Origin of the sequence: Ochrobactrum sp. 19YEA23 (genome assembly GCF_029909865.1) — a bacterium.
Taxonomy (GTDB): Bacteria; Pseudomonadota; Alphaproteobacteria; order Rhizobiales; family Rhizobiaceae; genus Brucella; species Brucella gambitense.
Genome location: NZ_JASAMQ010000009.1, coordinates 113163 through 170238, shown reverse-complemented (window position 1 = coordinate 170238; position 57076 = coordinate 113163). Strand labels below are relative to the sequence as shown.

Genomic DNA, 57076 nt, shown 5'->3' with positions numbered 1-57076 from the left:
ATCCCTATACGGAATGGGCACGCAAGGCGCTCGTGATGGCTGCCTTCACCAATTACCGCAAGGGTAACTACGAAGAAGCGATCAGCATGGCGAAGCGTTACAACACGCTTTACCCGACATCGCCCGAATCGGCTTACGCCTATTACATCATTGGTCTTTCCTATTTCCGTCAGATTCCGGATGTGACGCGCGATCAGGCTGCAAGCCGCCGCGCCATTGCCGCGATGCAGGAAGTGGTCGATCGCTTCCCGGATTCGGAATATACCGACGACGCGAAAGCCAAGATCCGCTTTGCCCGCGACCAGCTCGCCGGCAAGGAAATGCAGGTCGGCCGTTATTATCTGGAACGCAAGGAATATCTGGCCGCCATCAAGCGCTTCCGCGGTGTGGTCGAGGAATATTCCAACACCCGTCAGGTCGAAGAAGCTCTGGCGCGTCTGGTCGAAGCCTATTATGCGCTTGGCCTGACCTCGGAAGCCCAGATGGCCGCTTCGGTTCTCGGCAAGAACTTCCCGGATAGCCAGTGGTACAAGGACAGCTACAAGCTCTTGCAGAGCGGTGGTCTTGAGCCACGCGAAAACGGCGGTTCATGGCTGGCCAAGGCTTCGTCGCTCATCACGGGCGGCGGTTCATAAACAGTTTGAGCCCGACATGCTGTCGCACCTCTCGATCCGCGATATTGTCCTGATTGAAAGGCTCGACATCGAGTTCAAGACCGGCTTGTCCGTGCTGACGGGCGAGACCGGTGCCGGTAAATCCATTCTGCTTGATTCGCTGTCGCTGGCGCTTGGTGCGCGCGGCGACGCGTCGCTGGTTCGCCATGGGGCGGATCAGGGGCAGGTGACGGCGGTATTCGATGTGCCGGGTGGTCATCCGGCCCGACTTTTCCTTCGCGAAAATGGTTTTGACGATGACGGCGACGTCATCCTGCGTCGTCTCCAGATGGGCGATGGGCGCACGCGCGTTTTCATCAACGATCAGGCGGCAAGCGTTGCGCTGTTGCGCGATCTGGGCCGCAGGCTGGTGGAGATTCACGGCCAGCACGATGATCGTGCGCTGATCGATACCGACCTTCACCGCACATTGCTGGATGCTTTCGGTGGTCTCGACGCCGAGACGGTCGTGGTGCGTGAGCGCCATAAGGCGTGGCGCGATGCGGAAACCGCATTGTCGCGTCACCGCGCCCGTGTGGAGGCGGCTGAGCGCGAAGGCGATTATCTGCGCTCTTCCGTTGAAGAACTGACGAAGCTCGATCCGCAGCCCGGTGAAGAAGACGAACTCGCCGAACGCCGCGCGGTGATGATGAAATCTGAAAAGATCGCCGGCGATGTGAATGAAGCGGGCGAACTTCTGTCGGGCAATGGTTCGCCGGTGCCGACGCTTGCAAGCCTCGTGCGCCGTCTGGAACGTAAAATCCCGGAAGCGCCGCATCTGCTTGAGCCGGTCTGCAAAGCCATTGATGAAGCACTGAACAGTCTGGCGCTTGCGCAGGATGGTATCGACCACGCCATGCGGGAGATCGATTTCGATCCGCGTGTGCTGGAGCAGGTGGAAGAGCGCCTGTTCGCGCTGCGTGCGGCCGCGCGCAAATATTCGGTCGCGGTGGAAGGCTTGCCTGCTCTGCGCGACAAGATGGATGCCGACCTTGCAGAGTTGGATGCAGGTGCGGAAAAGCTGGTGCAGCTTGAAGCGCAGTCAACCGAGACACGCGCCGCTTATGACGCGGCGGCGGCGGGGCTTTCCGCCCAGCGCAAGGATACGGCGGAGCACCTGAAAGCGGCCGTTATGGCTGAGCTTCCGGCGCTCAAGCTGGAACGTGCCGAATTCCTCGTCGAGATGATCACGGACCCGCAGGCGCGTGCTGCTGAAGGCATCGACACGGTGGAATATTGGGTCCGCACCAATCCGGGCACGCGTGCTGGTCCGATGATGAAGGTTGCTTCCGGTGGTGAACTGTCACGTTTTCTTCTGGCGCTGAAAGTGGCGCTGGCGGATCGCGGTTCTGCGCCGACACTGGTTTTCGACGAAATCGATACGGGTGTGGGCGGCGCTGTGGCGGATGCCATCGGCCAGCGTCTGGCGCGGCTGTCGTCGCGGGTGCAGGTGCTGTCTGTAACCCATGCGCCGCAGGTGGCAGCCCGTGCATCGACGCATTTCCTCATCGCCAAGTCCGCGACCAACGAAGATCGCATGTCGACATCGATCCGGTCTATCGGTGTGGATGAGCGGCAGGAAGAAATCGCCCGTATGCTCGCCGGTGCCAGCATCACCGATGAGGCGCGCGCGGCAGCAGAACGTTTGCTGGCGGAAAACAGCGCTCTGGCCTCCTGACAGCTATCTGACAGTATCCTCTGTTCGTAAAGTCAGGCGGCTGTAGGCTAAATGACATTTCTTGGATATGTTTCTGCTCGATTCAGATAGCCAGGATGCTTGTCGCATATGTCCGAAATTCTCGTTGAAAAACTGACCGAACCTGAAGCCGCTGCCGAACTTGAGCGACTGGCGCGTGAGATTGCTCATCACGATGAGCTTTACCATGCCAATGACAGGCCGGAGATTTCGGATGCGGATTATGATGCCCTCAAGCGGCGCAACGAGGCCATAGAGGCGCGTTTCCCGAAACTTGTGCGCGATGACAGTCCTTCGCGCCGCGTGGGTGCTGCACCCCTGTTGGCGACTTTTGCACCTATCGTTCATGCGCGGCCCATGCTGTCGCTGGATAATGCCTTCTCCGACGAGGACGTGCGCGATTTCGTCGGCAGCGTCTATCGCTTTCTGGGGCAATTGCCGGACAATTCCATTGCCTTTACCGCCGAGCCGAAGATCGACGGTCTGTCCATGTCGATCCGCTATGAAAATGGTGTGCTGGTTAGCGGCGCGACGCGCGGCGATGGCACGACGGGCGAGAACGTAACCGCCAATATCCGCACCATCGGCGAGATCCCGCACCGGCTTCCGGCTGGTGCGCCATCGGTGGTGGAAGTGCGCGGTGAGGTCTATATGGCCAAGAGTGACTTTCTGGCGCTCAACGCCCAGATGGAAGCGGATGGCAAACAGACTTATGTAAACCCGCGCAATACGGCGGCGGGCTCGCTACGCCAGCTCGACGCCAAGGTGACAGCAAGCCGCAAGCTGCGCTTCTTCGCTTATGCCTGGGGCGAAATGTCGGACATGCCTGCCGACACCCAGCTTGGCATGGTCGAGGCGTTCCGCAGCTGGGGCTTCCCCGTCAATCCGCTGATGAAGCGCCTCTCGAGCGTCGATGAACTGATTGCCCATTACCGGGCCATCGGTCTGGAGCGCCCCAATCTCGATTATGACATCGACGGCGTGGTCTACAAGGTCGACCGGCTCGATCTTCAGACGCGGCTCGGTTTCCGTTCGCGCAGTCCGCGCTGGGCGATTGCGCACAAGTTCCCGGCGGAACAGGCGACGACCATCCTGCGCGGTATCGATATTCAGGTCGGACGCACCGGCGCAATGACGCCCGTGGCGCGTCTGGAGCCGATCACCGTCGGCGGTGTGGTGGTGACCAATGCCACGCTGCACAATGAGGATTACATCAAGGGCATCGGCCAGAAGGGCGAGCCTATCCGCGAGGGACGCGACATTCGTATTGGCGATACGGTGATTGTGCAGCGCGCTGGCGATGTCATCCCGCAGATTGTCGATGTCGTTCTGGAAAAACGCCCGGCGGATGCGGTGCCGTTTATTTTTCCGCACCAGTGCCCGGTTTGCGGCAGCCATGCAGTACGGGAGGAAGGGGAAGCTGTCTATCGTTGCACGGGCGGGCTGACCTGCGCAGCACAGGCTGTCGAGCGTATTCGCCATTTTGTGTCGCGCAATGCTTTCGACATAGAAGGTCTGGGTGAGAAGCAGGTCGAGTTCTTCTTCCATGCGGAAGACGAAAGCCTGCAAATCAAGTCGCCTGCCGATATTTTCACGCTGCAGAAGCGACAGGCTGCTTCGCCCCTGAAGAAGCTCGAAAACATTGAGGGTTTTGGCGCGACGTCGGTCAAAAAGCTCTATGACGCGATCAATGACCGCCGTGAAATTGCGCTGAGCCGCTTCCTGTTCGGCCTTGGCATCCGTCATGTCGGCGAAGTCAACGCCAAGCGCTTTGCGCGGGCTTATTTGTCCTACGCTGCTTTCGAAAAGGCGGCGCTGGAAGCCGTTCCGCCAAAAGGCGGAGACCGTACCGACAAAGGCAATGAAGCCTGGCAGGATATGCTTGCCGTTGAAGGCATCGGCTCCATCGTCGCGGAGGCGGTGGTGGATTTCTACGGTGAACCGCATAACCGCGACGTGCTGGCAGCGCTTCTGGCGGAAGTGACCCCGCTGGATGAAGCGGCGCGTGTCGCCACCGGCTCGCCGGTTGAAGGCAAAACGGTGGTGTTTACCGGCAGTCTCGAACGCATGTCGCGCGATGAGGCCAAGGCCATGGCGGAGCGTTACGGCGCGAAGACGGCTGGTTCCGTCTCGAAGAAAACCGATCTGGTGGTGGCTGGCCCGGGTGCGGGCTCAAAGCTCGCAAAAGCTGCCGAACTTGGCATCGAAGTCATTGATGAAGACGCTTGGTTCACTCTCGTCGGGGAGGAATAATCCAATGGCGCCATTCAAGGGTTTTGGTGACAAGGCTATTCCTTTTCTGAAGGCGCTCGATTTCCACCAGAACCGGGAATGGTTTGTGGAGAACAAGGACCTTTTCGAAGAGCACCTGAAAGAGCCGCTCGCTGATTTGATTGAAGAACTGAGCGCGCGCTTTGAAAAGGCGGGGCTGGGCTTTAAGGGCGACCGCGTGAAGTCGCAGTTTCGCATCAAGCGCGATACACGCTTTTCGAAAGACAAGGCGCCCTATAACCGGCACCTGTCGGCGCTGCTTTCACGCTCCGGCACCAAATGGGATGAAAGCGGCTGTTTCTATGTCTGTATCGGGCTGCCGGGTGTACGCGATTGCTATGCCGGGGTTGCCTGGTGGGGACCGAAACCGAAGCTCCTGCTGGCCATCCGCAAAGCGATTGCGGAGAGGCCGGACGAGTATCGCGCCGTGGTGGCAAAGCTGAAGAAGAACGGTTTGCAGATCAGCGCCAACGACCGCCTGAAGCGCACGCCACGCGGCTTTGAAAGCGTGACCGAACAGGATCTGGTCGAGGCCATTCGAAACCGTCATTTCGCGGTGCGGATGGAAATCGATCCAGAGAGCATCACGCAGGCATCGCTTGCGGACCGGCTGGTTGACTTTGTCGAGCGCTCGCGTCCTCTGGTTGACTGGATCAGAAAGATTGAAGGTACGCTGCCGCCAGATCAGCCGGATTGATTGCCGTATCAATTATCTGCATGAGTGGTGCCTAAATGTTGCGTGCGGCAGATAAACTGACCGCAGCGTCTCTATTTGTATGATTTTTGCGGGATACCTATTCCAACCAGTCATGGAATTGCCTAAGAGCCTGTTCCAAAAGTCGTCCTGTGTGGCTGCAAATGGCAATTTTCTGCGTTCCGGTGCTCGCGTACCTTAAGTACGCTCCGCTCCGGTACTCGAAAATCACCATTTTCGCACACACATGCCGCTTTTTGATTCAGTCTCTAATGACTGCAGGTCTGGAGGAGGGGATTCCGTGGACCAGGGTTTCAGGCCGGCTAAGGCCTCTGCGAGCAGTGAGTTTCTGCACGGCGCGAAACGTGGCGTGCCCATTGTGCTGGCGGGCACACCTTTCGGGGTGCTGTTCGGCGCTGTTGCTCTCGATCACGGGCTTTCGGTGGGTGAAGCGGTGTTCATGAGCGCAACGCTCTATGCCGGTGCCAGCCAGATGGTCGGCCTTGACATGTTCGGGCAGAATATCGCGCCATGGATGATCGTTCTCTCCATCTTTGCGGTCAATTTCCGTAATGTGCTCTATTCGGCAACGGTTGGGCGGCGTATTCGCCACTTTTCGTTCCTGCAAAAGGCAGTCGCCTTTTTCGTGCTGGTCGATCCGCAATATGCGGAGGTCGAGATTCGCAGCGAGGCAGGCAAGAAGATCACCTTCTCCTGGTATATGGGGCTGGGGCTGACAACCTACGTCTGCTGGATACTGGAAACCTGGGTTGGCGCCATGTTTGGCGACCTGATTTCCAACCCTTATGCGATTGGCGTCGATTTCCTGCTGCCGATCTACTTCCTCGGCATGGTGATGAGTTTTCGTCATCGCAAGCACTGGTGGCCGGTGGTTGTCGTCAGCGCGATCTCGGCCATTGCCGCCTATAAATTCGTTGGTTCGCCCTGGCATGTGACGCTGGGGGCAGCCGGTGGCGTAGTGCTTGCAGCCATTCTTGCCAAGCCGCAGAATGTGAAGGCCTGACGCGCATGGACACTACGACCTGGATCATCATTGTCGCCGCGTTCTTCACCTATCTGACCCGAATTGGCGGGCATCTGGTTCTGTCGCGGTTCGAGCGTCTGCATTTTCGTGTGGAAGCGGCACTGAATGCCGTGCCGGCGGCAGTGCTGACGGCGATTGTCGCCGCACCTGCATCGGATCATGGCTGGCGGGAGCTGCTTGTGCTCGTCGTTTGTGTCATCCTGTCACTGCGGGTCAGCATGCTAACGATGTTTTTTGCAGGCGCAGCGCTGTTGATCGCGCTACGCCATTTCTTCCCAATTTAAACTTATAGCGGCGCAGTCGCCGTTTCGAGCCACTTGCGTTCGGCATCCTTCAGATGGCCGGACAGCTTTGCACGCACACTGGCGTGGTAATTGTTGAGCCAGTCCAGCTCTTCCTGCGTCAGCAGCGACTTGTCGATCAGACGACGGTCGATGGGGCAGAAGGTCAGCGTTTCGAAGCCCATCATCGGAATGTCACCACCTTCCGGCACTTCCGGTTCGGTGACGATGATCAGATTTTCGATGCGGATGCCAAACGAGCCCGGCTTGTAATAGCCCGGTTCGTTGGACAGGATCATGCCCGGCAGCAGCTCTTGCGAGCCCGTTTTGGCAATCCGCTGCGGTCCTTCATGTACAGAGAGATAAGCGCCGACGCCATGACCAGTGCCATGCGCATAATCGAAGCCGTTTTTCCAAAGCGCGATACGCGCGAGAACATCGATATCCTGCCCGCGCGTACCCGCGGGGAAGCGCGCAGTGCTGATCCCGATCACGCCTTTCAGAACGAGCGTGAAAGCCTTGATCGTTTCAGGCGTAATCTTGCCGACCGGAACCGTGCGGGTAATATCGGTGGTGCCGTCGCGATATTGTGCGCCGGAATCGACCAGATAAAGCTCGCCATCCTGTAGCGTGCGGTTGGTGTCGGTGTTGACACGGTAATGGATGACTGCGCCGTTCGGACCCGCACCCGAAATCGTGTCGAAGGACACGTCTTCCAGCGGCATCTGGAAATCGCGTCCAGCATTGGCGCGTGATTCCTCCAGCTTTTGGGCTGCGCCGATTTCATCCAGCGTACCCGGCTTTTGCCCATCGACCCAGGACAGGAAATTGACCATGGCCACGCCGTCGCGTTCATGCGCGGCACGCGAACCGTCAAGCTCGGCCTTGTTCTTCACCGCACGTGGAATGCGGGCAGGGTCCTTGCCGTCAATCACGGAGCCGCCCGCACCGGTGACGATCAGGCGCAGTTTTTCTGCTGCAAGTGCAGGGTCGAGCAGAATGGCTTCACCCTTTGCGGCGCGGGCGCTGAGATGGCCTTCCAGATTGCTGGGAGCCGACAGCTTGGCAAGCTGGGTGAGGTAAGCGCGCGGCTCGATGGCGAGCTTGGCTTCGTCGATAAAGATTTCCGGTTCACCCCTGGCCGGAATGATGGCGAAGCTCAAGGGCAGGGGCGTGTTGGAAACATCCTTGCCGCGAATGTTGAACACCCATGCGACAGATGACGGATCGGTCAATACGGTGGCCGTGGCACCGCTTGCCGCAACCGCCTTCTGCATTTCCTTGATCTTGTCCTTGGCCTCATGACCGGCAAAACGTGCGGGCTGGATGGTCACGGCGGCGGTCGGTGCCGCTGGCTGATCGTCCCAGACTGCATCAACCAGATTGGTCTCGACCGGAACCAGCTTTCCGCCCTGCTTTTCCAGTGCTTCGCGAAGCGCATGGGCCTCGGAAATGGTGTGCAGCCATGGATCGAAGCCGATGGTCAGGCCCTTGCCATTCTCGGCCAGCCAGACGGCAGGAGGCGTACTGACAAGACTTTCGTAAGAGAAGATCTTCGGATCGGTCTGCGCGCGAACCTGCAATTCGTAACGACCGTCGACGAACACATAGGCCGACTTCTTCAGGATGAGGGCGGCACCTGCCGAACCTGTGAAGCCGGTCAGCCAGGCAAGGCGCTGCGCATGGGGCGGCACATATTCGCCCTGATGTTCGTCGGCGCGGGGCACCAGGAAACCATCGAGGCTGAGCGCCGCCATCTTCTCGCGCAGCTTCGCCACGCGGGGCGCGCCATTGGCCGGGTTGGTGGTGACGTCAAAGGTCTGAAAAGCCATGGGTCTAACTCACAACAGATGAAAGATAACCGTTTTGGGGTTCTGGTTCTGGAATCACATCATTTCAGATGGATCGCCACCCAGCCTTCGCGATGAAGCGTCTTTTGATGCGTCATGCCCTGTGCCTGATAGGCGGCGAGCACCGCATCATGCTGGCTTTCCAGAATGCCGGAGAGAACAATCGAGCCGCTCGGAGCCAGATGCTGCTTCAACGAAGGCGCAAGTTCAATCAGCGGATTGGCAAGGATATTCGCGACGATCAGATCAAAGGGCGTATAGGACCGGAAAATCGAATGGTCGAAACCTTCCGCCGTCGCCGTAATGACGTGTTCGGCAACGCCATTCTTGGCGGCGTTTTCTGCCGCGACGGTGACCGCAATGGGGTCGATGTCGGTGGCGAGAACCGGGATCGGCGCGAGCTTTGCGATGGCGATGGCCAGTACGGCGCTGCCGGTTCCAAGATCGAGTGCATTGGTCGGATGTTCGCTCTCAACGACCTCCTCGATCAGTTCGAGGCAGCCTGCCGTCGTACCGTGATGGCCTGTGCCGAAGGCCAGACCTGCATCGATTTCAATCGGAATGTCGTTCGGCTCGATCTTGTCGCGGTCATGCGAGCCATGGACGAAGAAACGTCCGGCGCGAACCGGTTTCAGGCCCTCGAGCGAATGGGTGACCCAATCGATATCCGGCAATTCCTCGGTTTCGAACTTGTCGGCGCCAACCAGTTCGTCCACGCGGGCCGCGACCTCTTCAGCACCGTCTTCGACATAGACCGAGACTTCGAAAATCTGCCGGTCTTCATCGATTTCGGTGATGGCGATTGGAAAGCCGTCATCCTCGAACGCCTGTTCGAGAATATTATAAACGCGCTCGGCTTCCGCCTTGTTCGCCGAAAAGAAAAGTCGTGATTGGGCCATGAGGTAAAAAGCTCTCTAAAAGTTCAAGAGCTTCTGTTTAGCTGTCGGAGCGCCGCGCGTCCATCCGAACACATAAATGGCGCTCCGAATCTTTGGGATTTACATGCCCGCCAAAAGGCGGTTGCCATAGAAAGCCGATATCGGTTCAGGATTAGCCGGCAGAAGCGCCCTTGGCGAGGTTCTTCAGCTTTTCCAGAGCGGTATCCGGGTTTTCCTGATAGGCGATGGTGCTGCGGAACCGCCCACCCTTGTCGAGCAGGAAGACCGACGCCGTATGATCCATGCTGTATTCGCCGTCTTCGCCCGGAACCTTCTTGGCATAGATGTGGTAGGATTTGACCATGTCGGCGATGTTTTCCGGGGTGCCGGTGATGCCGACAATACGCTTCGAGACATTGCCAACATAGGTCTTCATGATGTCCTGCGTGTCGCGTTCCGGATCTACGGTGATGAAATAGGCCTTGAGGTCCTGTCCGTCGTTGCCAAGCTGGTTCAGCCAGCCGTCCAGTTCGTAAAGCGTGGTGGGGCAGACATCCGGGCAATGGGTGAAGCCGAAAAAGACGACAGCCGGTGTGGCGCGCAAGTCTTTTTCGGTGAAAGGCTGTCCATCCATCGTGACGAGATTAAGCGGTCCGCCGAAGGGTTCCTTCGCAGCCTCGCGATCACGAAACATGTTGAAACCAGCAGCGCCGACAATCACGACGATGAAGGCTACGATGAAGATGGGCAGGAATTTTTTCATGTCCAGTCGACCTTGCATATCCGAACGGCATTTGCGCGCCGCTTTAAAACCTATTTTCCTGGTGCGGGCAGAACCGTCATCATAGCCGTATTCCGCGATCACGAAGAGCAACATTTTCGAGATTGATTCAATCCCGAAGCTGCTCGAACTTGCCGAACCGACAGGCTGCTCTTCAGACTAGGCCTAATCTACGGTTCTTTTTCTAATTTTCAATAATTTCTGAAACTTTTGTCGGCTCGTTTGTTTGCCGGACAACCAAAGTTGAATAAGAAAGTCGGCTAATTCGTTTGGAATCGCCCGGAGGATTGTTATATTTCCATTATAAACTGCAATATTTCAAGAGAAGCGTGTTGGAAATCGATTACGTAATCGCGTGGGTGGACGGTCAGGATCCTGCGCATAAGTCTTCCCGTCAGCAATTTGCGCCAGAATCCGAAAAGACTCATTTCGAAGCGGTGACCAGTGAGCGCTACTTCGATAACGGCGAGATTTATTACAATATCGCGTCGGTCATTAAGTTCGCGCCGTTCATACGGCGTATTTTCATCATCACCGACAATCAGAAGCCGCGGCTGCTTGATGCTTTCGCGGCGGAGGGCAAATGCGATCCGTCCTTCATCCAGATTGTCTCGCATGACGATATTTTCCAAGATCTTCCAGCGGCGCGCCCATCCTTCAATGCGAGAGCGATTGAGGGGGCTGTGTGGCGCATACCCGGCCTGTCGGAACACTTCATCTATTCCAACGATGATTTCTTCCTGAATGCTCCGCTGGGTGCGTCCGATTTTTACGAGAACGGACTGCCCAGACTGCACGGTGACTGGGTGCGACCGGAAAATACCCGTTTGAAATACAAGCTGCGGCGCTTTCTGGGGAAAATTTCCCGGTACGAATATACCTTCCCGAAATTCCGTCTTGCCCAGTGGAAAGGGGCTGTCACGGCTGGAGTGAAGGACAGGTTTCTGAGCATTCATCATCACCCGCATCCGCTCAGACGCAGTACGCTGGCCTCGTTCTTCGCGGCAAAGCCAGATGTGTTGAACCGTCAGGTTGGTTTCCGCTATCGCAATATCGAGCAGTTCAACACGGTTTCCCTCGCCAACCATCTGGAAATCGCGCAGCATCACACGCCGGTCCATGGCGTGCGGGAGCTGGCCTATCTCGATTTTGTGCAGGCCAAGCACTGGGGTGAAGAGCTGGACAAGATCAGAAACGGTTCAGCACCCTTCGGTTGTGTGCAGGGATTTGAACGGTTTGAGCCGGAGTTCCGGGCAGAAATTCATGAGACATTGATCGCGAAGTTTGACGACGTCCTGCCGAATGCTATCAAGGCATACTTATCGAGCGAACAGAGTTCGCAGCAGGCGGCCTAGGCTGCCTTTGGGCAATTTTGAGACTTTTGATGGCCAATTCCGACGATCTTCGTTTCCAGAACAGCGAGCCGCGCATTCATTCGACGGCGCAGCTCAAATCCTCCAAGCTGGGGCGCTATGCCGATATTGGCGAGCGGGTCATCCTGCGCGATGTGATGGTCGGCGATTTCACCTATTTCGAGCGAAATGGTGAGGGCATTTATGCCGAGATCGGCAAGTTCTGCTCTATTGCGGCCAATGTGCGGATCAATGCGCTGGAACACCCCATGGAACGGCTGACCACGCATAAGCTGAGCTATCGTCCCAACGAATATTTTCGCTATCTGGGTGTCGATGGCGAGTTTCGCGCGCGCCGCCAGGCAAAGCGGGTGGTGATCGGCAATGATGTCTGGATCGGGCATGGTGCAGTTATCACGCCGGGTGTGACGGTCGGCCATGGTGCAGTGATCGGCGCGAATGCTGTCGTGACGAAGGATGTCGCGCCCTATACGGTGGTCGGCGGCGTTCCGGCTAAGCTCATTCGCAAGCGCTTCGATGACGCCATTATCGAACGGCTGCTGAAGCTTAACTGGTGGGACTGGCCGGTCGAGAAGCTGTTTGAGGCTGTGCCCGACATGCAAACCATGGCGATTTCCGACTTCCTCGATAAGTGGGAATAGACGGTTCGGCGGCGGCTGTTTTTCAGTAAGCTCTTGCAAAGACAGGCCAGCCGCGCCACTTCTCCTCACAGGTTTTCAGGGAGAACATGATGAAGCAGACTTTCGCCGCTTTCGCTCTTCTTGCCGTTTCGGTCCTGCCGGCTAGCGCCGAACAGGTCGGCAAGGTTGGCGTGGACTGGGTCGGCAATGATATCGTCATTGATGCGGTGCCCGATCCGAAGGTCAAGGGTGTGACCTGTCATCTCGCATCCTTCTCGCGCAGCATGATCGACCGGTTGCAAAAGGGGAAGTGGTTTGAAGACCCTTCCAATGCGTCCATTTCCTGTGAGCAAACCGGACCGATTTCAATCGGCGATATAGAGCTGAGCCAGAAGGGCGAACGGGTCTTTTCGGAGCGCACCAGCCTGATATGGAAGAAGCTGGTCATCACCCGCATTTACGACAAGCAGAACAATACGCTGCTCTATCTCGCCCATGCAAGTCAGGTACAGGACGGCTCAGCCAAGACTTCGCTCTCGACCGTGCCGCTGTTCAGGGGTGATGTGACGTGGGAAAAGGGCAAGCCGGAGTAAGCCGGCTCGCTTTTGTCTCGTGTCAGGCAGGCTGGACGAAGCCGTCGAGGACGCGCTTTTGTCCTGCCTTGTCGAAGTCGATGGTCAGCTTGTTGCCGTCGATAGCGGCGACTTTGCCATTACCGAATTTCAGGTGGAACACGCGGTCGCCAACCTTGAAAGCCGAAGGCTTGTCGGCAACCGACTTCGCGACCAGTTCGCCTTCGATCGTGCGGCCCTTGACCGAGCCGCGCCCGGCGCCGAAGCCGGAATCCGTTTCGCCATAACCGACGCGTTCCACACGACTGCCGGAGCGTGAGCCCCAATTGTTGCGCGTGGCTTCCGAACGGTTCTGCTGCGCACGCTGCCAGCCCGGCGTCGAATAGCTATTCTGGAAAGGATCGGCCCGGTCGAAACGGGACTGGCCGTAACCACCGCCATAGCCGCCGTAATTGCCTTCCAGCTCGGCGACCTCAACATGTGCTTCCGGCAGTTCTTCCAGAAAACGCGACGGAATGGTCGATTGCCACATGCCGTGGATGCGTCGGTTGGACACGAACCAGATATGCAGGTTTTTCTTGGCGCGGGTGACGCCGACATAGGCGAGGCGGCGTTCTTCCTCCAGCCCGGAGCGTCCGCCCTCATCAAGCGCGCGCTGGTGGGGGAACAGACCTTCTTCCCAGCCGGGCAGGAACACGGTTTCGAATTCCAACCCCTTGGCCGAATGCAGCGTCATGATGTTGACGGCATCCATGTTTTCATTCTGCTCGGCATCCATCACCAGAGCGATATGCTCCAGGAAACCACGGAGGCTTTCATAATCCTCCATGGAACGGATCAGTTCCTTGAGGTTTTCCAGTCGTCCCGGCGCTTCGGCGGTCTTGTCGTTCTGCCACATCGCGGTGTAGCCGGATTCATCGAGAATGGTCTCGGCAAGTTCTGTATGCGGTGTGTTGTCGAGCAGCGACTGCCAGCGGAGGAAGTTCTCCACGACTTCGCGCAGGGCTGAGCGTGGCTTTGGCTTCAGCTCTTCCGTTTCGATCAGATCGCAGGCAGCAGAGAACATCGAAATGTCGCGGGCGCGGGCATAATCATGCACCTGACGGATGGCTGCTTCGCCCAGACCGCGCTTCGGCGTGTTTATAATGCGCTCCAGCGCCAGATCATCGGCTGGCTGTGCGACGACGCGCATATAGGCGAGCGCATCGCGAATTTCGAGGCGTTCATAAAAGCGCGGGCCGCCGATAACGCGGTAGTTGAGACCAAGCGTCACGAAGCGATCTTCGAATTCGCGCATCTGGAAAGAAGCGCGCACAAGGATCGCCATATTGTTCAGCAGATGACCCTGACGCTGCGCCTGTTCAATCGCTTCGCCAACGGCACGGGCTTCTTCTTCCGAATCCCAGGCCGCATGGACTTTCACACGCGGATCATCGGGATTCGGCGCTTCGGTGAAAAGCGTCTTGCCGAGACGGCCCTCATTATGGGCAATCAGATGAGCGGCAGTGCCGAGAATATGCGCTGTCGAGCGGTAGTTGCGCTCAAGCTTGATGACAACTGCGCCGGGGAAATCCTTGTCGAAACGCAGGATGTTGTCCACTTCCGCTCCACGCCAGCCGTAGATCGACTGGTCGTCATCGCCGACGCAACACAGGTTCACTTTGTTTTCGCTCGCGCCGAGTTCGCTACGCTCACCGGCTCCGCGAGGGCCTCGCATCGGCTCGGACGCCCTAGCGGGCTGTATGGGAGCGTTTCCGCCTTGCGTGGCGACAGATGCTGTATTTCTCGCTTGCGGTCTTTGTGCGAGCAGGCGCAGCCAGAGATATTGCGCCGTGTTGGTGTCCTGATACTCGTCCACCAGAATATAGCGGAACTTGGCGTGATATTCGCGCAGGATATCGGGATGGTTGCGGAAGATGCGGATCGGATGCAGCAGAAGATCGCCGAAATCGCAGGCGTTCAGCGTGCGCAGGCGTTCCTGATAGGCCTGATATAATTCGCGGCCTTTGCCATTGCCGAACGACCGCGCATCGCCTTCCGGAATGTCGGATGGGCCAAAACCCTTGTTCTTCCAGCCGTCGATCATATTGGCGAAGGTGCGGGCAGGCCAGCGCTTGTCATCCAGACCTTCTGCCTGAATGAGCTGCTTGATCAGCCGGATCACATCGTCGGTATCGAGAATGGTGAAATCGGATGTAAGATTGACCAGTTCCGCATGACGGCGCAGCAATTTCACGCCGATGGAGTGGAACGTGCCGAGCCATGGCATGCCTTCCACCGCGCCGCCGACCAGATGGCCGATACGCTCCTTCATTTCACGCGCGGCCTTGTTGGTGAAGGTCACGGCGAGAATCTGGCTGGGATAGGCAAGGCCGGTGGTGATGATGTGGGCGATGCGGGTGGTCAGAACGCGGGTCTTGCCGGTGCCTGCACCCGCAAGCACCAGAACCGGCCCTTCGGTCGTCAGCACAGCCTGACGCTGTTCCGGGTTCAACCCTTTCAGGTAGTCGGGCTCGCCGCGCTGCTGGTTGCGCGCGGCCATGGCGCGCGCAGCAATACCGCCGGTAGCTGGCGCGCGGCCAGCCGGTGCATCATCGCCGAAAAACGGCATATCGTCGGGAAAATCGGACATCTGACCCCGAATGTAATGATTCGCTCACGAAAAACAAAGACCCGGACGGGCTTGTCTATTCGACTACTCTAATTGAGTAACGCGCCGATCCGTAAAGTTCAGGCGATGGGCGGCCAGCGCTTCAACAAGACCGCGCAGTTCCGGCTCACGCTGCAGCAGATCGTCCAGCTCCGTCATCTGGTTCATGGCGATCAGGCGCAGAATGTCATCGCGGACGGTGCCGTCTTCACGGCGCGGCAGATGCGCAACCGGCTGAATAAGCTCCAGCTTCTGGCTTTTCAGGCGCGCCCGCAGGCTTTTCTCGTCTGCATCCAGCGTTTCCACGAAAGCATAAAGACCGACGCCCTTGGCTGGCAGCGAATAAAGCGCCAGTGCCACGTCCTTGACGCGCGGATCGGACTTGAGGGCGGCTAGAATTGCCGGACCTTCATTGTCGATACGGTCGCCCGTACCTTCGCCATCCGACCAGCTGAAAATGCCGCGTGTGATGAAATTGTAGACCTTCTTGCCGGTGGCCAGCCAGATGCGCGACGGCAGCGAACGGCGCGCCAGAATGCGCTTTTCCGTTGGCGTCATCAGATCTTTGGCAAAAGCCCGCTTCTGCTTGATGAGGTGGCGGAAGTCTTCATAGGCCATCATGCGATAAAGCGCGCCGCGACGGCGATGGACGCTGGCAAGCTGGAAGTCGATGACGGCTGCTTCGCCTTCCGGCGTCATCAGCCAGTTCTGCGGCTTGGCAAGATCGTTATGCGTGACGCCAAGACGGCGCATATCACGCAGAATGCGATGCGCGGTGAGATACCATTTCGGATCGGAGGGGCGCGCAAGATGCAGCGGCGTGCCTTCTGTCCAGGAGCGATAAAGGCCGTCGCGGTCAGTTGCGATCAGCTGCGGCACGCCTTCGATGCCGCGCACGGTCTTCAGGCCGCGTATTTCGCGCCGGGCAAGAATCCATGCCAGCGGCTTTGACCACCAGGGCGCGGCACTCACCACACGGCGGATAATGCGCGTGTCGGGATCGTTCGCAAAATAGCCCGCGCGCGTTTCGGAAAACACGTCGCGCTTGAACACGGCTGTTTCCACAAACGGGGGAATTTGGTCGCCCTTCAAAGGCACATCGATATTGGGGTTCTGAGCCATAAGGTTCCACTAGCGCCTTGTGTACCATCAATCAAGTTTGCCGATGAACATCGGTGGATATCCGTTGTTGCAAACATGCGAATGACGGGGCACAAGAAACGCATATGAGTTTCCAAGGAGCGATAGACGTGGCGCAAAGCGACGACATTAAGCAGATCATCCGTCAGGAACATGCACTGATTTTTTCATCATTCGACGAGAACGAGGCTTTTGCGCTGGGCCAGAGAATTCGCGATATTGCCGTGAAGGAAAAGCTCGGCATCGGCATCGATATTTCTCTGTGGGACCGTCGCCTGTTCTTCGCGGCGACTGCTGGCACCACGGCGGATAATACGGAATGGCTGCGCCGCAAGTTCAATGTCGTGCGCCGTTTCCATGCTTCGACCTATCGTCTCGTTCTGGAACAAAATCGTGAAGACCGGATGTTTGCGCCGCACAAGGCGCTGGATGTAAATGATTATGTGCTGGCGGGTGGCGGATTTCCGATCCGTGTTGCGGGCGCTGGTGTCATCGGGGCGGCCATCGTTTCCGGCTTGCCGCAGCGCGAGGATCACAATCTCGTCGTGCGCGCAATCGCCTTGCAGCTGGGGCAGGACCCGGCGGCGCTCGCTCTTCCTGCTGTTTAGAGCGGTTCCGTTTAATACGGAACCGTGGAACCGCTCTATCTATTTGTTTTTACGCATTATCCTACGCAAAACCGCTGCGCACTTTTGCTGGAAATGCTTTAATATTCCGGAGAATGAACTATGTCGCTTGAACATGTGATCGCGCTTCCACGCAATGAAGAGGGTATTGCCGCTGTTGTCGGTATCCTCAAGCAGCGTTTCGGTGAGCGCGCGCAGACCGGGCAGGCCATTCGTGAGCAGCACGGCCACACCACCAGCTACGTGCCGACGCAAGCGCCGGATATCGTGGTATTCGCCGAAAATACGCAGGACGTACAGGATGTGGTGCGCATTTGCGCTGAACATCGCGTGCCGCTGGTCGCGTTCGGTGCAGGTTCGTCGCTGGAAGGTCAGGTCAATGCGGCGGCAGGCGGCGTATCGCTTGATCTGACGCATATGAACCGCATTCTGGCTGTTCATGCCGAAGATCTCGATTGTGTTATCGAGCCGGGCGTGACGCGCCGCGAGCTGAACGAATATCTGCGCGATACCGGCCTGTTCTTCCCCATTGATCCGGGTGCCAATGCGACGCTCGGCGGCATGGCCTCGACGCGAGCTTCCGGCACCAATGCCGTTCGTTATGGCACCATGCGCGAGAATGTTCTGGCGCTGAAAGCCGTCATGCCGGACGGTCGGCTGATCGAAACCTCCAAGCGTGTGAAGAAGACCGCCGCCGGTTACGATCTCACCCGCCTGCTGATCGGCGCGGAAGGTACGCTCGGTATCATCACCGAACTGACATTGAAGCTTCAGGGCATTCCGCAGGCGATTTCGGGCGGCATCTGCCCGTTTCCGGATGTGGAATCGGCCTGTCGCGCGGTGATCGATACGATCCAGATGGGTGTTCCGGTGGCGCGTATAGAGCTGGTCAACAAGCTTCAGATGGAAGCGCTGATCCTCTATTCGAAGCTCCCTTACGAAGCGCAGCCCTATCTGTTCGTGGAGTTCCACGGCACCGAAACCGGCGTTGCGGAACAGGCCGAGATTTTCGGCGAAATCGCTGCCGGACATGGCGGCGGACCGTTCCACTGGACGCAGGATGCCGAGGAGCGCGATCGCCTGTGGCGTGCGCGCCATGACGCCTATTTTGCCTCGTCGCTGCTGCGTCCCGGCTGCAAGGGCATTTCGACCGATCTCTGCGTGCCGATTTCGCGTCTCGCCGATTGCATCACCGAGACGGAACGTGATCTGGCAGAGAGCAACATCATCGCGCCGATTGTCGGTCACGTCGGCGACGGCAATTTCCATCTTCTCCTGCTGCTCAACACGGAAGACCCGGAAGAGATGGAGCGGGCGGAAGCTTTCATGGACAGGCTCGTGATGCGGGCGCTGGCCATGGAAGGCACGTGCACAGGTGAACATGGTATCGGCCAGGGCAAGATGAAATATCTGGCCATGGAGCTTGGTGAAGCGACCGATTATATGCGCATGATCAAAAAAGCGCTCGATCCGCTCAATATCATGAACCCCGGTAAAATCCTGATTTCGTGAGTCAAATCAGCCTTCTGCGCCTTTCGGCTCAGAAGGGGATTCAGCGCACGGGCCTGTTTAAATCAGTTGGGCGGCAGCTTGCCTTGTTGTCGCCGAACCGATGCTGTTTTTTGTTGGCGCGCAATCCTGAAAACCGCTTCGCACTTTGTGTGATGATGCACTATGTTGCGTTGGTAAATATGGCGTGATTCACCCGTTGTGTTGCGCGTAACCGAATTCACCTGACTGACCGGAGCTGCTTCTTGGGCCGCATATTCGTCATTGTCGGCGGGCTTCTGGTGCTGCTTTTGACAGCCGCGCTGGTGGTGCCGCCTTTTGTCGACTGGAGCGGCTATCGGGCCGATTTCGAGCGCGAGGCGAGCCGTATTCTGGGACGTCCGGTCAAGGTGGCGGGCGATGTGAATGCGCGACTGCTGCCGTTTCCATCCGTGACCTTTTCCGATGTTCGCGTCGGGGCTGATGCAGCGCATCCGGTCATGACGCTCGACCGGTTCTCGATGGATGCGGAGCTGATGCCTTTCCTGCGCGGTCAGGTGCTTATTTTCGACATGCGCGTCGAGCGTCCGCGCGTTTCGGTCTCGCTGGACAAGGATGGCAAGGTCGATTGGGCCATTCGCCCGTCCACGCCGCTCAATCCATCGCAGATCAAGGTCGAACGGCTCTCGATCAACGACGGCTCAATCACGCTGCATGACGTGGCGAGCGGACGCATTCACGAGGCGACCGGATTGAATGCCGTCCTGTCGGCCAACAGCCTTGCCGGGCCATGGCAGGCCCAAAGCAGCTTCAGCCTTGGAGGCCGCAAGCTTGCGGTCGATCTGACGAGCGGCGAGGCCAAGCCCGACGGTTCGCTGCGCTTGCGGGCGCGTATTTCGCCGGAAGCCATTCCTGCCGCATTCGAGACGGATGGCGATATTGTCCTGAAGGATGGCCGGTTGAATTATGCGGGCGATTTTTCGCTGCGCTCTTCCGATATGGTTACCCAGAACAGTCCAAACCAGAACAAAGCGTCTGCGGACAAGCCGTTTTTCAGCGGCCTGCGGCTGACCGGCAAGTTCACCGCCGATACTGACCGTTTCGATGCGAGCGAGTTCCGCATGGAGCAGGGGCCAGCCGACAATCCCTATGTCGTTAATGGCAAGGCGCTGATCGATTACGGCAATGTACCGCGCTTTGAAATCAGCGCTGATGGGCAGCAGATTTTCTGGGGTCCGAGCGAGACGGCGGAAGACCAGCAGGTCACGACTGTCATGCCGCTTTCCGACCGCATCGCCATTGCACGCCGGGTTCTGGAGCAATTGCCGATCCCGACCATACCGGGACGGATCGACCTTCGCCTGCCGGCGGTCGTTGCGGGCGGGACCACCATTCGTTCGGTAACAATCAATGCCGAACCCGATGGCGGCGACTGGAATATTCGCCAGTTCGCCGCCGATCTGCCGGGCCGCACGAAAGTTGAGGCCAAGGGCAAGCTGTCCGTTGGCAACGATTTCGGTTTTCAGGGCGAGATGCTTGTTGCATCCCGCCAGCCGTCCGGTTTGGCCACCTGGCTCAATGAGACAGTGGATGAGTCGATCCGCACGCTCGACGGGGCAGGTTTTTCCGGCAAGGTCGATTTGCGCGACGGCATGCAGCGCATCGATGATCTTGAAATCGGACTGGGCAAGACTTCGCTGAAAGGGTCGCTGTTGCGGCAGGTCAATGGCGCGGCGCAGCCGACCATCGACGTCAATCTCCAGGGTGGCGCTGTGGAAAGCGACGCCTTGCAGGCTTTCGTTTCGTTCTTTTCCGGCGGCGAGGGGCTGGCGCTTCTGGATGCACAGACACTCAATGTCGGCTTCAAGGCCGGGCCTGTTCGTTTCAAGGATATGGAAGCGGCCAGTGTTGATGTGGCGATGCGCCTTCACGATGGGCGTTTCGATTTCGACCGGTTGATGATCAATGATGTCGCAGACGCGACGCTGACGGCAACCGGCGCTTATGAGCCATTCGCCAATTCACCATCGGGGAAACTTGATGCGACGATCCTCTCTGGGGATCTGTCACGCTTCATCTCCCTGATGGCCAATCGTTATCCGCAATTGCCGCTGTTCCGCGCCTTGTCGGCGCGTGCGGCGAATTTCCCCGGATTGTTCGAGGACAGCGAGATCAACGTGATCGCCAATGCGGTTGCGCCGGTCAGGCCGGAAACGCAAGCCAATCCCCCGAAGAATGGTGCAGCGAAGGGCAAAAGCGCCCGTCCGGCCGAGACTAAGACCAAGACTTCCCCCGGCAGCGGCGAGTTTTCCTTCAGCGTCACCGGCAAGACCGGTGGAATGAAGCTTGACCTGTCAGGAACGGCCAGCGGCGGCGAGACGGATGCTGATCCCTTGCAGATGCAGCTCAACGGGACCGCCACCTCCGATCAGGGGGAGACGGTGCTGGCCTTGATCGGCCTGCCGTCGCTGCCATTGGGGCTTGCCGGTGAGCTGACCGCCGATCTGACCATGCAGGGCGCGCCGAGCGCCGGGATGCGGACGCTTCTCAAGCTGACTGCGCCTGACGGCACAGCTTCGGCTGACGGGGTGATTTCGCTGATCGGCAGCGATATTGCCGCAAGCGGCAAAGCGCATATCAAATCCGCCGACTTGCAGCCGTTCATTGCCACGGCAGGCTATGCATTGCCCGGTTACGGTGAAGGCCTATCCGCCGATCTTTCCAGCGATTTCCAGTTTGCCAAAGGCATTCTGCGTTTTCCGAACCTCGCCGGTCAGTTGGGCGGGGAAGATGTTTCGGCGAGGCTGGAGGCGAATTTTGCCGATAGCGGGCTACCGCAGCTGAAAGGCGAAGCGAAGCTCGCTTCGCTTGAAGTCGACAGTCTGGCGGCCATCATGCTTGGACAGGATGCGTTTGAACCGGCCAAGCCGACAGAAAAATCCATCTGGCCGCGTGGCGCCTTTGCTGTTCGGCCGTCTTTGCCGCTGCTGATCGACGTGAAGCTCAATGTTGCGCAGGCGCATATGCAAGGCTTTGGCACTGCAACGGAATTTTCGACACGTCTGCAAAAGACAATCGATAGTCTGAGCCTCACCGAACTGACTGGCAACTGGGCAGGGGGCTATCTCGTTGGCACTCTGTCACTGCGCAACAGCGACAAGAATGCGTTGCTTTCGACCGATCTCAAATGGAGCGGTGCCGATCTCGCCAATTTCTACCATCTGGAAGACGGCTCGGCTCCATTGGGCGGTGTCGTGAAGGCAGCGGTGACGCTAAATGGCAGTGGCGAGAATGCCGCTGCACTGGTCAGTTCGCTGGCGGGCACGGCGACCGTTGACGTTGAAAAATTCGCAGTGGCTGGTCTGGATGGTGCGGCTCTGCCCGCTATGGTCGCAGCTGCTGATGACATTGGTGATCAGCCTGCCGGTGATGAGAAACTGGATGCGAAGCGGTTTGCCGCCATCGCAGCCAAAGCAGTCGCGCCGGATGCGCGCTTCACGCCGGGCGATGCGCGCTTCGAATTCACGGTAGCGGGCGGTACTGCGCGCACGACTGCGGCCAACCTGTCGGACGGCAATGCAGCCTTGTTGAGCGACCTGCAATTCGATCTGTCGACGCTTGGCGTTGGCGGCAGTGGAACATTTACATTCCAAGGGGACGATGCCGCTCAGACTGGCCTTTCGCCGCAGGTGGCCTTCACCATCGGCGGAACCTATGACCGGCCAGAAGTGCATTTCGACCGACAGCCGCTTGTACAGTTCCTGACGCAGCGCGCGCTCGAGCGCGAGCAGGAACGCGTCGAGGCCATGCAGGCCAGTCTGATGGAAAAGCAGCGTCTGCGCCGTCAGCTTGGCGTTCTGGAAGCCGATGCGGCAGAACGCGCGCGCGCCCAGCAGGAAGACGAGACGCGCCGCCGTACCGAGGCGGCAGCACGCGTCGCAGCGGAAAAACAGGCCGAGGAAAAGAAGCGCCTGGAGTCGGAGCAGCCGCAGCCAGCCAATCCCGAAGGCGGGGCCACAAATGGCGCAGCGACGCCTTTGGCGAGCCCGGAAGGCGGTCAGTCGCTCAATGAATTTCTGAAAACTCTGGAGCCTGCACCGACCGCACCTGTTCCACAGCCCTGATCGGGGCTGTGCTCAGCAAGCTGGTGGTATCTGCGATTTGAGCCAGTTCAAAACGTGAAGTCGCAGTGCAGAGGAGAGATTGGCGGTGCGTTCGCGCTTGCTGTCCACCTCTGCAACAAGTGCGGCAATCGACTGGCCGCGTGTCTCGGCGATCTGGTGGAGAATGTCGAAGAATTCGTCTTCCAGCGTATAGCTGGTCGCATGGCCGCGAATGCTGACAGAGTGCTTGCGCAGGCCGCCGGTGCTCAACGGTCGCCATCCGTGTCGTCTTTGCGCTCAAGGCGGTTCATATCCAGAAAGCGTTCGCTCTTGCGCGTCTCTTCACGTGCGAAGTCTCTTTCCGTTTTGGTCCGCCCGAAAAGAATGCGGTTCTGATCCGCCTGCTTTTCCTTGGCGTCACGCGCTTTCTTTTTCTTGAACTGCCGCAGATTGACGATGTCGCTCATTTTGATGTCTCGGGTGCCTTGCTGCGTCGATATATGCTTTTATAACGCGGCGCTCCGATGACCTGCAAGCTGTCGATGCGGCTTACTGTCTTGGTTCCTTGGGATTGGTGAACCACCAGATCGCGACCGAAACCGCGACGAGCAGCAGCAGGCCAATCGTCAACTGCCAAAGGGGAAAGTTTGGCGCGTCACTCGCCATGAAGAACGCAGCGATAACGCCGCTTATCCAGAGAACTGCCTGCGCTAACAAACGGACCATGAGATTCCCGCCTTGATTTCAACTACCGTAATGGCTGCCATCATATCATTTTAAACTTCGGTTGCCTTGATCGAAGTCAAAAAGCACGGCTTAGCCATCGATATACTATGAAACAGTATCCCGTTTGACCATGGCTTTATACAAACGGCTTCTGCGCCGCAGCATTATGCTTGCAGCGCAGGCAGTGTTTTCAAGGTTCCAAGCAAAGTTGGGAGGGGAAATTTATTTCTTGCGGAAAGAGTCGAGGGAGACGACGTCGGCAGATGGCTTGGGCGTATCTTCGCCTTCAGCATTATCCTTCGCGGCAGCTGCCTGCTTTTCTGCGGAAGACTTGCGCGACTTTGCCTTGGGCTTTTCCGGCTTTTCGGGCGCGGATTCGACCGGCATCATCTCGATTGGCGCGATGTTGTTCTCTTCGTCATTGTCGCTGGTCGGCTGAACTGCCGCCACATCGAACTCAAGCTCGAAATTGACGGACGGATCGTAGAAACCACGCACCGCAGAGAACGGAATGACCAGCTTCTCGGGAATATCGCCGAAAGACAGGCCGACTTCAAAGAGCTGATCCGTAACATTCATGTCCCAGAACTGGTGCTGCAACACGATTGTCATCTGCTCGGGATATTTCTCTTTCAGGCGCGAGGAAATACGCACGCCCGGCGCTCCGGTGAGGAACGTGATAAAGAAATGATGATTGCCCGGCAGGCCAGCCTTGGCCACCTCCGCAAGAACCTTGCGAATGACGCCACGAAGGGCTTCCTGAGCGAGAATGTCGTAACGGATCAAATCCTGTACCATGGGTTTCTTATCCCACGGATTCGCAGGCAGATGTCAAGTTCGTTCTCGCAGGAAACGATGATATATATCGCGAAAGTGAGGCGGCGCTGCTTGATTTGTCAGGGGCGAGGGGCCGCTTCCGGCGACGATTCAGTCGCACCAAATGCCAGCAGGAATGTCCGGACACCATTGATGGCGCTGCGTTCGATGGTATCGTCGTCGATGGCGCATCCGTGCAAGGCGTGTAGCTGCGTGTCGGCGCTGATCAGCGCCATGAAATGCAGTGCCGCCAGATCGGGATCGTCAAGACGCAGATGTCCGGCAAGTGCCAGGCGGGACAGGCAGGCGGCAACGGCGGGTATAGCCTGCGCTGGCCCCTTGTTTTTGCAGACATATCCCGCAAACGACAGGTCGGGCGAACTGGATTGCACAAGTTTGCGCAAAAACGCGCCCGATGGATCATAAACGCAGTTTCGGCTCATGCGGATCGCAAAAGCCGTCAGGTCTTGCTCAAGGTTGTCGCCGGTCTGTGGAAAAGTGGAAAGCACGGCGAACAGGCTCGCATTCATGCGGTCCAGCGCGTCTTCGACCACGGCGGCCAGCAAGGCTTCCTTGTCACGGTAGTGGTTATAGATGGTCTGGCGCGAGACGCCTGCCTCGTTTGCAATAAGATCGATGCTGGCGCCCTGAAACCCGTCGCGCGAGAAAACGCGCGCCGCAGAACACAGGATGAAATCGCGTTTCATGCACTGTCCCGGCTTCATTGCGGCTGTGTTCGCCGCGGCATTCAACCCTTTTCCGGTGGTGCTGCGCTTCACCGGCGGGGCGGCCATTTCGATTATGTCAGTAGGTTTCATAAGCCCAACATAAGATGACTTGACGTTTTGGACAATGGTGTCTAATTTGACATCAATGTCAAATTCCTTTTGGCGTTTCGTCTAGACAATAAACTGTGACAGTTATTTCAGAGGTCAGGTTTGCCCGTTTATGGGCGCATATTCCGGACCGAATCTGAAAAGGTGTTGTAGTTCCATGTAGTTATCAGTCCTGTACCGGTTTTGCGAGCCCAGCGATCCATCCTCCCAAGCGAAGTTGGTGATCCGAAACCGGTGTGGGCACCTCACGAAACATTGATGAAAGCGCGTCTCCCATGGCTTCGAGTCTTGTGCGCAATGCGATTGTTCTCGGTCTTCTGTCCGCAGTCGGGCCCTTCGCGATCGACATGTATCTGCCTGCCTTGCCGACCATTGCTGCCGATCTCCATGCGGAGACCGGTGCTGTACAGATGAGTCTGCTTGCCTTTTTCATTGCTTTGGCGATTGCCCAGCTTTTCTGCGGTCCTTTGTCGGACATGGTCGGGCGCAAAATTCCGCTTTACGGCGGACTGGTTCTCTTCGCCATCGGTAGCGTTGGCTCCGCGCTGGCGACCAATATCGATGTGCTGGTGCTGTTTCGCTTCCTGCAAGGTCTTGGCGCGGCTGCAGGCATGGTGATTCCGCGCGCCGTGGTGCGCGATCTGCATACCGGCGTCGAAGCAGCGCGACTCATGTCGCTTTTGATGCTGGTCTTCTCTATTTCGCCGATTCTGGCGCCTCTCACAGGCTCGATCATCATCAGCTTCTTCGGATGGCGCGGTGTGTTCTGGGCTGTTCTGGTGGCGGCGATCATCGGCCTCGTGCTGGTTGCCACCGCCCAGCAGGAAACGCGAACGCGTGAAGCGCGCCTTGAGAGCAGTTTAGGCAGCGCTCTGCGTGGCTATGGCCGGCTGCTCAAGGACCGCTATTTCCTTGGACTGGTGTTCGTCGGCGGCTTCGGCATTGCATCGTTCTTCGTCTATCTGGCGAATTCGTCCTTCGTGCTCATCGACCATTACGGCCTGACCCCGAACCAGTATGCACTGGCTTTCTCGGCCAATGCGGTGTCGTTCTTCGGCGTTTCGCAGCTGAATGGGGTGCTCGGCGCGCGCTTCGGCCTGCGTCGTGTGATGCGCGTCGCCGTTTCCGGTTTTGCCGCCGCCATGCTCGCTATGTTCGCAGCCGTGCTGATGGGGCACCAGTCGCTCTGGCTGATCGCAGCCTTCCTGTTCGTCGGTTATGGCTTCCTTGGGCTGGTAATTCCGACCACCGCAGTTCTGGCGCTGGAAGATTACGGCGCAATTGCAGGTACGGCTTCGGCGCTGATGGGCACGCTGCATTTCGTAATCGGCGGTCTGGCGATCGGAATCACGGGTTCGTTCTTCGACGGAACGGCTGTGCCTATGGTCGGCGGCATCGCTGGCTGTGCACTGACTGCATTCGTGCTGACGCAGATCGTCCTCTCCCGCAAGGCGAGCGATGTCGAAACGGAAGCGGCGGCAGCCTGATTTGAAGAGGGTCTAGCTTGTAAGGGAAAGTGGAGGCTTCTGTTGCCAGGTGCCTCCGAACCCCGCCTTAAGGTGCTAACCCTAAGGGCTTTAGAGCGGGTTTCCCGCACCGCCATTAGGCAGCGAGAGCGTAACCCTGAGCATTGTTGTCATTTGCAACTACTCAATTGACCCGATAACGGTGGTATCATGCCGAGTAAAAGAGCGATCTTTACACCCTTGTCGATCCTATTTCGCCCCCGCCACAGCACAGACCAACGATAAAGCCTGTGTTCTGGTGGAGGCGCCGGGTACCGCCCCCGGGTCCAATGGGTTTATTACACCGTCCATTTATCACCATAGCTGGCTTGCGCCAGCGAGACGTATATAGGCGCGGTCGAACCATATTGGAAGAGGGGCCGTTACATTTGTCAGGGGCAAACCTAGTCCTGAATTTTCTGAAGTATGAACAGAGCAGCTCGTTTGGTCGCGGTCGGAAGAGATGAGAGATCGATGGTCTCATTTTCCGTAAGCGCGCCCGCGCTCCACGGCCCCAATCCATCGATGCCTGCCTTCACACAGGGCATGACACAGGAAATATCCGCGCCGCCACGGTCCTTTGGAGCTGTCGCCTTGAGTATAGCCCACAATATTTTCTGCAAGACATCAACCGGTACCGAAAGTGCACGGGTAGAATGAGGGAAAATTGCAATGCCGAGAGAATTTACAAAGGTCTAAACATAATAAAACCCGTTGTGAAACTGTAAGTAAATTTAAAAAATTAATCAGAATGACGCTATTTATCATGAATGAATGTTGCGTGGAGAATATGTGAGATCGTATTTTGTTCTTTGCAGGACAAAAGATCATTGTTGTGTGTTGCTTCCCTAAAATGTCGTTGACAGCTTGCTCGCACTGGTCAATCTTGGTTGCATATATATTGGAAAGGCTGGGGTTTTCTTCCGGTCGATCGGGATTTGCAGTTGATATTGGGCGGTGTGCCCATACTGAAGGAGAGCCGATATATGAGTGAATACCTCGCAGATGTCCGTCGCTATGATGCTGCTGCCGATGAAGCGGTTGTCGAGAAGATCGTCAAGCATCTGGGCATTGCGCTTCGCAATCGCGACTCCTCGCTCGTTTCGGCGACCGATCCGGAAGAAATGAAGCGTGTGCGCGACAGCTGGGTTGGCAAGAAGCTCGGCGTCACCGACGCGGCCAAGGCTGAAGAAGTGGTGAACCACGTCGCGGAAGTCATGAAAGGCGACCGCAACAAACACCGCGTGACCTTCTACTATCTGGTGGCCAAGCAGCTCGGCAAGCTCGGCGATCTCTGATCGGTGCATATTGCCTGTGGAATTCGAACCCCGGTGCCCCGCGCCGGGGTTTTTCCTTATAGTAGGGGTGAAACGAATCGATCCCGAAAACCCATCTGGGAACATCCCATGCGTACCTATCTCGATCTTCTCCAGCATGTGCTCGATAATGGCGCCGATCGCGGCGACCGTACGGGAACGGGCACACGCTCGGTTTTCGGCTATCAGATGCGCTTCAATCTGGAGGAGGGCTTTCCGGTCCTGACCACCAAGAAGCTGCATCTGCGCTCGATCATCTATGAACTGTTGTGGTTCCTGAAGGGCGACACCAATATCGCCTATCTCAAGGAAAACGGCGTTTCGATCTGGGATGAATGGGCAGACGAGAAGGGCGATCTCGGCCCGGTCTACGGCTATCAGTGGCGCTCCTGGCCAGCGCCCGACGGTCGCCATATCGACCAGATCGCCAATCTCATGAAGATGCTGCATGGCAATCCGAATTCCCGCCGTCTGATCGTATCGGCCTGGAATCCGGCGCTGGTCGATGAAATGGCCCTGCCGCCATGCCATTGTCTGTTCCAGTTCTATGTTGCGGATGGCAAGCTGTCCTGCCAGCTTTATCAACGCTCGGCGGATATTTTCCTCGGCGTGCCGTTCAACATCGCCTCCTATGCGCTTTTGACCATGATGATCGCGCAAGTGGCGGGTCTCAAGCCCGGCGAATTCATCCACACGCTGGGCGATGCGCATATTTATTCGAACCATTTCGAGCAGGCTCGTCTGCAACTGACCCGCACGCCGAAAAAACTACCGGTCATGCGCATCAATCCGGATGTGAAGGACCTGTTTTCCTTCCGCTTCGAGGATTTTGTGCTGGAAGGCTATGAAGCCGATCCGACGATCAAGGCGCCGATTGCCGTATGAGTAACAGCGTGAGCACGGACAAGCCCGTCGTTTCGATTATCGTGGCCGCAGCCGAGAATGGCGTGATCGGACGTGACAACGACATGCCATGGCGGCTCTCGACCGATCTGAAGCGCTTCAAGGCGCTAACGCTTGGCAAGCCGGTCATCATGGGGCGTCGCACCTGGGAATCGATCGGGCGGCCTTTGCCGGGGCGACCGAATATCGTCGTGACCCGCGATACGAATTTTCAGGCCGATGGCGCACACATCGTCGGTTCGCTGGAAGAGGGCATTGCGCTTGGGCGCAAGCTTGCGGAAGAGCTTGACGTTGGCGAAGTTTGCATCATTGGCGGCGGCAAGATTTATGCGCAGGCCCTGCCGCTGGCGAGCCGGGTGCATCTGACACGCGTTCTGGCGGAAATCGACGGGGACACGCATTTCCCGGAGATTAAGCAGGATGCATGGCGTCTGGTGTCGTCGGAAGATGTGCCAGCCGGGGAAAAAGACAGCCATCCGACCCGTTATATGGTTTACGAAAAGCGTGATACGTAAAGCATAACGTAGGAATTTTATTGCGCTTCCGTTGAAAGCGCGCCTCCCGATGCCTATAAAACGGTAACATTAGTTGATGACGGGGGTTTGCGCCTTGCTTTCCCGTCTTCCGGGAGCATCTCCGTTAGAAGCGCTGACGCGTTTTTTGCCGGAGATGCGGGAAACAGAAGCTTAGAGGTGAGGATGCCCTGGAGCAATCAGAATGGCGGCGGCGGCCCATGGGGTGGCGGCGGCGGTGATAACAATAATAATAACAACAATAATAACGGCCCCTGGGGACAGGGCCCGAAGGGCCCGCGCGGCGGCGGACAGAACACGCCACCTGATCTCGAAGATATTTTGCGCAAAGGCCAGGACCGCCTGAAGCAGGTATTCCCCGGTGGCGGTGGTCGCAGCGGCGGCAATCGCCCGATCTATCTGTTGATCGGCGCGGCCTTGCTCGGTTTCTGGGTTTTCCAGTCCGTCTATACGGTGCAGCCTGATGAGCTGGCGGTTGAACTTCGTTTCGGCAAGCCGAAGGATGAAGTTTCCGAGCCGGGCCTGCATTTCCATTGGTGGCCGATTGAAACCTATGAAAAGGCGCAGATCGTCGAAAAGCAGATCAATATCGGCGCTCAGGGTTCCCGTACGGCGACGCAGGGTCTGATGCTGACCGGCGACCAGAACATCGTGAACGTCCAGTTCTCGGTTCTCTACCGCGTTTCCGATCCGCGCGCCTATCTGTTCAACGTCGACAGCCCGGATGCGATGGTGCAGCAGGTGTCTGAAAGCGCAATGCGTGAAATCGTCGGTCGCCGTCCGGCGCAGGACGTTTTCCGTGATAATCGTGCCGAGATCGCACAGAGCGTGCGCGCTATCGTGCAGCAGACGCTCGACACCTATCAGGCCGGTATTCAGATCAACGCCGTGTCGATCGAAGATGCGTCGCCGCCGCGTGAAGTGGCAGATGCCTTTGATGAAGTGCAGCGCGCCGAACAGGACGAAGACCGTTTCATCGAGGAATCGAACCAGTATTCCAACCAGAAGCTCGGTCAGGCCCGCGGTGAAGCGGCTCAGGTTCGCGAAGAGGCAGCAGCCTATAAGAACCGCGTTGTTCAGGACGCCGAAGGTGAAGCCCAGCGTTTCAGCTCGGTCCTCGGCCAGTATGAAAAGGCGCCGGAAGTGACGCGCAACCGTCTCTTCCTCGAAACCATGGAACAGGTGCTGAAGAGCACCAAGAAAGTCATTGTGGAACCCGGAAAGGACGTCGTGCCCTATCTGCCGCTGAACGAACTGATGCGCCAGCAACCGCGCGCAGGCGCAACGGGTGCTACTCCGGGCGCTAATGTGACCACGACTCCCTCGACCGGCGGAGGTGCCCAGTAATGGCTCAGAACAGACTTCCGATCATTGCGGGTATCATCGCTGTCCTCGCCTTCCTGCTCTATTCCGCGACGTTCATCGTTTCGGAGCGTCAGCAGGCAATCGTTCTTCGTTTCGGTCAGATCGTCGCTGTGAAGACTGAGCCGGGCATCTATTTCAAGCTACCATTCGGCTTCCTGGACGCCGATACGGTGCAGATGATCGATGACCGTCTGCTGCGTTTCGATCTGGACGATATCCGTGTTCAGGTTTCGGGCGGCAAGTTCTATGACGTCGACGCGTTCCTCGTCTATCGCATCACTGATGCCCGTAAATTCCGTGAAACGGTTTCAGGTAGCACGCTCCTTGCCGAACAGCGTCTGCGCACCCGTCTGGATGCAGCGCTGCGTGGTGTCTACGGTCAGCGCGGTTTTGAAGCCGCTCTTTCGGAAGAGCGTGGCGACATGATGCGCGAAGTGCGCGATCAGCTTCGTCCCGATGCAACATCGCTTGGTCTGACCATTCAGGACGTTCGTATCCGTCGCACGGATCTGACGGCCGAAGTCTCGCAGCAGACCTATGAGCGTATGAAGGCGGAACGTCTGGCGGAAGCCGAGCGTCTGCGTGCCCGTGGCCGTGAAGCAGCCCAGCGTATTCGCGCCGTGGCCGACCGTCAGGTGGTGGAAACCATCGCCGAAGCGCGTAAGGAATCGGAAATCCTTCGCGGTGAGGGCGATGCGCAGCGCAGTGAAATCTACGCAGCCTCCGCATCGAAGGATCCGGGCTTCTTCGCCTTCTATCGTTCGATGGCCGCTTATCGTGAAGCGCTCGAAACCCCGGATACAACGCTGGTTCTCTCGCCGGATTCGGAGTTCTTCAAGTTCTTCCGTGATGCTGGCGGCAAGCTGGCAACGCCTTCCCAGTAAAGCGCAGGACCAGCTCTGATGAGCGATTTTCTAGCCGCCGTAGGACTTCTCTTCGTTATCGAGGGGCTGCTCTACGGCGGCTTTCCTTTTTTCGCCAAGAAACTCGCACGCGAAGCGAGTGAAGCGCCGGAAAGCGCGTTGCGCATTGCCGGTATCGCCGCGCTGGCCATAGGCGTGGGCATCGTCTGGCTTGTCAGGGGATAAGCCCCCTCCGTTCCGTTATTTATGGCCCTTCGTCTATACGGGGCCGCAAACAGGCCTTAATTTGCGGCGATCTAACCTTTAGGTTATTTGCGTAGATATTCAGGATCGGAGCAGAGCTTTATGGCAATCGTACCGAAGGCGGGATTCGCTCGCACCCTATTCGCAACCGTGGCAATGGGCGCGCTGGCTGTCACCGGAACGCTAACGGTTGCAACGCCGCCAGCCTTTGCTCAGGACGCTCCCGTGAAAGGCATTCAGGGTCCGGGTTCTGTTGCCGATCTTGCGGAAGGCCTTCTGGATGCGGTGGTGAATATCTCCACCTCGCAGACCGTAAAGGACGATGGCGGCGAGGGCGATGGCCCCGTACCCATGCCAAAGGTGCCGGAAGGCTCTCCGTTTCAGGAATATTTCAAGGATTTCTTCAACAACAAGGACGGTGAGCAGAACGACGAGTCCCGCAAGGTGCAGTCGCTTGGATCGGGCTTCGTCATCGATGCCGAAAAGGGCTTCATCGTCACCAACAATCACGTCATTGCGGATGCCGACGAGATTGAAGTCAATTTCAACGACGGCACCAAGCTGAAAGCCGAGCTGGTCGGCAAGGATATCAAGACCGATCTGGCTGTCCTGAAAGTCGATCCAACCAAGCACAAGCTCAAGGCCGTGCAGTTCGGCAATTCGGAAAAGGCGCGTATCGGCGACTGGGTTCTGGCGATCGGCAACCCGTTCGGACTAGGCGGAACGGTAACGGCCGGTATCATTTCGGCGCGCAAGCGCGATATCAATTCCGGCCCCTACGATGATTTCATCCAGACGGATGCCGCCATCAATCGCGGCAATTCGGGTGGTCCGCTGTTCGATATGAACGGTCAGGTGATCGGGATCAACACGGCGATCATCTCGCCTTCGGGCGGCTCTATCGGCATCGGCTTTGCCATTCCGGCTGAAATGGCCGTTGGCGTGATCGATCAGCTGAAGGAATTCGGTGAGGTCAAGCGCGGCTGGCTCGGTGTGCGCATTCAGCCGGTGACGCAGGATATTGCGGATAGTCTCGGCCTGAAGGACCCGAAAGGTGCGCTGATTGCCGGACTGATCGAGAATTCCGGCGTGGACAACACGGCGCTGAAGGCTGGCGATGTTGTCATCGGCTATGAAGGCAAGCCCGTCGATACCGCGCGCGATCTGCCACGCCTTGTTGCCGAAAGCCCGGTGGGCAAGGAAGTGGAAATCAAGGTTGTTCGCGATGGCGCGGAGCAGACGGTCAAGGTGAAGCTTGGTCGCCTTGTCGAAGACGACAAGAGCACTGATGCTGCAACCGAAGATCAAGCGCCGGTTCCGGATGGAACTGACGGCGAAGACGGGCAGGAAGCGCCAGCCAAGCCGAAGAAAGAGCAGAAGAGCGAAGCCACGGGTCCGACCGTGCTTGGCATGAAGCTTTCCGAACTCAATGACGATGTGCGCGGCGAATTCGGCATTGCTGAAGATGTGAACGGCGTAGCCATCCTCTACGTTGCTCCGGGTTCGGCTGCGGGCGACAAGCGGGTTGAGACGGGAGATGTTATCGTCGATATCAATCAGGTCACCGTCAAAGCGCCCGAGGATGTGAAGAAGCGCATCGACGCGCTGCGGCGGGAAGGGCGCAAGAATGCGCTGCTCATGCTGGCGTCGCGTTCCGGCGAGTTGCGTTTTGTGACCGTTCGCATCGACTGAGACTTTTGTAAGATAGAATTCGAGCGGCGCTACGGATCATTCGCAGCGCCGTTTTCATTTGCGATTTGAATCAAATAGCGGCAAGTGCTGAGAATGAGATTCAGGATTGAAGCGCCAAAACGCTTCATGGAGTGGTGTGCGAGTTGGAAACTGTCGATATTGTTGTGATAGGCGCTGGCGCAGCCGGGATGATGTGCGCCATCGAAGCGGCCAAGCGCGGGCGTTCCGTGCTGGTTGTCGATCATGCCAGGTCGGCGGGTGAGAAAATCCGTATCTCCGGCGGTGGCCGGTGCAACTTCACCAATATTCATGCCAGCCCGAAGAACTATCTGTCGCGCAATCCGCATTTCTGCATCTCGGCGCTAAGCCGCTATACGCAGCGCGATTTCATCGCATTGGTCGAGCGGCACCGCATTGCCTATCATGAAAAGACGCTCGGGCAGCTTTTCTGCGACGGCTCGGCAACGCAGATCATCGACATGCTGCTTGGCGAGATGAAGCGCCATGGCGCGCGGCTGAAGCTCTCCTGCGGTGTCGAGAGTATAGCAAGAATATTAGGAGAAGGGTTTGAGCTGCGGCTGACGGAAGGCGGCATCCGCACGACAGTCAGGTGCCGTTCTGTGGTGGTCGCCTGCGGCGGCAAATCTATCCCGAAGATGGGCGCAACCGGCTTCGGCTATGACCTCGCCGAACAGTTCGGGTTACGGCTGGTCGAGACACGCCCGGCGCTGGTCCCGCTTACCTTTGAACCGAATACGCTGGAACGCCTGAAGCCGCTGGCCGGGATTGCTGTGGATGCGGTGGTATCATGCGGCAAGACGAGCTTTACCGAGGCCATGCTGTTCACGCATCGCGGCATCAGCGGGCCGTCCATCTTGCAGATATCATCCTACTGGAAGGAGGGCGATGAAATCCGCATCAGCATGTTGCCCGGTACGGACCTGTTCGAAGTCTTGCGCACACAGCGCACGCAGAATGGCAAGCAGGCCTTGCAGACCGCGCTCGGCCTGCATCTGCCGAAGAAGCTTGCGCAGACGATTGCCGAGGAAAACGGTGCCAGCGGGCATCTCGCCGATATGTCCGACAAGCTCTTCCGCCGCGTGGAAGCCGCCGTCAATGACTGGCGCATCAAGCCCGCCGGTTCGGAAGGCTATCGCACGGCGGAAGTGACGCTGGGTGGTGTCGATACGCGTGATCTCGATTCGCGCACCATGGAGGCCAAGTCTGTGCCCGGCCTTTATTTCATCGGCGAAGTCGTCGATGTCACCGGCTGGCTCGGCGGATATAATTTCCAGTGGGCGTGGTCGTCGGGTTGGTCTGCGGGGCAAGCGGTATAGTGCTCAGCATTGAGACAAACCTCTATTCGACGAAATCCGTTTTCCTGTATCCCTGAATGTAGAGAAGCGCGGTCAGGTCGCCATGGTCGATGCGCACCTTGGCTTCTGCCGCCACTGCCGGTTTGGCATGCAGAGCCACGCCCGTTCCTGCGAGCTGGATCATGCCGAGATCGTTGGCGCCATCGCCCACTGCGATTGCGTCTTCGGGTGAAAGACCCAGACGATCAGCAATTTCTTCCAGCCGTTCCACCTTGGCTTCGCGACCGAGAATCGGCTCCGCGACAACGCCTGTCAGCTTGGCGCCATCATCCAGAAGAAGATTGGCGCGGTCTTCGTTGAAGCCGATCATTTCAGCAATACGGTGGGTGAAGGATGTGAAGCCGCCCGAGACAAGCGCGGTATAAGCACCGTGCTTGCGCATGGTGCGCACCAGTTCCGGTCCGCCGGGTGTGAGCGTGATGCGGGTGGCGATCACCTTGTCGATAACCTGAAGGGGCAAGCCTTTCAGAAGGGAAACGCGTTCACGCAGGGCCGGTTCAAAGGCGATTTCGCCATTCATGGCGCGGGCGGTGATTGCGGCCACATGCTCGCGCAAGCCTGCTTCTTCCGCCAGTTCATCAATGCATTCCTGCTGGATCATGGTCGAATCCATGTCGGCAATCAGGATTTTCTTGCGGCGGCGATCCTGCTCCTGCACAACAACATCAACTGGCGCGCCGTCCAGTGCCGCGCGCAGTGCAGCGTCGGCGTCATCGGCGCTCAGGCCGCTTGGCAAGGGGATATCGCAGGCAATACCGTCTGCAAGCCAGTAAAGTCCTGTTGCATTCACTGCCGCTGACGCTTTAATCCCGAGCGACGGAACAAGAGCGGCCTTGGCCGGGTTGGCGATCAAAGTGGCAATGAGCGGAGCGGATGCAGACATGAGGGAGCGATTCCTGCGATGAGTGAGGAGGCGATCAAGAATGCCATCCTGATAGCTGGCCCAACGGCCAGCGGCAAGTCGGCACTTGCTGTTCATATGGCAAGGAAGACCGGCGGTTTCATCGTAAACACCGATTCCATGCAGGTTTATGACGTGCTCGATCTGCTGACGGCGCGCCCGGGGGCAGATGATCTGGCTTCAGCCGAGCATCATCTCTACGGCCATGTTGCACCGTCCGTATCCTATTCCACCGGCAAATGGTTCGCCGATGTGGCAGCACTTTTGACGCAGCCGGATCTGGCAGGACGGACACCGATTTTCGTCGGCGGCACTGGTCTTTATTTTCGCGCGCTGCTGGGTGGTCTGTCGCGAATGCCGGAAGTATCGCCGGATGTGCGCAACCATTGGCGCGCCCGCATGGAGACGGAAGGCGCCGAAGCGCTGCATCGGGCGCTGTCCGAACGCGACCCGCAAATGGCTGCTACGCTTCAGCGGACCGACAGCCAGCGCATCGTGCGGGCGCTGGAGGTGATCGAGAGCACCGGAAAATCCTTGAGCGAGTGGCAGCAGACCAAGGGGCGCGTGCTGGTGGATGACCAGTCGGCGCGCAAGGTTGTGCTTTTGCCAGAACGAGGCTGGCTCTCGGAGCGCATTGCGCGGCGCTTTGCCCTGATGTGGAACAATGGCGCTATCGATGAGGTGAAGGCGCTGTTGTCCTTGCAGCTCGATCCGGCGTTGCCCGCCATGAAGGCCATTGGCGTTCGGGAGGTCAGCGCTTTCCTTGAAGGTACGATGAGTGGAGACGAAGCCATTGAGCGGTCAGTGATTGCAACACGACAATATGCCAAGCGCCAGTCAACCTGGTTTCGCAACCAGCTTGATAAAAGCTGGAATTTTTTAAGTAATTCTGATGAAGCACTACTTCAATTAACGACACTGAAATAACTCGCTGGCAATCTCCGGAAAGGAGAGGCGGGCGCGAAATATGCGGTTTCATAAATCGGAGCGGGCATTTTTCATTCTGATTATTTTGATGTGCGGGATAGGCATTTTGCTTTATCGCGTGCACGTCGACTTGGGTTTGCTTGCAGCGACCCCTCTTGATGCGTCCGCTTCCGAACTGGTGGCCATTCTCGGGCGGCTCAACCATGCGGCAATATGGGTTCTCATCGCCTCCATCGTTTGCGGGCTTTTGCTGATCTATCCGCAGATACGCACCGAGGCGCTGGACCGCGGCAAGTTGCAGATCATCACGCAGGATTTGTCCGAACGGTCGCAGACACTCGAACATGCCGCTCTGACCGACAGTCTGACCGGCATGCAGAATCGGCGTTATTTCGACGAAGCGTTGAAGGAATATCTGGTTCAGTTCGACCGTATCCAACGACCGGTCGGCCTGATGATCATCGACCTCGATCACTTCAAAGCCGTCAACGACACCCATGGACACGATATTGGTGACGTTGTGTTGCAGGAAGTCGCGCGCTGCCTGCGCGATTATACGCGGTATCACGATGTGGTTGCGCGTCTTGGCGGTGAGGAATTTGCGGTGCTCGCTCCCAATATGGACGCGGAGCTGATGATCAAGCTCGCCAATCGTATCCGCAAGGCCATTGCGACGCTGGAAATCGATCTTGGCGATGTGAAGCTGACGGTTACCGTCAGTATCGGTCTTGCGATATGGGACCGGCGCGAAACGTCGAAGGACCTTTATCGCCGCGCCGATAAGATGCTTTATGCCGCCAAGAATATGGGACGCAATCGCGTCTGCGCCTGATATCGGGCCGCTAAAGGCATTCCGTCAGCTCTCATAATCCTTGCGGAAATTGCGCACCAGATCGCCGAGTTTCTTCATGCTTTGGGCTGTTTCGCTGTTATGGGAGACAACGGCCACCGGTCGCTCCGAAGCAATTGGCGCTGCCGTAACGGTTTCCAGCCTGCTGATTGTTGAAGGCCTTTCCAATAAATCGCTTTCCTCGGACGGTTTTTCGGGCGTGCCGGTTTGCGCATTGTTTTCGAAGGAGCGAAGCCGATCCACAATACGATCCAGTGCGATTTTGTCATCGACCTGCCAGGATGCGGTGAGGCTTTCGGCCTTGCGGCGTCCGGGCAGCTGATGTGGCGGGACCGTTTCAAATGTCAGCCGCATCGGCGTTGAAAACGCTTCACCAAAGGCGATGGCTTCACGATTGGCAATTGACGAGAGAAACCCGGCCATGCTGCGGGCGCCGCCGCGCAATGCACCCTTGATGATCTCCTGATCGCGCTCATTGCCGAGACGCATTGCGAAGATGGAGTTGCACTGGGAGAGAATGGTGGCGTCCAGTTCGCCGGGGCGCTGGCTGATCACGCCGAGATACGAGCCGTATTTGCGCCCTTCCTTGGCGATACGGGCAATGGCCTGTCGCGTCGGCCAGAACCCGGCATCCTTGTCGGCTGGAATATAGCGGTGCGCTTCCTCGCAGATGACAAGGGTTTGCAAGCTGCCTTCGCTCGACATGGCAATGTCGAAGGAGAGGCGGCACAGAACCGACGCAACCGCATTGACCACCTCGGATGGCAGGCCTGCGAGCTGGAAGGTACAGATTGGTTTGCCGTTGTGTGGAATGCGGAAAATGCGGGCGATGGCCTGACGCATGGTTTCCGGCCCGCCGGTGACGGCGAACATGAAGCGGAAGCGCGGATCGCTGGCAATGGATTCCAGCCGAGCTTTCAGGTTGCGCAGATAGGGGCGCTCAGCCTTGCTGTCGAGCAGGCCTATCCTGTCTTCGATCAGGGTCAGGAGATCGCGCAGGCGATAGGCAATCGGTGTATCGACGCTGACCGTCCTGTCTGACAATTTACGTCGCAAGGTCTGGCGACCGCCGGTTTCGCTGTCATTCGTCTTTTCACGGGCAAGCTGCACGAGGTCGCGCAATATGTCGTATTCCATAGGCTCTGGCGGGCGGCCACGAAAGATGACATCCGCAAACTCATCCAGCCGCAGCATCCAGAACGGCAATTCGATATTGGTCTGGTCAACGGCAATGGCGAGATCGGGAAACGCGCCCGCAAATTCATTGTGCGGATCGAGGATCAGGATGCGCAGATCAGGCCGCTGCAAGACGATGCGGCGCAATAGCAGCATGACGGCGCTGGACTTGCCGACGCCCGTGGTGCCGACAACGGCAAAGTGGCGTGAGATGAGATCTTCGACCGAAACATAGGCGGGGACGGAAGCGTCCTGTGTCAGCGCGCCGATGGGAACGCTTGTCTGGCCCATCTGGGCATAGACTGCGGACAGATCGGTGGCGCGAATGCGGTGGGCGATGGCGCCGGGATAAGGATATCTGGAAATACCGCCGCTGAACGTCATAAGGCCATCTGGTTCGCCGCGAACTTCTCCGAGAAATTCGACATGGACGTGGACGATGTTGTCGCCGCCGCGTGCCCAGGCATTGTCGGGCACGGTGACATTATGGACGAGGCCGACCAGACGGTTGCCGCCGGACTGGATCGAGATGAGCTGACCCACGGTCCAGTAGTCGTCCGATGCCGTGGAGGAGGGCCCCGAAAGAGCTGCAATAATCGCGCGCTCGCCGTCGCACTGGATGACGTGACCTTCCGTGCGGTTGCGCTGTACAAAGCCGCGGTCTTTCATCTCGGCATTGCCGTCAATATCCCCGCCCGTGTTCATTCCGCCAACTTTCAAAAGAGTGTCGAGGGAAACTATCAAATCCGGGTTGAAATAAAGTTATCGAAAGGGTGGGGTGAATCTTAAGAAAATATCGCAGGGCCCGTATTTATGCGTTGACGGCTTCTTTTCAGGCGATTAGTGTCCCGCCCCATGAACACGTTTATTATTCTTGTGGTACGGGCGCGCATGGGCAGGATGGTGTAACCATCCGGCGAAAGCTCCCATGCGCGAAAGACAGGCTCCCTCGGGGGCCTTTTTTATTATCCAAAAAAGCCCGATGCGGCTAAATCTAACACCGAAATATCGACTAGACGGGAAGAGAACGATGACTGCAGGTAAACAAGAGGCGGAAGCAACCGCCGCAGGATCACAGGAAACAAGCCATCCGCGCGAGATGACCGGCGCGGAAATGGTTATCCAGGCCATGATTGATCAGGGCGTGGAAAGCATTTTCGGCTATCCGGGCGGCGCAGTGCTTCCGATCTATGACGAACTGTTCCAGCAGGACAAAATTCAGCACATTCTCGTGCGTCACGAGCAGGGCGCTGGCCATGCTGCCGAAGGCTATGCCCGCTCCACCGGCAAGGTTGGTGTGTTGCTGGTAACGTCCGGTCCGGGCGCAACCAATGCGGTTACGCCGCTTCAGGATGCGTTGATGGATTCCATCCCGCTTGTCTGCATTTCTGGTCAGGTTCCAACCTCGTTGATTGGCTCCGATGCTTTTCAGGAAGCCGATACCGTTGGCATCACGCGTCCCTGCACCAAGCACAACTGGCTGGTGAAGGACGTCAACGACCTGTCGCGCGTTCTGCATGAAGCCTTCCATGTCGCATCCACGGGTCGTCCCGGTCCGGTTCTGGTCGATATTCCGAAGGACATCCAGTTTGCCAAGGGCATTTATACGCCGCCGCAGACCACGCCGCGCACCACCTACCGTCCGGTTCTCGACGGCAATGCGCAGGCGATTGCCGACGCTGTTCGTCTGCTCGCCACGGCGAAGAAGCCCGTCATCTATTCCGGTGGTGGCGTGATCAATTCCGGCCCGGCAGCTTCCCGTCTGCTGCGCGAGCTGGTTGAACTCGGCAACTTCCCGATTACCTCCACGCTGATGGGCCTCGGCGCTTATCCGGCTTCCGGCAAGAACTGGCTCGGCATGCTGGGCATGCACGGCACCTACGAAGCCAATATGACCATGCATGATTGCGATGTCATGCTGTGCGTCGGCGCGCGTTTCGACGACCGTATTACCGGTCGCCTCAATGCCTTCTCGCCGAATTCGAAGAAGATTCACATCGATATCGATCCGTCGTCGATCAACAAGACTGTCCGCGTGGATGTGCCGATCATCGGCGATGTTGCGCATGTTCTGGAGGATATCGTTCGCCAGTTCCGCGCTTCCGACAAGAAGCCGGAAAAGAAGACCATCGCGGCCTGGTGGGAGCAGATCGACCGTTGGCGTGCCCGCAATTCGCTGGCCTATACGCCGAACAAAGACGTCATCATGCCGCAATATGCCATTGAGCGGCTGTATGAACTGACCAAGGATCGCAAGACCTACATCACCACGGAAGTTGGCCAGCACCAGATGTGGGCCGCGCAGTTCTATGGTTTTGAGGAACCCAACCGCTGGCTGACCTCGGGCGGTCTCGGCACCATGGGCTACGGTCTGCCTGCGGCTCTCGGCGTGCAGATCGCGCATCCCGATGCGCTGGTTATCGACATTGCCGGTGACGCATCGATCCAGATGTGCATTCAGGAAATGTCGGCGGCTATCCAGCACAATGCGCCGATCAAGATCTTCATCCTGAATAACCAGTATATGGGCATGGTGCGCCAGTGGCAGCAATTGCTGCATGGCAATCGTCTGTCGCATTCCTATACGGAAGCGATGCCGGATTTCGTCAAGCTGGCTGAAGCCTATGGCGCACATGGCATTCGTTGCGAAAAGCCGGGCGATCTGGATAGCGCCATTCAGGAAATGATCGATATCGACAAGCCGGTCATCTTCGACTGCCGCGTTGCCAATCTGGCGAACTGCTTCCCGATGATCCCGTCCGGCAAGGCGCATAACGAAATGCTGTTGCCCGATGAAGCCACGGACGAAGCTGTTGCCAATGCCATCGACGCCAAGGGCCGCGCGCTCGTCTGATCCGGAGGATTTAATTATGAATGCACAGAACCTAGCTTCTGGATCGGCTTACTTCATCGCAGCCGAAACCCAGACCCCGGAAACCCATACGCTTGCCGTCCTCGTCGACAACGAGCCGGGCGTCCTTGCCCGCGTTATCGGACTTTTCTCCGGTCGCGGCTACAACATCGAAAGCCTGACGGTTTCGGAAACCGAGCACGAGAAGCATCTTTCGCGCATCACGATCGTGACGCGTGGCACGCCGCACGTGCTTGACCAGATCCGCCATCAGCTGGCACGCATTGTTCCGGTTCACCGCGTGGTGGATCTGAGCCACCGCGCCACCGAACTTGGCTACGATCATCCGATCGAGCGCGAACTGGCGCTGGTCAAGGTGGCAGGTAAGGGTGAAGCCCGCGCCGAAACCCTGCGTCTTGCCGATGCGTTCAAGGCCAAGGTGGTCGACGCGACGACAGATCACTTCATTCTGGAGATCACCGGCAAAACCGCGAAGATCGACCAGTTCATCTCGATCATGAAGCCGCTTGGCCTCGTCGAAATCTGCCGTACCGGCGTGGCGGCGATGAACCGCGGCCCCGAAGGCATGTAAGTATAGCTTCTCTGCCAAGGGCAGAGGATAGATACAATAAGACTTAAAACCGGCACAATGTTTCGATTGTGCCGGTTTTTTATTGAGCTAATTTGTGCGGGTAAATCGGGTTCATCACATGTCTGTCGAAATATTTCTGGCGCTGATCGCCTTCGCTTTCGTTTCTTCCATAACGCCGGGTCCGAACAATCTGATGCTTTTGGCGTCGGGTGTGAACTTCGGCTTTCGCCGTACGATCCCGCATATGCTGGGCATTGGCGTCGGGTTTTTCGGCCTGCTTCTTGCAGTCGGATTTGGACTGGGCGTGATGCTTGAAACCGTGCCCGCCTTCTATACCAGCCTGAAATTCGCTGGCGGCGCATACATGCTCTATCTCGCATGGAAAATCGCGACGTCGCGTTCCATCGGCGAAGCCAAAAGCAATGGTGACGGCAAGCCGATGACTTTCATGCAGGCGGCAGCCTTTCAGTGGGTCAATCCCAAGGCGTGGGTGATGGCCGTTACCGGCATTGCCACCTATGCCACGCATGACAATTACTATCTGGCGGTGTCGCTGGTGAGCGTCGCTTTCGCGCTGGTCAATCTGCCGAGCGTGTCGGTCTGGGCAGGTTTTGGCATGTTGCTGCGCAACTGGCTGGACGACCCTGTGCGTCTCAAATGGTTCAACATCGCTATGGCCTTGCTGCTTATCGCAAGCCTTTGGCCGATGTTAAGGTGATATAATCAGGAGCATGAGCATGTCGGTACTTCCAACTTATGACGATGTTGCATCCGCAGCGAGCCAGATCGAAGGTCACGCGTTTCATACGCCGGTTCTGACCTCGACGGCGCTGAATGATGAGACGGGCGCAGAGTTCTTTTTCAAGGTGGAAAGTCTGCAGCGCATCGGCGCTTTCAAGTTCCGTGGCGCATTCAACGCCCTGTCACGCTTCAGCGACGAGCAGAAGAAGCGCGGCGTAATCGCGTTTTCCTCGGGCAACCATGCGCAGGCCGTGGCCTTGTCGGCAAAGCTGCTTGGCATTTCCGCCACGATATTGATGCCGGAAGATGCGCCCCAGTCGAAGCTCGAAGCAACGCGCGGCTATGGCGCCAATGTGATCACGTTCAATCGCTATAAGGATGACCGCGACGCCTTGACGAACCGTCTGGCGGAGGAGGGCGGTCTGACCCTGATCCCGCCATACAACCACCCGCATATCATTGCAGGACAGGGCACGGCGACCAAGGAGTTGATCGAGGAAGTCGGTCCGCTCGACGCGCTGTTCGTCTGTGTGGGCGGCGGCGGATTGATTGCCGGATCGGCGCTGGCCGCCAAGGCGCTTTCACCCGATTGCGCCGTCTACGGCGTCGAGCCGGAAGCGGGCAATGACGTCCAACTGTCGCTGCGTGCGGGCAAGATTGTGCGCATCGACACGCCGCAGACGCTGGCCGATGGCGCGCAGACGCAGGCGCCCGGCGACCTGACCTTCGCGATCATTCGCGAAAAGGTGACGGATGTGCTGACAGTCAGCGATCAGGCGCTTGTCGACGGCATGAAGTTCTTTGCCCGGCAGATGAAGCTGGTGGTGGAACCGACTGGCTGTCTGGCTTTCGCAGGTGCCCGCCAGATTGCGGATCAATTGCGCGGAAAGCGGGTGGGTGTGATCGTCAGCGGCGGCAATGTCGACCTTTCCCGCTATACGGCCCTTCTGAATACGGTTGTTTGATCACGGTTTGATCTTGTTTTCAGGCCGCGAATCCTGTCTGAAAGAGCCATGCAGTTTTCACCGGAACAGGATCAGGCGCTCAAGGCCGTCGGACAATGGCTGAAAGAGGGGCGCAGTCCCATTTTCAGGCTGTTCGGCTATGCCGGAACAGGCAAGACGACACTTGCGCGCTATTTCGCGGAACATGTCGATGGCGATGTGCAGTTTGCTGCCTTTACCGGCAAGGCGGCGCAGGTCCTGCGTTCCAAGGGCGCGAGCAATGCGCGCACGCTGCATTCGCTGATCTATCGGCCGCGCGGCGAGGAAGCTGTCGAGGACGAGACGACGGGCAAGACGTCCATCGCGCCGACATTCTCGCTCAACCGGCAAAGCCCGGTCGCCAAGGCGGCGATGATCGTGGTCGATGAATGTTCGATGGTGGACGAGGCGCTCGGGCGCGATCTCATGAGCTTCGGAACGCCGATTCTTGTGCTCGGCGATCCCGGCCAGTTGCCACCGATTTCCGGCGGCGGCTTTTTCACCGAACATGAGCCGAACTATCTGCTCACCGAAATTCATCGTCAGGCGCAGGACAATCCGATTATCCGCATGGCGCTTGATGTTCGCGAAGGGCGCGAATTGCCTTATGGCGATCACGGCGCAGCGAAGGTCATCAGCAAGAACGAAGTCAATCAGGAGATGGTGCTGAAGGCGGATCAGGTGCTTGTCGGCACCAATCGCACGCGCCGTCGCTACAATCAGCGCCTGCGTGAGCTGAAGGGCTTTACGGCGGACTATCCGCAGGCGGGCGACAAGCTGGTCTGCCTGCGCAACGATCCGGCCAAGGGCTTGCTCAACGGGTCGCTTTGGAAGGTCATGACCTCATCCAAGGAAACCGTGAAGCCCGGCATCAATCTGCTGGTCGCGCCGGAAGATGATGATCGCGGCGTCGCCAAGATCAAGCTTTTGAAAGCGCAGTTCGAAGACCCGGATAGCGAAATTCCCTGGCAGACCAAGAAGCGTTACGACGATTTCGACTATGGCTATGCGCTGACGGTGCATAAGGCGCAGGGTTCGCAGTGGGACGATGTCGTGCTGTTCGATGAAAGCTATGCTTTTCGCGATACGCGTGAGCGCTGGCTTTATACGGCCATTACGCGTGCGGCTGAACGGCTGACGATTGTAAAATAATCAGCTTTCGACCGGTTTCGCACTCAGCCACTCCCATGCGTCCGGTTCTTCGTCGGTTTCGAAAGAGCGCATTTCGATTGAGAGGAAGGGCTGCATCAGGGTGATGCTGGCCTGTATCCACAATGGCCCGCCGACAATCGCATAGCGGCGCAGATGCTTGAGCGATTTTGAGCGCATCGAAAGCATGCTTTCGGAAAAGGCCGCAGTCCAGTCCACACCTTCATAGCCGGCGAGGCGGATCAGGAGATCAATCTCGTCAAACTGCTCATAGGCCGCGTCGAGCAGACCGTAGAGATTCTCCAGCGATGAATCGTCCAGATGCCCTTCAATGGCAAAGGCGAATACATCATTCCGGTCTGTAGGAATGCGGCGGACGACGGGGATGTCCTCATTGCGCATCATCGGTCTCCAGGTGTCTTTCTATCATCAATCCTAAAATCGAACCCATGGCGGGACAGGATTCAAACGTCTGGACCGGGCGAAAGGTTGCGGATTGTTGTTCCAATTTCAGTGCGGAAAAGCTTGCCTCATGCTCGAAAGGCGGGAAACGGCAACATTTGGGGATGGGTGATCGGGTGCGACGGGAAAACACTCACACTTTCCTGCGGCGGGCGATATAAAGCGAAAACCGATAACGGGAGAAATGCCTCCATGCCTGCGAAATTATCTGTCAATCTCAATGCCATTGCCATGCTGCGCAACCGTCGCGATCTGCCCTGGCCGAGCGTCACCGGTCTTGGACGGATAGCACTTGCGGCAGGGGCTGCGGGTTTGACGGTGCATCCGCGCCCGGACCAGCGCCATATCCGTTTTTCCGATCTTGGCGAGATCCGTGCATTGATCGACGATGAATTTCCGCAGGCTGAATTCAACATCGAGGGTTTTCCGAGCGAAGCTTTCTTGGAACTGGTTGAAAAGCATCAGCCGGAACAGGTAACACTGGTGCCGGATGACCCGACGCAGGCCACTTCGGACCACGGCTGGGATTTTCTATCCAAGGCTGACTATCTCGCACCCATCGTGGCACGGCTGAAAAAGGGCGGCATGCGCGTTTCGCTGTTCGCCGATCCCGATCCGCTGGGTTATGACAGGGCCAAGGCCATGGGCGCCGACCGGCTTGAATTCTACACTGGCCCTTACGGCGCGACCTATGACGATCCGGCAGCGGCAGCGCGTGAGCTGGACCGTATCGGCAAGGCCTCGGATGCCGCAGCGGCGCTCGGTCTTGAAATCAATGCCGGTCACGATCTGACGGTTGAAAATCTTCCCGCACTGGTCAAGCGCATTCCACAATTGAAAGAAGTTTCCATCGGACATGGATTGACGGCGGACGCTTTGACGTATGGTATGTCGACGACAGTGGCACGTTTCATCGCTGCTTTGGCTGGGTAATTGGTGCATTCAATGCGCTCTGTGCATGGCTTGCATGCGAGCTTTGCAAAAAGCGCATTTGTGCCAAAGCTCAACAAGCTATAGGCGTCCGCGGCTGGTTCTATCCGCGTCGGGGGCGCGCAGGAACGTATGAGGGAAGCATTGATACAGTTTTCCGAAGTCCGCATTCCACATCGATGCGCCATGGCGAGTTTCGCCTTGCGGTTTTCGTCGAAGCGGTGCGTTTCTGTCGTTCGGTCCGGTAATTATGATTGAACCTGATTGGGGCAAAGGTGCGGCACGGTTGTTGAAATCCGCAATCTTTTGCGGGCGTTCCTGTGAGTGGACTCCACATAATATGATTTCCAGCCAGAATGACTTCAGGACGTTGCGAGGTGTCTGCAAATGAGCGATGAGCTGAACGGCCAGAACGCGCAATCGCAACCGACCCCGCAGGATGCAGCCACAGCTCCACTTGGTGGCGGTGCGGCAGGCTCTGAAACCGGCTTTGCCACCGAAGAGAACGACCATCACAATGACAGCATGAAGACGCTGGTGTTGGGCGCTCTCGGTGTTGTCTATGGCGATATCGGCACCAGCCCGATCTACGCCTTCCGTGAAGCGCTGCATGCGGCAGCTTCCGACGGCAGTTTGCCCCGCTCCGATATTCTTGGCGTTGTGTCGCTGATCTTCTGGGCGCTGACGCTGGTCGTTACGATCAAATATGTTCTGTTCGTGCTGCGCGCCGACAATAACGGCGAAGGCGGTATCCTCTCGCTGATGGCGCTGGTACGTGGCGCTTTGAAGGGACGTCCCAATCTCATTCTCGGTGTCGGGATTGTCGGCGCGGCATTGTTCTTCGGCGATGCTGTCATTACGCCCGCCATTTCTGTGCTTTCCGCCATGGAAGGTCTGGAAATCGTTGCGCCCAGCCTCACACCGTTTGTGGTGCCCATCACAGTGGTTATTCTTGTGACGCTGTTTTCGGTGCAAAAGCTTGGCACGGGCAGGGTGGCTATCGTGTTCGGGCCAATCATGGCGATCTGGTTTCTGGCGCTTGGCGCTTCGGGTCTCTGGCATATTTTCGACGACCCGACCGTGATCGCCGCGCTCAATCCCTACTATGCCCTGCATTTTCTTATCATCAGCCCGGGTATCGCCTTCATTACGGTCGGCGCGGTTTTCCTGGCCATGACGGGTGCGGAGGCGCTTTATGCCGATCTCGGTCATTTCGGGCGCAAGCCGATTGTGCGTGCCTGGCTATGGATCGTGTTTCCGTGTCTGGTGCTCAATTATTTCGGACAGGCCGCTTTCATCCTGTCGCATGGCGAAGCGGCTGCATTGCCGTTCTTCCAGATGTTACCGGATTTTGCCTTGTTACCGATGGTGCTGTTGGCGACGGCGGCAACGGTGATCGCCAGTCAGGCGGTCATCACCGGCGCTTATTCGGTCGCGAGACAGGCGGTGCAGCTCAATATTCTGCCGCGCCTAGAGATTCAGCATACGTCTGAAAAGCTGCACGGGCAGATCTATATTCCGCGCGTCAATCTGCTGCTCGGCCTTGCCGTGGTCATTCTGGTGCTGGGCTTCGAGAAGTCGACCAATCTGGCCGCAGCCTACGGCATCGCGGTTACCGGCAATATGCTGGTGACGACCGTGCTACTCTATATCGTCATGACACGGATCTGGAAGTGGCCGGTGGGTCGTGCCCTGCCTTTGATGCTGGGCTTCTTGCTGATCGACATCATGTTCTTCAGCGCCAACATCATCAAGGTGCATGAAGGCGGCTGGGCCTCAATCGGCATCGCTGCTGTGCTCGTCATCATCATGTGGACATGGGTACGCGGCACGCGGCACCTGTTCCTCAAGACGCGCAAGGGCGAAGTGCCGCTTGACCTCATCGTCGAGCAGATGGCCAAGCGTCCGCCAACGATTGTACCGGGAACAGCTGTCTTTCTGACGGGCGATCCGAAAAGTGCGCCAACTGCGCTGATGCACAGTCTGAAGCATTACAAGGTCCTGCATCAGAACAATGTCATCCTGACCGTTGTCACGGCTTCGAAGCCGTGGGTCTCGAGCGCGGATCGCGCCCGCGTCTCGCAGTATAACGAACGCTTCATGCAGGTGACGCTTAAATTCGGCTATATGCAGCAGCCGAATATTCCGCGCGCTCTCGGCCTTTGCCGCAAGCTCGGCTGGAAGTTTGACATCATGACGACGTCTTTCTTCCTGTCGCGACGTTCGCTCAAGGCGTCGGTGCATTCCGGTATGCCTTTGTGGCAGGACAAGCTGTTTATTTTGCTGGCGCGCACGGCATCCGACGCGACCGAATATTTCCAGATTCCAACCGGCCGCGTGGTGGAAATCGGCACGCAGGTGAATATCTGATCGGGAATTCGCTTTAACAGGCTGTGGTTTATCAGGGCGTTATCTGAGAATTTGATTCCAGATGACGCCCTAATATTTTGTTTTTCCTGCTATTCTTACGCAGTCGCTTAGTTCAATCGCGCTATTGGCAGCGACATTTTTAGTATGCGCCTTCGTCCTCCGAATTTCTCAAAAATCTCGCTTGACCGTCTATGCGGCAAGGTCTAATAGAATGGGAACCGTACCGTACGGTACAAGAGGAGGAAGTAACCCGTGACTGATGGTAGCGACGAATTGCAGGCTCAAAAGCAGCAGGCTCTTTCGCCGCGTCAGAACGATGTTCTGGAGCAGGCGTTGCGCCTTCTTGTTGAAGGCGGAGACCGCGCTTTGACGACGGCGAGCATTGCGCGTGCCGCCAACTGTTCCAAGGAAAGCCTCTATAAATGGTTTGGCGACCGCGACGGTCTTTTGACAGCGATGGTTCGCTGGCAGGCCTCCAAGGTTCGCGTTGTGCCGCTGGCGCGCGAGAAGCTTGACGCGGAGTCGCTTTTCTCAAGTCTGGAGCACTTCGCCCGCGACTGGTTGCTGGTGCTTTCGGGGCGCACGTCGATTGCGCTTAACCGTCTGGCGGTCAGCCATGCGGCATCGGGCAAGTCGGCGCTGGGCGATATCGTTCTCTCCAACGGACCGGTGGCCATGGCCAAGCGCCTGATGCCGATCCTTGAAATGGGGATGGAAGCGAAGCTGCTCGCTTTCGACGATATCGATGAAGCATTTCGCACGTTCTTCGGGCTTGTGGTCCGGGACATGCAAATCCGGTTGCTGTTGGGCGACCGGCTGGAACTGACTGACGACGTGGTCATCCGGGACGCCCGGCGCGCCACCAAGCAGTTTTTCGCTCTGTATGGAGCCTAATCAGATCGGCTGACGCAAGAAGGCCAGAGAATAAACTGGAAACGAAGGGAATAGGAAATGCGCGTTTATTACGACCGGGATGCAGACGTTAACCTGATCAAGTCCAAGAATGTGGTTATCGTCGGCTACGGCAGCCAGGGCCGCGCCCATGCGCTGAACCTGAAGGATTCCGGTGCTGCCAACGTGCGCGTCGCCCTTCGCGAAGGTTCCGCAACCATCAAGAAGGCCGAAGCTGACGGCTTTCAGGTGATGAGCGTCGCTGATGCCGCCAAGTGGGCCGACCTCATGATGATGGCGACCCCGGATGAACTGCAGGCTGACATCTACCGCGACCACATCCACAGCAACCTGCGCGACGGCGCTGCGATTGCTTTCGCACACGGCCTCAATGTTCATTTCGGCCTCATCGAGCCGAAGAAGTCGGTCGACGTTGTCATGATCGCACCGAAGGGCCCAGGCCACACGGTTCGCGGCGAATACCAGAAGGGCGGCGGCGTGCCTTGCCTGATCGCCATCCATCAGGATGCTTCCGGCAATGCCCATGACCTCGCTCTGTCCTACGCTTCGGGCGTTGGCGGCGGCCGTTCGGGCGTCATCGAAACCACCTTCAAGGAAGAGTGCGAAACCGATCTGTTCGGTGAGCAGGCTGTTCTCTGCGGCGGCGTTGTCGAACTGATCCGCACCGGTTTCGAAGTTCTGGTTGAAGCCGGCTACGCACCGGAAATGGCTTACTTCGAGTGCCTGCACGAAATGAAGCTGATCGTGGACCTGATCTACGAAGGCGGCATCGCCAACATGAACTACTCGATCTCGAACACCGCTGAATGGGGCGAATACGTCACCGGCCCGCGCATCATCACTGCCGAAACCAAGGAAGAAATGAAGCGCGTTCTGAAAGACATTCAGACCGGCAAGTTCACGTCCGATTGGATGCAGGAATATCGTGCAGGTGCTGCTCGCTTCAAGGGCATCCGTCGCAACAACGATGCGCACCAGATCGAAGAAGTTGGCGAAAAGCTCCGCGCCATGATGCCGTGGATTGCAGCGAACAAGCTGGTGGATAAGGCTCGCAACTAACCGTTCGAGCTTCCATGACGAGCAAAAAGAGGGGGCGTTTCAAACGCCCCTTCATTACTTGACGCTGGATGGTTGGATTGATCGCGATTAAGCCGCGAACGAAAAGAACCAAAACACAGCGCCAGCTTTCCGTTTCATGCACGCCGAAGGCCAAAAGAATTTCGAATAGCTTTATTCCATAGAAGCATGGGAAAAGCTGTTCTCGTTGGTCTAAAATTGCGCTAGAGCTTCCCCCTATTAGCTAGGGTTTGAGGAGATCTGGCTAGTACGAATTCCATCAGATGGATGGTTAAGTCTAATTGAGGAGATTTCCCGTGTTGGACTGGGAAAATGTTTTTGCAACGCGCTCCAAACGCATGCGCGCATCGGAAATCCGCGAACTTTTGAAGCTTCTGGAACGCCCGGACATTATTTCGTTTGCCGGTGGCATTCCCGATCCGGCGCTGTTTCCGCATGAAGCCTTTCAGGCTGCCTATAAGGAAACGCTGACGGGCGCTGAGGCAAATGCCGCACTGCAATATTCGGTATCCGAAGGCTACAAACCGCTGCGCACATGGCTCGTTGGCGAACTGGCCAAGATCGGCATTCCGTGCACCGAGGACAATGTTTTCATCACCTCCGGTTCGCAGCAGGCGCTCGACTATCTCGGCAAGCTGTTCATTTCGCCCAATGATACGGCGCTGGTGACTGCGCCGACCTATCTCGGCGCTTTGCAGGCATTCAATGCCTATGAGCCGACCTACGATACGCTGTCGATCACGGGCAACCGCACGCCTGAATCCTATGCGCAGGCCGCTGAAAAGGCGGGCGGCAAGGTGAAGTTCAGCTATCTTTCGGCGGACTTCTCGAATCCGACCGGCGAAACCGTCGATCTGGCTGGCCGTGAAAAGCTTCTGGCGCAGGCTGATGAGCTGAATATCCCGATCATTGAAGACGCAGCCTATCAGTATCTGCGCTACAATGGCGATGCCGTGCCGCCGATCCTTTCGCTCGACATTGCTCGCAATGGCGGCGACATCGAAAAGACCCGCACCATCTATTGCGGCTCTTTCTCGAAGACCCTCGCACCGGGTCTGCGTGTTGGCTATGTGGTTGCCTCGAAGAACGTGATCCGCAAGCTCGTGCTCATGAAGCAGGCGGCTGACCTTCATTCTTCGACCATCAATCAGATCGCGATCTATCATGTCGCGACGCATGGATTTGATGCGCAGGTTGCCAAGGTCGCCAAGGTCTACAAGCATCGCCGCGACCGCATGCTGGAAGCCCTTGCCAAATATATGCCGGAAGGCACCAGCTGGACCAAGCCTGAAGGCGGCATGTTTATCTGGGTCACGGTGCCGGAAGGCATGGATGGCGCGCAGCTGCTGGCATCTTCCATTGAGACCGAGAAGGTCGCGTTTGTTCCGGGTAAGGCATTCTTCGCCGATGCCAGCGGCGCGAACACGCTGCGTCTCAGCTATTCCTGCGCCAATGACGAAATGATCGACGAAGGCATCATGCGGCTTGGCCGCCTGATCCGCACGCACAGCAAGGCTGCTGCCGCCTGATCATCAAAAGAGAATTGAAAAGGCCGGGTTTAACCCGGCCTTTTTCGTTGGCTCGTCTTTTATTGAAATGGCGAGTTGCAGCTGGTGCGCGGCCCGGCCAGCGGCTGATACGTGTCATCGGAACTGCGATAGCTTTGATAGCGATTTGAGCACCACTGCATGTGATTGACGCTCGGTCCCAAGCGCTGAACCTGCGGACGAGTCGATGGGCGCACATCCAGCGGTTCGCCGTTCTTGTAGCGCAACACACCTTCGCCGGAGATATAGCTTTCACTGTTGCGGCAGGTGACCGAGCCGTAGCATCCCGGCGAATTCGGGCCGGGGCGATTGGTATTCGAATTGGGATTGACGATTGGCGGTCTGGCTGGCTGCAAGGATGGCAGATAGGGCGTCTTGCGCAATTCGACAGCCATAGTTGGCGCGGCAAAGCCGACCGCAAACAGGCTGGAAATCATGGCTGCGCACAGGGCTTTCTTGAGCATTACGACCTTTGCCTTTCATGCATGGGAGGCGGGCATTCGCTGTCGTCATACACCCAATATGGGTGTTTTATCTTCCAAAATCATCCGCTCGGGGGAAAAATCCCGGCTCGGCCAAGAAGTCCTTGCCAATCGCGATGCAAGTGGCGAGATTGCTCGCACATGTTTACGATAGCCACATTCAATGTCGAGAATCTGATGCGCCGGTTCGATTTTTCCGGCTTTCGCAATGAATTGCATCAGGACCGCAGCCTGCAATTGTTCGAAATCAGTGATGAGGCGCAATACCGTCTGCTGGAGCAGGCGCGTGCTGTCGCCCATGCCGACGACACGCGACAGATGACGGCGCTGGCAATCGCCGAGACGCGCGCCGACATTCTGTGCTTGCAGGAAGTCGACAATCTGGCCGCGCTCAATGCCTTCGAATATGGCTATCTTTTCAAGATGATTGGCCATGGCTATCGACACAAATATCTGATCGACGGCAATGACAGCCGTGGCATTGATGTGGCCGTCATGATCCGTGACACGACCCGCGACGGCCAACCCATCGAGGTGGGCGAGGTCACCAGCCACGCACATCTGACCTACACTGATTTCGGACTTTATGAGCCTGTTCTGGCCGAGCTTGGCATTGAACCGCATGACCGTATTTTCAAGCGGGATTGCCTGAATGTGGATTTGCGCATTGCGGGCAAGCCACTGTCGCTTTTTGTGACGCATCTCAAATCCATGACCGGGGCTCGCAACGGCTTTGACGGGCGCACAGCATCCCTGCCAGTACGCCGCGCCGAGGCACGGGCGATCCGCCGTATCATCGAAGACAAGTTCGGACCGGCCAAGGCAGCTGATCGGCGCTGGCTGATCTGCGGCGATTTCAACGACTATCGCGAGCGCATCCTTATCGGCGGCGATGAATGGAACGGCTATGACTTCACGCCGGCTCAGGAAGAGGAAAGCGCGCTCGATGTGCTGCTCGGCGACGGCTTTGCCGTCAACCTCGTGGAGCGCCGCCCTGTCATGGATCGGTGGACGCTCTATCACACACGCGGACCGCAGGAGCGACATCTTTGTCAGCTTGATTACATCCTGGCGTCACCATCCTTTGCTTTGAAGAATGAAAGTGCGGTACCGCAGATCGTCCGGCGCGGCCAGCCATGGCGCACGGTGTTTCCACCGGACCAGCAGGTGGAACGCTATCCGCGCACGGGCTGGGACCGGCCGAAAGCCAGCGATCATTGCCCGGTTGCCGTGACATTGAACATTGTCTGAGAAGCAGGACCTAATTCTTATGGAACATGTGCGGGAAAATACGGTTCATGTCATCGATGACGTCGATGTCCGTGTCGTTCCGGGGCCGCTGGAATATACCCGGCAGCATGAACAGACGATTGCGCTCAACTGGAAGCGTGAACAGACTGCAAAACCAGCCCTGTTCGATGGCGAAATCTATCTGGCACCGGAGGCGATACTGTCCGATGGTGTTTTGGAGGCGGGGTTCAAGCGCAGCAGCTTTGCCACGCTGATGCATTGGCGTAACGATCCGGAGCCGATCCGTCCGTGGCATATCTTTGGCGTGGGCGTCATCGTTTCAGGGGAGGGCCACCTGATCGCGGCGCGCATGGGCCTGCAAAATGCCGGCGGTGGCCGCATCTATTTCCCGGCAGGATCAATCGACGATAACGACATTGTCGAGGGGCGCGTGGATTATGTCGCCAACATGCAGCGCGAGGTGCAGGAGGAAACCGGGCTTGATCTGGCCGACGCAGAAGGCGAGGCGCAGCTCAATCTGGTGACCGGCAATCGCAGCATTGCTTTGTTCCGTCGTTACCAGTTTGATGCGCCGTCGCGAGAGCTGGTTTCCGGGATCGAAAATTTCGTGGCTTCACAGGCGGAACCGGAGCTGGCCGAGATCATTCCTATTACGGGTGCGGGCATGATGGGTGATGCAACGCCGTCTTATGTTCGCGCTTTTGCCGACTGGCATTTCAGCCATTGAACAAATAAGCCAGACTTGCTGATGACAGAGCCGATAAATTGGCTATGCTCGCACTGAATTCTATAAATGTGATGCTTGAATATAATTGTTGAAGACACTGGTTCTGGTTTATTTCCGAAAAAGTGTCGAGGGGAGAATGAGGGATGAGTGAAGCCGCTGTTTCCGGCCGTTTTTATGAGGTTTTCGACGTTTTCGCCGAGAAAGCTCTGGCTGGAAATCCGTTGGCCGTCGTCCATGACTGCGAAGGGCTGAATGACGCCCGCATGCAGGCCATCGCCCGCGAGTTCAATCTGTCCGAGACCGTTTTCATTTTTCCGCCTGCCAATCCCGCCCATGAAGCTGCCGTGCGGATTTTTACGCCCGATTACGAACTGCCTTTCGCCGGCCATCCGACGGTGGGTGCTGCCGTTTCACTGGCGCGTCGCCGCAAGACAGGCGATGAGGCCGACCGGCTTGTTGCGCTGGAAGAAAAAGTTGGCATTGTACGCTGCGGTGTCATTCTGGGTGACAACAGCGCATTTGCTGAATTCGATCTGCCGCGCTTGCCGGAGAAGGTCGATGTGCGGGTTGAAAAAGAAGAAGCCGCCGCTGCCATCGGGCTTGGAACCCACGAGATCGGTTTTGAGAACCATGTGCCCGGGGTCTGGAGCGCAGGGACGCCTTATCTGCTCGTGCCGGTTAGCAATCTCATTGCCGCGGCCAAGGTGTCGATCGATCCGGTCTTTGTCACCGAGAACCTGCCGCATGTCGATGGCCGTCCGCTGCCGATCTATGTCTATTGCCGCGAGACGATCCTCTTCAACAGCCATTATCATGCGCGCATGTTCGTGACTGGTGCGAACGTCTATGAAGATCCGGCGACGGGTTCGGCAGCCGCCGCCTTTGCCGGAATGATCCAGCAGAACGACAAGCCGGTGGATGGCAGCTCGCAATGTTGGGTTGAGCAGGGCATGGAAATGGGGCGTCCATCGCTCATCCGTCTTGAACTCGACGTCAATGGGCAGAAGCTCACGGGCGCGCGCATCGGCGGCACGGCGGTCAAGATTGCCGAGGGCCGACTGTTCATCTGACGCGATTTGTTTTCGCGCCATTGATCGCTGTCAAGGCAATCTCGCTGCCCTATGTATTAGGAGTATTGAGAGAGCTTTTTCAGGAGACGACGCGCCATGATGATCAAGGAAATGTCGGACTACGATCTTCGGGAGATGATTCAGAATTCGCATGTGGGGCGGCTGGCTTATATTCTGGACGACCGCCCCGTTATCGTGCCGATGAGTTTCCGATTTAACGGCGGGTCGCTCTATTCCTTCACAACCGATGGCCAGAAGACCGCCGCCATGCGCAAGAACGATGCTGTCTGCATCCTGTTTGATCACATTGTATCGCGTACCGAATGGAAAACCGTGGTGCTGCACGGTCGTTATCGCGAAATCGCCCGCGAAGACGAGAAGGCGGCCATCGTCAATATCATGTCCGCAGAGCCGACATGGTGGGAACCGGCCTATACGAAGACCGTCACGAAGGACGGCGGCACGCGCAAGCTGGAGCCGGTTTTCTTCCGCGTTGATGTCGAAAGCGCCAGCGGTCACCAGACAAGCTAACCGCCGCGATTTTCTATCAGATTGGGCCTATCGAACGACGAGCACCGGAACGGTGCTGCGCGTAACGACTTCATAGGTCTGGCTGCCAAGCAGCAGGCCCTTGAAGCCGCGCCGCCCGTTTGAAGCCATGACGATGAGATCGCTGCCAAGTTCTGTAGCGGAATCGATAATGGCCGTTGCCGGGTGCTGGGCAACCACATGCAGCGTGTGGATTTCCGTACCGGTTTCTGCTGCGAGTTCCTTTGCACGCGCCAGTGTCGTCTCGGCGAAGTCGTTCCATTCCTGTTCGAAACGTTCGATGAAAGCGGGGCTGTCGGTCCAGCCGCCCGGCAGGCCGGAAACGGAATAGGGCGCGGTGACCGTCACGACCGTGACCTTGGCCCCGACGGCTTTGGCCAGCTGGAATGCATGCACGAGACCGCGCTCCGCAAATTCCGATCCATCGGTCGTGGCGATTATATTCTTGTACATGAGCCCTCGCTTCTTCAGATTCCGCTTTAAGCTAGTGCCTAAAATGACCATATCCAAGCCTTGGCCGTATTGTTTGCGGACGGAAATGCAAAATCAAAAGCGGAATGCCCATGCCTCTCGACATATCGCCGTCCACGCCCTCTCATTGTGATGCGTTTCAGGCAAGCTGGATCGCGACCGT

53 protein-coding genes and 1 other RNA gene (2 of these 54 only partly in view) are annotated in these 57076 nt (G+C 57.6%); 38 read left to right on the top strand and 16 right to left on the bottom strand.

The genetic code is table 11. The features are described 5' to 3' along the window. The 6 genes from QBD01_RS21030 to QBD01_RS21005 form a co-directional block, all read left to right on the top strand. A protein-coding gene (locus tag QBD01_RS21030) for an outer membrane protein assembly factor BamD (RefSeq protein WP_078339405.1) crosses the window boundary here: on the top strand, positions 1–635 show its 3' portion. 229 nt of this gene lie to the left of the window's left edge; 635 of the gene's 864 nt are visible here — the last part of the coding sequence; the start codon falls outside the window, past its left edge; its stop codon occupies positions 633–635. 16 nt (positions 636–651) lie between these two features. Further along, the gene (recN, locus tag QBD01_RS21025; RefSeq protein WP_280994385.1) at positions 652–2331 is read left to right on the top strand and encodes a DNA repair protein RecN; all 1680 of its coding nucleotides are present in this window, start codon (positions 652–654) and stop codon (positions 2329–2331) included. A 108-nt stretch (positions 2332–2439) separates the two neighbouring features. Continuing rightward, positions 2440–4602: an NAD-dependent DNA ligase LigA gene (gene ligA, locus QBD01_RS21020; protein WP_280994384.1), complete on the top strand. Its 2163-nt coding sequence runs from the start codon at positions 2440–2442 to the stop codon at positions 4600–4602. A 4-nt stretch (positions 4603–4606) separates the two neighbouring features. Next, entirely contained in the window at positions 4607–5317 is a 711-nt protein-coding gene (locus QBD01_RS21015; protein ID WP_280994383.1) for a TIGR02453 family protein, read from the top strand. A 298-nt stretch (positions 5318–5615) separates the two neighbouring features. Further along, positions 5616–6338, top strand: coding sequence for an AzlC family ABC transporter permease (locus QBD01_RS21010; RefSeq protein ID WP_392391459.1), 723 nt, complete (start codon positions 5616–5618; stop codon positions 6336–6338). Between the two features lie 5 nt (positions 6339–6343). After that, on the top strand, positions 6344–6643 hold the full coding sequence (locus QBD01_RS21005; protein ID WP_078339400.1) for an AzlD family protein: 300 nt from the start codon (positions 6344–6346) through the stop codon (positions 6641–6643). A gap of 2 nt (positions 6644–6645) precedes the next feature. Here QBD01_RS21005 and QBD01_RS21000 read toward each other — a convergent pair whose 3' ends face one another. The 3 genes from QBD01_RS21000 to QBD01_RS20990 form a co-directional block, all read right to left on the bottom strand. After that, a complete protein-coding gene (locus tag QBD01_RS21000) occupies positions 6646–8472 on the bottom strand; it encodes an aminopeptidase P family protein (protein ID WP_280994382.1) in 1827 nt (608 codons plus the stop codon). A 59-nt stretch (positions 8473–8531) separates the two neighbouring features. After that, positions 8532–9389, bottom strand: a complete 858-nt coding sequence (locus tag QBD01_RS20995) for a 50S ribosomal protein L11 methyltransferase (RefSeq protein ID WP_280994381.1) — start codon at positions 9387–9389, stop codon at positions 8532–8534. 151 nt (positions 9390–9540) lie between these two features. Further along, positions 9541–10131 (bottom strand): SCO family protein, encoded by a 591-nt coding sequence (locus QBD01_RS20990; RefSeq protein WP_280994379.1) that lies wholly within the window; start codon positions 10129–10131, stop codon positions 9541–9543. Between the two features lie 347 nt (positions 10132–10478). On the opposite strand from QBD01_RS20990, the gene QBD01_RS20985 reads away from it, so the two are divergent. The 3 genes from QBD01_RS20985 to QBD01_RS20975 all read left to right on the top strand — a co-directional run bounded on the left by QBD01_RS20985 (position 10479) and on the right by QBD01_RS20975 (position 12735). Beyond that, positions 10479–11504 (top strand): hypothetical protein, encoded by a 1026-nt coding sequence (locus tag QBD01_RS20985; protein ID WP_392391458.1) that lies wholly within the window; start codon positions 10479–10481, stop codon positions 11502–11504. 29 nt (positions 11505–11533) lie between these two features. After that, complete coding sequence (locus tag QBD01_RS20980; protein ID WP_280994377.1) at positions 11534–12163, top strand: DapH/DapD/GlmU-related protein; 630 nt, start codon at positions 11534–11536, stop codon at positions 12161–12163. Positions 12164–12252: 89 nt separating this feature from the next. Beyond that, positions 12253–12735 (top strand): CreA family protein, encoded by a 483-nt coding sequence (locus QBD01_RS20975; protein ID WP_280994398.1) that lies wholly within the window; start codon positions 12253–12255, stop codon positions 12733–12735. Positions 12736–12757: 22 nt separating this feature from the next. Here QBD01_RS20975 and QBD01_RS20970 read toward each other — a convergent pair whose 3' ends face one another. Both QBD01_RS20970 and QBD01_RS20965 read right to left on the bottom strand, forming a co-directional pair. Next, a complete protein-coding gene (locus QBD01_RS20970; RefSeq protein ID WP_280994376.1) occupies positions 12758–15346 on the bottom strand; it encodes a UvrD-helicase domain-containing protein in 2589 nt (862 codons plus the stop codon). Between the two features lie 63 nt (positions 15347–15409). Continuing rightward, positions 15410–16486 carry a serine/threonine protein kinase gene (locus QBD01_RS20965; protein ID WP_280994375.1) on the bottom strand — a complete coding sequence of 359 codons (1077 nt, stop codon included), beginning with the start codon at positions 16484–16486 and terminating at the stop codon, positions 15410–15412. Between the two features lie 104 nt (positions 16487–16590). Between QBD01_RS20965 and QBD01_RS20960 the strand changes: the two genes are divergently transcribed. The 3 genes from QBD01_RS20960 (at position 16591) to QBD01_RS20950 (ending at position 22742) form a co-directional block, all read left to right on the top strand. Further along, positions 16591–17112 (top strand): heme-degrading domain-containing protein, encoded by a 522-nt coding sequence (locus tag QBD01_RS20960; RefSeq protein WP_210277261.1) that lies wholly within the window; start codon positions 16591–16593, stop codon positions 17110–17112. Positions 17113–17232: 120 nt separating this feature from the next. Continuing rightward, on the top strand, positions 17233–18642 hold the full coding sequence (locus QBD01_RS20955; RefSeq protein ID WP_280994374.1) for an FAD-linked oxidase C-terminal domain-containing protein: 1410 nt from the start codon (positions 17233–17235) through the stop codon (positions 18640–18642). Positions 18643–18884: 242 nt separating this feature from the next. Then, a complete protein-coding gene (locus QBD01_RS20950; RefSeq protein ID WP_280994373.1) occupies positions 18885–22742 on the top strand; it encodes an AsmA family protein in 3858 nt (1285 codons plus the stop codon). 12 nt (positions 22743–22754) lie between these two features. Here the strand turns inward: QBD01_RS20950 and QBD01_RS20945 are convergent, their stop codons facing one another. From QBD01_RS20945 to QBD01_RS20925, 5 genes are all read right to left on the bottom strand, one after another. Next, the gene (locus tag QBD01_RS20945) at positions 22755–22991 is read right to left on the bottom strand and encodes a ribbon-helix-helix domain-containing protein (protein ID WP_280994372.1); all 237 of its coding nucleotides are present in this window, start codon (positions 22989–22991) and stop codon (positions 22755–22757) included. Next, the gene (locus QBD01_RS20940; protein WP_280994371.1) at positions 22988–23188 is read right to left on the bottom strand and encodes a DUF4169 family protein; all 201 of its coding nucleotides are present in this window, start codon (positions 23186–23188) and stop codon (positions 22988–22990) included. Before QBD01_RS20940 ends, QBD01_RS20945 begins: the two co-directional genes overlap by 4 nt. 82 nt (positions 23189–23270) lie before the next feature. Continuing rightward, the gene (locus QBD01_RS20935; protein WP_182521070.1) at positions 23271–23447 is read right to left on the bottom strand and encodes a hypothetical protein; all 177 of its coding nucleotides are present in this window, start codon (positions 23445–23447) and stop codon (positions 23271–23273) included. A gap of 222 nt (positions 23448–23669) precedes the next feature. Further along, positions 23670–24245 (bottom strand): SspB family protein, encoded by a 576-nt coding sequence (locus tag QBD01_RS20930; protein ID WP_280994370.1) that lies wholly within the window; start codon positions 24243–24245, stop codon positions 23670–23672. 98 nt (positions 24246–24343) lie between these two features. Beyond that, complete coding sequence (locus QBD01_RS20925) at positions 24344–25081, bottom strand: TetR/AcrR family transcriptional regulator (RefSeq protein ID WP_280994369.1); 738 nt, start codon at positions 25079–25081, stop codon at positions 24344–24346. A gap of 293 nt (positions 25082–25374) precedes the next feature. Between QBD01_RS20925 and QBD01_RS20920 the strand changes: the two genes are divergently transcribed. After that, positions 25375–26586 (top strand): multidrug effflux MFS transporter, encoded by a 1212-nt coding sequence (locus QBD01_RS20920; RefSeq protein WP_280994368.1) that lies wholly within the window; start codon positions 25375–25377, stop codon positions 26584–26586. Between the two features lie 28 nt (positions 26587–26614). Here the strand turns inward: QBD01_RS20920 and ssrA are convergent. Beyond that, positions 26615–26982, bottom strand: a transfer-messenger RNA (tmRNA) gene (gene ssrA / locus QBD01_RS20915). 608 nt (positions 26983–27590) lie between these two features. Here ssrA and QBD01_RS20910 point away from each other — a divergent pair. From QBD01_RS20910 to QBD01_RS20875, 8 genes are all read left to right on the top strand, one after another. Beyond that, positions 27591–27902 carry a DUF2853 family protein gene (locus tag QBD01_RS20910; protein WP_078339383.1) on the top strand — a complete coding sequence of 104 codons (312 nt, stop codon included), beginning with the start codon at positions 27591–27593 and terminating at the stop codon, positions 27900–27902. A 108-nt stretch (positions 27903–28010) separates the two neighbouring features. After that, complete coding sequence (locus QBD01_RS20905; protein WP_280994367.1) at positions 28011–28805, top strand: thymidylate synthase; 795 nt, start codon at positions 28011–28013, stop codon at positions 28803–28805. An 83-nt stretch (positions 28806–28888) separates the two neighbouring features. After that, positions 28889–29338: a dihydrofolate reductase gene (locus QBD01_RS20900; RefSeq protein ID WP_392391460.1), complete on the top strand. Its 450-nt coding sequence runs from the start codon at positions 28889–28891 to the stop codon at positions 29336–29338. A gap of 183 nt (positions 29339–29521) precedes the next feature. Next, complete coding sequence (hflK, locus tag QBD01_RS20895; protein ID WP_280994365.1) at positions 29522–30703, top strand: FtsH protease activity modulator HflK; 1182 nt, start codon at positions 29522–29524, stop codon at positions 30701–30703. After that, entirely contained in the window at positions 30703–31605 is a 903-nt protein-coding gene (hflC, locus tag QBD01_RS20890; protein WP_182521076.1) for a protease modulator HflC, read from the top strand. The genes hflK and hflC overlap by 1 nt, the downstream gene beginning before the upstream one ends. An 18-nt stretch (positions 31606–31623) precedes the next feature. Further along, positions 31624–31809: a DUF2065 domain-containing protein gene (locus tag QBD01_RS20885; RefSeq protein ID WP_078339379.1), complete on the top strand. Its 186-nt coding sequence runs from the start codon at positions 31624–31626 to the stop codon at positions 31807–31809. A 120-nt stretch (positions 31810–31929) separates the two neighbouring features. After that, entirely contained in the window at positions 31930–33519 is a 1590-nt protein-coding gene (locus QBD01_RS20880) for a DegQ family serine endoprotease (RefSeq protein WP_280994364.1), read from the top strand. 143 nt (positions 33520–33662) lie between these two features. Next, on the top strand, positions 33663–34856 hold the full coding sequence (locus QBD01_RS20875) for an NAD(P)/FAD-dependent oxidoreductase (protein ID WP_280994363.1): 1194 nt from the start codon (positions 33663–33665) through the stop codon (positions 34854–34856). Between the two features lie 22 nt (positions 34857–34878). Here the strand turns inward: QBD01_RS20875 and serB are convergent, their stop codons facing one another. Then, a complete protein-coding gene (gene serB / locus QBD01_RS20870; RefSeq protein ID WP_280994362.1) occupies positions 34879–35778 on the bottom strand; it encodes a phosphoserine phosphatase SerB in 900 nt (299 codons plus the stop codon). A gap of 18 nt (positions 35779–35796) precedes the next feature. On the opposite strand from serB, the gene miaA reads away from it, so the two are divergent. Then, positions 35797–36723: a tRNA (adenosine(37)-N6)-dimethylallyltransferase MiaA gene (gene miaA, locus QBD01_RS20865; protein ID WP_280994361.1), complete on the top strand. Its 927-nt coding sequence runs from the start codon at positions 35797–35799 to the stop codon at positions 36721–36723. Positions 36724–36763: 40 nt separating this feature from the next. Further along, positions 36764–37555, top strand: coding sequence for a GGDEF domain-containing protein (locus QBD01_RS20860; protein WP_280994360.1), 792 nt, complete (start codon positions 36764–36766; stop codon positions 37553–37555). 24 nt (positions 37556–37579) lie between these two features. Here the strand turns inward: QBD01_RS20860 and QBD01_RS20855 are convergent, their stop codons facing one another. Beyond that, on the bottom strand, positions 37580–39454 hold the full coding sequence (locus QBD01_RS20855) for an ATP-binding protein (protein ID WP_280994359.1): 1875 nt from the start codon (positions 39452–39454) through the stop codon (positions 37580–37582). Between the two features lie 325 nt (positions 39455–39779). Here QBD01_RS20855 and QBD01_RS20850 point away from each other — a divergent pair, with 325 nt between their 5' ends. From QBD01_RS20850 to QBD01_RS20830, 5 genes are all read left to right on the top strand, one after another. Further along, positions 39780–41603 (top strand): acetolactate synthase 3 large subunit, encoded by a 1824-nt coding sequence (locus QBD01_RS20850; RefSeq protein WP_280994358.1) that lies wholly within the window; start codon positions 39780–39782, stop codon positions 41601–41603. Positions 41604–41619: 16 nt separating this feature from the next. Continuing rightward, complete coding sequence (ilvN, locus tag QBD01_RS20845) at positions 41620–42192, top strand: acetolactate synthase small subunit (RefSeq protein ID WP_182521083.1); 573 nt, start codon at positions 41620–41622, stop codon at positions 42190–42192. A 118-nt stretch (positions 42193–42310) separates the two neighbouring features. Beyond that, a complete protein-coding gene (locus QBD01_RS20840) occupies positions 42311–42910 on the top strand; it encodes a LysE family translocator (RefSeq protein WP_280994357.1) in 600 nt (199 codons plus the stop codon). 19 nt (positions 42911–42929) lie between these two features. Beyond that, positions 42930–43898 carry a threo-3-hydroxy-L-aspartate ammonia-lyase gene (locus tag QBD01_RS20835; RefSeq protein WP_280994356.1) on the top strand — a complete coding sequence of 323 codons (969 nt, stop codon included), beginning with the start codon at positions 42930–42932 and terminating at the stop codon, positions 43896–43898. Between the two features lie 48 nt (positions 43899–43946). Further along, entirely contained in the window at positions 43947–45068 is a 1122-nt protein-coding gene (locus tag QBD01_RS20830) for an ATP-dependent RecD-like DNA helicase (protein ID WP_280994355.1), read from the top strand. Here the strand turns inward: QBD01_RS20830 and QBD01_RS20825 are convergent, their stop codons facing one another. After that, complete coding sequence (locus tag QBD01_RS20825) at positions 45069–45467, bottom strand: STAS/SEC14 domain-containing protein (RefSeq protein WP_280994397.1); 399 nt, start codon at positions 45465–45467, stop codon at positions 45069–45071. A 252-nt stretch (positions 45468–45719) separates the two neighbouring features. On the opposite strand from QBD01_RS20825, the gene QBD01_RS20820 reads away from it, so the two are divergent. The 5 genes from QBD01_RS20820 to QBD01_RS20800 all read left to right on the top strand — a co-directional run bounded on the left by QBD01_RS20820 (position 45720) and on the right by QBD01_RS20800 (position 52345). Further along, a complete protein-coding gene (locus QBD01_RS20820; RefSeq protein ID WP_280994354.1) occupies positions 45720–46460 on the top strand; it encodes a pyridoxine 5'-phosphate synthase in 741 nt (246 codons plus the stop codon). A 522-nt stretch (positions 46461–46982) separates the two neighbouring features. Then, complete coding sequence (locus QBD01_RS20815; protein WP_113533822.1) at positions 46983–48827, top strand: potassium transporter Kup; 1845 nt, start codon at positions 46983–46985, stop codon at positions 48825–48827. Between the two features lie 252 nt (positions 48828–49079). After that, on the top strand, positions 49080–49721 hold the full coding sequence (locus QBD01_RS20810; RefSeq protein WP_182521087.1) for a TetR/AcrR family transcriptional regulator: 642 nt from the start codon (positions 49080–49082) through the stop codon (positions 49719–49721). Positions 49722–49778: 57 nt separating this feature from the next. Continuing rightward, a complete protein-coding gene (gene ilvC, locus QBD01_RS20805; RefSeq protein ID WP_078339362.1) occupies positions 49779–50798 on the top strand; it encodes a ketol-acid reductoisomerase in 1020 nt (339 codons plus the stop codon). A 314-nt stretch (positions 50799–51112) separates the two neighbouring features. Further along, on the top strand, positions 51113–52345 hold the full coding sequence (locus QBD01_RS20800; RefSeq protein WP_280994352.1) for a PLP-dependent aminotransferase family protein: 1233 nt from the start codon (positions 51113–51115) through the stop codon (positions 52343–52345). A 59-nt stretch (positions 52346–52404) separates the two neighbouring features. Here QBD01_RS20800 and QBD01_RS20795 read toward each other — a convergent pair whose 3' ends face one another. Continuing rightward, complete coding sequence (locus QBD01_RS20795) at positions 52405–52827, bottom strand: BA14K family protein (protein WP_280994351.1); 423 nt, start codon at positions 52825–52827, stop codon at positions 52405–52407. A 159-nt stretch (positions 52828–52986) separates the two neighbouring features. Here QBD01_RS20795 and QBD01_RS20790 point away from each other — a divergent pair, with 159 nt between their 5' ends. From QBD01_RS20790 to QBD01_RS20775, 4 genes are all read left to right on the top strand, one after another. Beyond that, the gene (locus QBD01_RS20790; protein ID WP_280994350.1) at positions 52987–54096 is read left to right on the top strand and encodes an endonuclease/exonuclease/phosphatase family protein; all 1110 of its coding nucleotides are present in this window, start codon (positions 52987–52989) and stop codon (positions 54094–54096) included. 19 nt (positions 54097–54115) lie between these two features. Next, entirely contained in the window at positions 54116–54823 is a 708-nt protein-coding gene (locus QBD01_RS20785; RefSeq protein WP_280994349.1) for an NUDIX hydrolase, read from the top strand. 143 nt (positions 54824–54966) lie between these two features. Then, the gene (locus QBD01_RS20780; protein WP_280994348.1) at positions 54967–55893 is read left to right on the top strand and encodes a PhzF family phenazine biosynthesis protein; all 927 of its coding nucleotides are present in this window, start codon (positions 54967–54969) and stop codon (positions 55891–55893) included. Positions 55894–55989: 96 nt separating this feature from the next. After that, positions 55990–56424, top strand: a complete 435-nt coding sequence (locus QBD01_RS20775; protein ID WP_078339357.1) for a pyridoxamine 5'-phosphate oxidase family protein — start codon at positions 55990–55992, stop codon at positions 56422–56424. Positions 56425–56451: 27 nt separating this feature from the next. Here QBD01_RS20775 and QBD01_RS20770 read toward each other — a convergent pair whose 3' ends face one another. Further along, positions 56452–56895: a universal stress protein gene (locus tag QBD01_RS20770; RefSeq protein WP_280994347.1), complete on the bottom strand. Its 444-nt coding sequence runs from the start codon at positions 56893–56895 to the stop codon at positions 56452–56454. 110 nt (positions 56896–57005) lie between these two features. Here QBD01_RS20770 and QBD01_RS20765 point away from each other — a divergent pair, with 110 nt between their 5' ends. Continuing rightward, positions 57006–57076, top strand: partial view of a glycoside hydrolase family 10 protein gene (locus tag QBD01_RS20765; RefSeq protein WP_280994346.1) — the beginning only. 1144 nt of this gene lie beyond the right edge of the window; only the first 71 of its 1215 coding nucleotides appear in the window; its start codon is at positions 57006–57008; its stop codon lies off the right edge, out of view.

What these genes read in the sequence shown, in the direction of transcription:
- QBD01_RS20930 (WP_280994370.1), bottom strand. Translation starts at nt 24,245, where the DNA reads ATGGTACAGGATTTGATCCGTTACGACATTCTCGCTCAGGAAGCCCTT.
- QBD01_RS20905 (WP_280994367.1), top strand. Translation starts at nt 28,011, where the DNA reads ATGCGTACCTATCTCGATCTTCTCCAGCATGTGCTCGATAATGGCGCC.
- QBD01_RS20790 (WP_280994350.1), top strand. Translation starts at nt 52,987, where the DNA reads ATGTTTACGATAGCCACATTCAATGTCGAGAATCTGATGCGCCGGTTC.
- QBD01_RS20885 (WP_078339379.1), top strand. Translation starts at nt 31,624, where the DNA reads ATGAGCGATTTTCTAGCCGCCGTAGGACTTCTCTTCGTTATCGAGGGG.
- QBD01_RS21000 (WP_280994382.1), bottom strand. Translation starts at nt 8,472, where the DNA reads ATGGCTTTTCAGACCTTTGACGTCACCACCAACCCGGCCAATGGCGCG.
- QBD01_RS21005 (WP_078339400.1), top strand. Translation starts at nt 6,344, where the DNA reads ATGGACACTACGACCTGGATCATCATTGTCGCCGCGTTCTTCACCTAT.
- QBD01_RS20815 (WP_113533822.1), top strand. Translation starts at nt 46,983, where the DNA reads ATGAAGACGCTGGTGTTGGGCGCTCTCGGTGTTGTCTATGGCGATATC.
- QBD01_RS20935 (WP_182521070.1), bottom strand. Translation starts at nt 23,447, where the DNA reads ATGGTCCGTTTGTTAGCGCAGGCAGTTCTCTGGATAAGCGGCGTTATC.
- QBD01_RS20795 (WP_280994351.1), bottom strand. Translation starts at nt 52,827, where the DNA reads ATGCTCAAGAAAGCCCTGTGCGCAGCCATGATTTCCAGCCTGTTTGCG.
- QBD01_RS20830 (WP_280994355.1), top strand. Translation starts at nt 43,947, where the DNA reads ATGCAGTTTTCACCGGAACAGGATCAGGCGCTCAAGGCCGTCGGACAA.
- QBD01_RS20980 (WP_280994377.1), top strand. Translation starts at nt 11,534, where the DNA reads ATGGCCAATTCCGACGATCTTCGTTTCCAGAACAGCGAGCCGCGCATT.
- hflK (WP_280994365.1), top strand. Translation starts at nt 29,522, where the DNA reads ATGCCCTGGAGCAATCAGAATGGCGGCGGCGGCCCATGGGGTGGCGGC.
- QBD01_RS20835 (WP_280994356.1), top strand. Translation starts at nt 42,930, where the DNA reads ATGTCGGTACTTCCAACTTATGACGATGTTGCATCCGCAGCGAGCCAG.
- QBD01_RS20770 (WP_280994347.1), bottom strand. Translation starts at nt 56,895, where the DNA reads ATGTACAAGAATATAATCGCCACGACCGATGGATCGGAATTTGCGGAG.
- QBD01_RS20960 (WP_210277261.1), top strand. Translation starts at nt 16,591, where the DNA reads ATGAGTTTCCAAGGAGCGATAGACGTGGCGCAAAGCGACGACATTAAG.
- QBD01_RS20975 (WP_280994398.1), top strand. Translation starts at nt 12,253, where the DNA reads ATGAAGCAGACTTTCGCCGCTTTCGCTCTTCTTGCCGTTTCGGTCCTG.
- QBD01_RS20925 (WP_280994369.1), bottom strand. Translation starts at nt 25,081, where the DNA reads ATGAAACCTACTGACATAATCGAAATGGCCGCCCCGCCGGTGAAGCGC.
- hflC (WP_182521076.1), top strand. Translation starts at nt 30,703, where the DNA reads ATGGCTCAGAACAGACTTCCGATCATTGCGGGTATCATCGCTGTCCTC.
- ligA (WP_280994384.1), top strand. Translation starts at nt 2,440, where the DNA reads ATGTCCGAAATTCTCGTTGAAAAACTGACCGAACCTGAAGCCGCTGCC.
- QBD01_RS20855 (WP_280994359.1), bottom strand. Translation starts at nt 39,454, where the DNA reads ATGAACACGGGCGGGGATATTGACGGCAATGCCGAGATGAAAGACCGC.
- QBD01_RS20785 (WP_280994349.1), top strand. Translation starts at nt 54,116, where the DNA reads ATGGAACATGTGCGGGAAAATACGGTTCATGTCATCGATGACGTCGAT.
- QBD01_RS20965 (WP_280994375.1), bottom strand. Translation starts at nt 16,486, where the DNA reads ATGGCTCAGAACCCCAATATCGATGTGCCTTTGAAGGGCGACCAAATT.
- QBD01_RS20970 (WP_280994376.1), bottom strand. Translation starts at nt 15,346, where the DNA reads ATGTCCGATTTTCCCGACGATATGCCGTTTTTCGGCGATGATGCACCG.
- recN (WP_280994385.1), top strand. Translation starts at nt 652, where the DNA reads ATGCTGTCGCACCTCTCGATCCGCGATATTGTCCTGATTGAAAGGCTC.
- QBD01_RS20955 (WP_280994374.1), top strand. Translation starts at nt 17,233, where the DNA reads ATGTCGCTTGAACATGTGATCGCGCTTCCACGCAATGAAGAGGGTATT.
- QBD01_RS20940 (WP_280994371.1), bottom strand. Translation starts at nt 23,188, where the DNA reads ATGAGCGACATCGTCAATCTGCGGCAGTTCAAGAAAAAGAAAGCGCGT.
- QBD01_RS20775 (WP_078339357.1), top strand. Translation starts at nt 55,990, where the DNA reads ATGATGATCAAGGAAATGTCGGACTACGATCTTCGGGAGATGATTCAG.
- QBD01_RS20990 (WP_280994379.1), bottom strand. Translation starts at nt 10,131, where the DNA reads ATGAAAAAATTCCTGCCCATCTTCATCGTAGCCTTCATCGTCGTGATT.
- QBD01_RS20825 (WP_280994397.1), bottom strand. Translation starts at nt 45,467, where the DNA reads ATGCGCAATGAGGACATCCCCGTCGTCCGCCGCATTCCTACAGACCGG.
- serB (WP_280994362.1), bottom strand. Translation starts at nt 35,778, where the DNA reads ATGTCTGCATCCGCTCCGCTCATTGCCACTTTGATCGCCAACCCGGCC.
- QBD01_RS20860 (WP_280994360.1), top strand. Translation starts at nt 36,764, where the DNA reads ATGCGGTTTCATAAATCGGAGCGGGCATTTTTCATTCTGATTATTTTG.
- QBD01_RS20910 (WP_078339383.1), top strand. Translation starts at nt 27,591, where the DNA reads ATGAGTGAATACCTCGCAGATGTCCGTCGCTATGATGCTGCTGCCGAT.
- QBD01_RS21015 (WP_280994383.1), top strand. Translation starts at nt 4,607, where the DNA reads ATGGCGCCATTCAAGGGTTTTGGTGACAAGGCTATTCCTTTTCTGAAG.
- QBD01_RS20920 (WP_280994368.1), top strand. Translation starts at nt 25,375, where the DNA reads ATGGCTTCGAGTCTTGTGCGCAATGCGATTGTTCTCGGTCTTCTGTCC.
- ilvN (WP_182521083.1), top strand. Translation starts at nt 41,620, where the DNA reads ATGAATGCACAGAACCTAGCTTCTGGATCGGCTTACTTCATCGCAGCC.
- QBD01_RS20880 (WP_280994364.1), top strand. Translation starts at nt 31,930, where the DNA reads ATGGCAATCGTACCGAAGGCGGGATTCGCTCGCACCCTATTCGCAACC.
- QBD01_RS20900 (WP_392391460.1), top strand. Translation starts at nt 28,889, where the DNA reads ATGCCATGGCGGCTCTCGACCGATCTGAAGCGCTTCAAGGCGCTAACG.
- QBD01_RS20995 (WP_280994381.1), bottom strand. Translation starts at nt 9,389, where the DNA reads ATGGCCCAATCACGACTTTTCTTTTCGGCGAACAAGGCGGAAGCCGAG.
- QBD01_RS20820 (WP_280994354.1), top strand. Translation starts at nt 45,720, where the DNA reads ATGCCTGCGAAATTATCTGTCAATCTCAATGCCATTGCCATGCTGCGC.
- QBD01_RS20850 (WP_280994358.1), top strand. Translation starts at nt 39,780, where the DNA reads ATGACTGCAGGTAAACAAGAGGCGGAAGCAACCGCCGCAGGATCACAG.
- QBD01_RS20780 (WP_280994348.1), top strand. Translation starts at nt 54,967, where the DNA reads ATGAGTGAAGCCGCTGTTTCCGGCCGTTTTTATGAGGTTTTCGACGTT.
- ilvC (WP_078339362.1), top strand. Translation starts at nt 49,779, where the DNA reads ATGCGCGTTTATTACGACCGGGATGCAGACGTTAACCTGATCAAGTCC.
- QBD01_RS20840 (WP_280994357.1), top strand. Translation starts at nt 42,311, where the DNA reads ATGTCTGTCGAAATATTTCTGGCGCTGATCGCCTTCGCTTTCGTTTCT.
- miaA (WP_280994361.1), top strand. Translation starts at nt 35,797, where the DNA reads ATGAGTGAGGAGGCGATCAAGAATGCCATCCTGATAGCTGGCCCAACG.